Annotated in this window: 53 protein-coding genes (1 of these 53 cut by a window edge); 25 read left to right on the forward strand and 28 right to left on the reverse strand. The window is 71.1% G+C overall.

Translation table 11 applies throughout. From position 1 onward, the window contains the following. Both ACFY5C_RS38740 and ACFY5C_RS38745 read left to right on the forward strand, forming a co-directional pair. On the forward strand, positions 1 to 122 hold a 122-nt coding region (locus ACFY5C_RS38740), incomplete at its 5' end, for a glycoside hydrolase family 19 protein (RefSeq protein ID WP_389451659.1). 37 nt (positions 123 to 159) lie between these two features. Further along, positions 160 to 1,065, forward strand: a complete 906-nt coding sequence (locus tag ACFY5C_RS38745) for an aldo/keto reductase (RefSeq protein ID WP_389454283.1) — start codon at positions 160 to 162, stop codon at positions 1,063 to 1,065. A 22-nt stretch (positions 1,066 to 1,087) separates the two neighbouring features. Here ACFY5C_RS38745 and sph read toward each other — a convergent pair whose 3' ends face one another. Both sph and ACFY5C_RS38755 read right to left on the reverse strand, forming a co-directional pair. Further along, a complete protein-coding gene (gene sph, locus ACFY5C_RS38750) occupies positions 1,088 to 2,074 on the reverse strand; it encodes a sphingomyelin phosphodiesterase (RefSeq protein WP_389454286.1) in 987 nt (328 codons plus the stop codon). Between the two features lie 119 nt (positions 2,075 to 2,193). Further along, a complete protein-coding gene (locus ACFY5C_RS38755) occupies positions 2,194 to 2,652 on the reverse strand; it encodes a pyridoxamine 5'-phosphate oxidase family protein (RefSeq protein ID WP_389454289.1) in 459 nt (152 codons plus the stop codon). 134 nt (positions 2,653 to 2,786) lie between these two features. Between ACFY5C_RS38755 and ACFY5C_RS38760 the strand changes: the two genes are divergently transcribed. Further along, complete coding sequence (locus tag ACFY5C_RS38760) at positions 2,787 to 3,173, forward strand: VOC family protein (RefSeq protein ID WP_389454292.1); 387 nt, start codon at positions 2,787 to 2,789, stop codon at positions 3,171 to 3,173. Positions 3,174 to 3,281: 108 nt separating this feature from the next. After that, positions 3,282 to 4,352 (forward strand): adenosine deaminase, encoded by a 1,071-nt coding sequence (locus tag ACFY5C_RS38765; protein ID WP_389454294.1) that lies wholly within the window; start codon positions 3,282 to 3,284, stop codon positions 4,350 to 4,352. A 13-nt stretch (positions 4,353 to 4,365) separates the two neighbouring features. On the opposite strand, the gene ACFY5C_RS38770 is transcribed toward ACFY5C_RS38765, so the two are convergent. Beyond that, complete coding sequence (locus tag ACFY5C_RS38770; protein ID WP_389454297.1) at positions 4,366 to 4,869, reverse strand: DUF664 domain-containing protein; 504 nt, start codon at positions 4,867 to 4,869, stop codon at positions 4,366 to 4,368. Positions 4,870 to 4,894: 25 nt separating this feature from the next. Beyond that, entirely contained in the window at positions 4,895 to 5,782 is an 888-nt protein-coding gene (locus ACFY5C_RS38775; protein ID WP_389454300.1) for a LysR substrate-binding domain-containing protein, read from the reverse strand. Positions 5,783 to 5,919: 137 nt separating this feature from the next. Here ACFY5C_RS38775 and mgrA point away from each other — a divergent pair, with 137 nt between their 5' ends. After that, positions 5,920 to 6,915 (forward strand): L-glyceraldehyde 3-phosphate reductase, encoded by a 996-nt coding sequence (mgrA, locus tag ACFY5C_RS38780; RefSeq protein ID WP_389454303.1) that lies wholly within the window; start codon positions 5,920 to 5,922, stop codon positions 6,913 to 6,915. 9 nt (positions 6,916 to 6,924) lie between these two features. Here the strand turns inward: mgrA and ACFY5C_RS38785 are convergent, their stop codons facing one another. Next, entirely contained in the window at positions 6,925 to 7,908 is a 984-nt protein-coding gene (locus ACFY5C_RS38785; RefSeq protein WP_389454306.1) for an oxidoreductase, read from the reverse strand. Positions 7,909 to 8,009: 101 nt separating this feature from the next. Between ACFY5C_RS38785 and ACFY5C_RS38790 the strand changes: the two genes are divergently transcribed. Continuing rightward, positions 8,010 to 8,933, forward strand: a complete 924-nt coding sequence (locus ACFY5C_RS38790) for an AraC family transcriptional regulator (protein ID WP_389454309.1) — start codon at positions 8,010 to 8,012, stop codon at positions 8,931 to 8,933. On the opposite strand, the gene ACFY5C_RS38795 is transcribed toward ACFY5C_RS38790, so the two are convergent. Both ACFY5C_RS38795 and ACFY5C_RS38800 read right to left on the reverse strand, forming a co-directional pair. Then, a complete protein-coding gene (locus ACFY5C_RS38795; protein WP_389454312.1) occupies positions 8,923 to 9,210 on the reverse strand; it encodes a DUF1905 domain-containing protein in 288 nt (95 codons plus the stop codon). The genes ACFY5C_RS38790 and ACFY5C_RS38795 overlap by 11 nt on opposite strands. Before the next feature lie 81 nt (positions 9,211 to 9,291). After that, entirely contained in the window at positions 9,292 to 9,687 is a 396-nt protein-coding gene (locus ACFY5C_RS38800; RefSeq protein ID WP_389454315.1) for a nuclear transport factor 2 family protein, read from the reverse strand. A 344-nt stretch (positions 9,688 to 10,031) separates the two neighbouring features. Here ACFY5C_RS38800 and ACFY5C_RS38805 point away from each other — a divergent pair, with 344 nt between their 5' ends. The 4 genes from ACFY5C_RS38805 to ACFY5C_RS38820 all read left to right on the forward strand — a co-directional run bounded on the left by ACFY5C_RS38805 (position 10,032) and on the right by ACFY5C_RS38820 (position 14,422). Beyond that, a complete protein-coding gene (locus tag ACFY5C_RS38805; RefSeq protein WP_389454318.1) occupies positions 10,032 to 10,442 on the forward strand; it encodes a hypothetical protein in 411 nt (136 codons plus the stop codon). A 90-nt stretch (positions 10,443 to 10,532) separates the two neighbouring features. Next, positions 10,533 to 12,878 carry an FHA domain-containing protein gene (locus ACFY5C_RS38810; protein WP_389454321.1) on the forward strand — a complete coding sequence of 782 codons (2,346 nt, stop codon included), beginning with the start codon at positions 10,533 to 10,535 and terminating at the stop codon, positions 12,876 to 12,878. 10 nt (positions 12,879 to 12,888) lie between these two features. Then, complete coding sequence (locus tag ACFY5C_RS38815; protein ID WP_389454323.1) at positions 12,889 to 13,434, forward strand: hypothetical protein; 546 nt, start codon at positions 12,889 to 12,891, stop codon at positions 13,432 to 13,434. Further along, positions 13,424 to 14,422, forward strand: coding sequence for a serine/threonine-protein kinase (locus ACFY5C_RS38820; protein WP_389454326.1), 999 nt, complete (start codon positions 13,424 to 13,426; stop codon positions 14,420 to 14,422). Before ACFY5C_RS38815 ends, ACFY5C_RS38820 begins: the two co-directional genes overlap by 11 nt. Before the next feature lie 20 nt (positions 14,423 to 14,442). Here the strand turns inward: ACFY5C_RS38820 and ACFY5C_RS38825 are convergent, their stop codons facing one another. Next, complete coding sequence (locus tag ACFY5C_RS38825) at positions 14,443 to 15,642, reverse strand: streptophobe family protein (protein ID WP_389454497.1); 1,200 nt, start codon at positions 15,640 to 15,642, stop codon at positions 14,443 to 14,445. A gap of 264 nt (positions 15,643 to 15,906) precedes the next feature. Here ACFY5C_RS38825 and ACFY5C_RS38830 point away from each other — a divergent pair, with 264 nt between their 5' ends. The 3 genes from ACFY5C_RS38830 (at position 15,907) to ACFY5C_RS38840 (ending at position 18,158) form a co-directional block, all read left to right on the forward strand. Beyond that, positions 15,907 to 17,055 carry a DUF6777 domain-containing protein gene (locus ACFY5C_RS38830; RefSeq protein WP_389454329.1) on the forward strand — a complete coding sequence of 383 codons (1,149 nt, stop codon included), beginning with the start codon at positions 15,907 to 15,909 and terminating at the stop codon, positions 17,053 to 17,055. Between the two features lie 99 nt (positions 17,056 to 17,154). Beyond that, a complete protein-coding gene (locus tag ACFY5C_RS38835) occupies positions 17,155 to 17,610 on the forward strand; it encodes an ATP-binding protein (RefSeq protein ID WP_389454332.1) in 456 nt (151 codons plus the stop codon). Between the two features lie 98 nt (positions 17,611 to 17,708). After that, positions 17,709 to 18,158, forward strand: coding sequence for a helix-turn-helix domain-containing protein (locus tag ACFY5C_RS38840; RefSeq protein ID WP_389454335.1), 450 nt, complete (start codon positions 17,709 to 17,711; stop codon positions 18,156 to 18,158). 15 nt (positions 18,159 to 18,173) lie between these two features. On the opposite strand, the gene ACFY5C_RS38845 is transcribed toward ACFY5C_RS38840, so the two are convergent. From ACFY5C_RS38845 to ACFY5C_RS38855, 3 genes are all read right to left on the reverse strand, one after another. After that, on the reverse strand, positions 18,174 to 18,776 hold the full coding sequence (locus ACFY5C_RS38845) for a ClpP family protease (protein ID WP_369269084.1): 603 nt from the start codon (positions 18,774 to 18,776) through the stop codon (positions 18,174 to 18,176). A 1-nt stretch (position 18,777) separates the two neighbouring features. Further along, positions 18,778 to 19,416, reverse strand: a complete 639-nt coding sequence (locus ACFY5C_RS38850; protein WP_389454338.1) for an ATP-dependent Clp protease proteolytic subunit — start codon at positions 19,414 to 19,416, stop codon at positions 18,778 to 18,780. Between the two features lie 109 nt (positions 19,417 to 19,525). Next, entirely contained in the window at positions 19,526 to 20,731 is a 1,206-nt protein-coding gene (locus ACFY5C_RS38855; RefSeq protein ID WP_389454341.1) for an epoxide hydrolase family protein, read from the reverse strand. Positions 20,732 to 20,855: 124 nt separating this feature from the next. On the opposite strand from ACFY5C_RS38855, the gene ACFY5C_RS38860 reads away from it, so the two are divergent. Further along, positions 20,856 to 21,335, forward strand: coding sequence for a VOC family protein (locus ACFY5C_RS38860; protein ID WP_362389205.1), 480 nt, complete (start codon positions 20,856 to 20,858; stop codon positions 21,333 to 21,335). A gap of 15 nt (positions 21,336 to 21,350) precedes the next feature. On the opposite strand, the gene ACFY5C_RS38865 is transcribed toward ACFY5C_RS38860, so the two are convergent. The 5 genes from ACFY5C_RS38865 to ACFY5C_RS38885 all read right to left on the reverse strand — a co-directional run bounded on the left by ACFY5C_RS38865 (position 21,351) and on the right by ACFY5C_RS38885 (position 27,159). Next, positions 21,351 to 22,274: an SGNH/GDSL hydrolase family protein gene (locus ACFY5C_RS38865; RefSeq protein WP_389454344.1), complete on the reverse strand. Its 924-nt coding sequence runs from the start codon at positions 22,272 to 22,274 to the stop codon at positions 21,351 to 21,353. A 117-nt stretch (positions 22,275 to 22,391) separates the two neighbouring features. Further along, positions 22,392 to 23,270, reverse strand: coding sequence for a geranyl diphosphate 2-C-methyltransferase (locus ACFY5C_RS38870; RefSeq protein ID WP_389454347.1), 879 nt, complete (start codon positions 23,268 to 23,270; stop codon positions 22,392 to 22,394). A 50-nt stretch (positions 23,271 to 23,320) separates the two neighbouring features. Then, positions 23,321 to 24,367 (reverse strand): family 2 encapsulin nanocompartment cargo protein terpene cyclase, encoded by a 1,047-nt coding sequence (locus ACFY5C_RS38875; RefSeq protein WP_389454350.1) that lies wholly within the window; start codon positions 24,365 to 24,367, stop codon positions 23,321 to 23,323. 16 nt (positions 24,368 to 24,383) lie between these two features. Next, positions 24,384 to 25,829, reverse strand: coding sequence for a family 2B encapsulin nanocompartment shell protein (locus ACFY5C_RS38880; protein WP_389454353.1), 1,446 nt, complete (start codon positions 25,827 to 25,829; stop codon positions 24,384 to 24,386). A gap of 322 nt (positions 25,830 to 26,151) precedes the next feature. Beyond that, a complete protein-coding gene (locus tag ACFY5C_RS38885; protein ID WP_389454499.1) occupies positions 26,152 to 27,159 on the reverse strand; it encodes a zinc-binding alcohol dehydrogenase family protein in 1,008 nt (335 codons plus the stop codon). Positions 27,160 to 27,309: 150 nt separating this feature from the next. Here ACFY5C_RS38885 and ACFY5C_RS38890 point away from each other — a divergent pair, with 150 nt between their 5' ends. Together ACFY5C_RS38890 and ACFY5C_RS38895 are read left to right on the forward strand one after the other, a co-directional pair. Further along, complete coding sequence (locus ACFY5C_RS38890; RefSeq protein ID WP_389454356.1) at positions 27,310 to 28,116, forward strand: VOC family protein; 807 nt, start codon at positions 27,310 to 27,312, stop codon at positions 28,114 to 28,116. Between the two features lie 36 nt (positions 28,117 to 28,152). Continuing rightward, entirely contained in the window at positions 28,153 to 28,848 is a 696-nt protein-coding gene (locus ACFY5C_RS38895) for a ribonuclease H (protein ID WP_389454359.1), read from the forward strand. An 18-nt stretch (positions 28,849 to 28,866) separates the two neighbouring features. On the opposite strand, the gene ACFY5C_RS38900 is transcribed toward ACFY5C_RS38895, so the two are convergent. Continuing rightward, the gene (locus tag ACFY5C_RS38900) at positions 28,867 to 29,691 is read right to left on the reverse strand and encodes a tyrosinase family protein (RefSeq protein ID WP_389454362.1); all 825 of its coding nucleotides are present in this window, start codon (positions 29,689 to 29,691) and stop codon (positions 28,867 to 28,869) included. A 124-nt stretch (positions 29,692 to 29,815) separates the two neighbouring features. Next, a complete protein-coding gene (locus ACFY5C_RS38905; RefSeq protein WP_389454365.1) occupies positions 29,816 to 30,229 on the reverse strand; it encodes a tyrosinase cofactor in 414 nt (137 codons plus the stop codon). A 347-nt stretch (positions 30,230 to 30,576) separates the two neighbouring features. Here ACFY5C_RS38905 and ACFY5C_RS38910 point away from each other — a divergent pair, with 347 nt between their 5' ends. Continuing rightward, the gene (locus ACFY5C_RS38910; protein ID WP_389454367.1) at positions 30,577 to 31,800 is read left to right on the forward strand and encodes an FAD-dependent monooxygenase; all 1,224 of its coding nucleotides are present in this window, start codon (positions 30,577 to 30,579) and stop codon (positions 31,798 to 31,800) included. A gap of 4 nt (positions 31,801 to 31,804) precedes the next feature. On the opposite strand, the gene ACFY5C_RS38915 is transcribed toward ACFY5C_RS38910, so the two are convergent. After that, positions 31,805 to 33,496, reverse strand: a complete 1,692-nt coding sequence (locus ACFY5C_RS38915; protein WP_389454370.1) for a cholesterol oxidase substrate-binding domain-containing protein — start codon at positions 33,494 to 33,496, stop codon at positions 31,805 to 31,807. Between the two features lie 137 nt (positions 33,497 to 33,633). Between ACFY5C_RS38915 and ACFY5C_RS38920 the strand changes: the two genes are divergently transcribed. Together ACFY5C_RS38920 and ACFY5C_RS38925 are read left to right on the forward strand one after the other, a co-directional pair. Further along, complete coding sequence (locus tag ACFY5C_RS38920) at positions 33,634 to 34,617, forward strand: aldo/keto reductase (RefSeq protein WP_389454373.1); 984 nt, start codon at positions 33,634 to 33,636, stop codon at positions 34,615 to 34,617. Between the two features lie 83 nt (positions 34,618 to 34,700). Then, positions 34,701 to 35,183 (forward strand): DUF6328 family protein, encoded by a 483-nt coding sequence (locus ACFY5C_RS38925; protein ID WP_389454377.1) that lies wholly within the window; start codon positions 34,701 to 34,703, stop codon positions 35,181 to 35,183. Between the two features lie 29 nt (positions 35,184 to 35,212). Here ACFY5C_RS38925 and ACFY5C_RS38930 read toward each other — a convergent pair whose 3' ends face one another. Together ACFY5C_RS38930 and ACFY5C_RS38935 are read right to left on the reverse strand one after the other, a co-directional pair. Beyond that, a complete protein-coding gene (locus ACFY5C_RS38930; RefSeq protein WP_389454380.1) occupies positions 35,213 to 36,256 on the reverse strand; it encodes a hypothetical protein in 1,044 nt (347 codons plus the stop codon). 133 nt (positions 36,257 to 36,389) lie between these two features. Beyond that, complete coding sequence (locus ACFY5C_RS38935) at positions 36,390 to 37,361, reverse strand: LLM class F420-dependent oxidoreductase (protein WP_389454383.1); 972 nt, start codon at positions 37,359 to 37,361, stop codon at positions 36,390 to 36,392. A 119-nt stretch (positions 37,362 to 37,480) separates the two neighbouring features. Between ACFY5C_RS38935 and ACFY5C_RS38940 the strand changes: the two genes are divergently transcribed. Beyond that, entirely contained in the window at positions 37,481 to 38,917 is a 1,437-nt protein-coding gene (locus tag ACFY5C_RS38940; RefSeq protein WP_389454385.1) for a serine hydrolase domain-containing protein, read from the forward strand. Here the strand turns inward: ACFY5C_RS38940 and ACFY5C_RS38945 are convergent, their stop codons facing one another. The 5 genes from ACFY5C_RS38945 to ACFY5C_RS38965 all read right to left on the reverse strand — a co-directional run bounded on the left by ACFY5C_RS38945 (position 38,918) and on the right by ACFY5C_RS38965 (position 44,969). Next, positions 38,918 to 40,528: a serine/threonine protein kinase gene (locus ACFY5C_RS38945; RefSeq protein ID WP_389454388.1), complete on the reverse strand. Its 1,611-nt coding sequence runs from the start codon at positions 40,526 to 40,528 to the stop codon at positions 38,918 to 38,920. Positions 40,529 to 40,682: 154 nt separating this feature from the next. Then, complete coding sequence (locus ACFY5C_RS38950; protein ID WP_389454391.1) at positions 40,683 to 41,642, reverse strand: threonine/serine dehydratase; 960 nt, start codon at positions 41,640 to 41,642, stop codon at positions 40,683 to 40,685. Positions 41,643 to 41,953: 311 nt separating this feature from the next. After that, positions 41,954 to 42,889 carry a polyprenyl synthetase family protein gene (locus ACFY5C_RS38955; protein WP_389454394.1) on the reverse strand — a complete coding sequence of 312 codons (936 nt, stop codon included), beginning with the start codon at positions 42,887 to 42,889 and terminating at the stop codon, positions 41,954 to 41,956. 131 nt (positions 42,890 to 43,020) lie between these two features. Further along, entirely contained in the window at positions 43,021 to 44,085 is a 1,065-nt protein-coding gene (locus ACFY5C_RS38960; RefSeq protein WP_389454502.1) for a tetratricopeptide repeat protein, read from the reverse strand. 206 nt (positions 44,086 to 44,291) lie between these two features. Further along, positions 44,292 to 44,969 carry an AIM24 family protein gene (locus tag ACFY5C_RS38965; protein ID WP_389454397.1) on the reverse strand — a complete coding sequence of 226 codons (678 nt, stop codon included), beginning with the start codon at positions 44,967 to 44,969 and terminating at the stop codon, positions 44,292 to 44,294. 511 nt (positions 44,970 to 45,480) lie between these two features. Between ACFY5C_RS38965 and ACFY5C_RS38970 the strand changes: the two genes are divergently transcribed. Continuing rightward, positions 45,481 to 45,996, forward strand: a complete 516-nt coding sequence (locus ACFY5C_RS38970) for a cupin domain-containing protein (protein ID WP_389454400.1) — start codon at positions 45,481 to 45,483, stop codon at positions 45,994 to 45,996. A 358-nt stretch (positions 45,997 to 46,354) separates the two neighbouring features. Here ACFY5C_RS38970 and ACFY5C_RS38975 read toward each other — a convergent pair whose 3' ends face one another. Together ACFY5C_RS38975 and ACFY5C_RS38980 are read right to left on the reverse strand one after the other, a co-directional pair. Next, the gene (locus tag ACFY5C_RS38975; RefSeq protein ID WP_389454403.1) at positions 46,355 to 47,725 is read right to left on the reverse strand and encodes a CAP domain-containing protein; all 1,371 of its coding nucleotides are present in this window, start codon (positions 47,723 to 47,725) and stop codon (positions 46,355 to 46,357) included. Positions 47,726 to 47,900: 175 nt separating this feature from the next. Further along, positions 47,901 to 49,151 (reverse strand): serine hydrolase domain-containing protein, encoded by a 1,251-nt coding sequence (locus ACFY5C_RS38980; protein WP_389454405.1) that lies wholly within the window; start codon positions 49,149 to 49,151, stop codon positions 47,901 to 47,903. Positions 49,152 to 49,357: 206 nt separating this feature from the next. Between ACFY5C_RS38980 and ACFY5C_RS38985 the strand changes: the two genes are divergently transcribed. From ACFY5C_RS38985 to ACFY5C_RS39000, 4 genes are all read left to right on the forward strand, one after another. Beyond that, on the forward strand, positions 49,358 to 50,545 hold the full coding sequence (locus ACFY5C_RS38985; RefSeq protein WP_389454408.1) for an ROK family protein: 1,188 nt from the start codon (positions 49,358 to 49,360) through the stop codon (positions 50,543 to 50,545). A 23-nt stretch (positions 50,546 to 50,568) separates the two neighbouring features. Then, positions 50,569 to 52,374, forward strand: a complete 1,806-nt coding sequence (locus tag ACFY5C_RS38990; RefSeq protein ID WP_389454411.1) for an alpha-galactosidase D — start codon at positions 50,569 to 50,571, stop codon at positions 52,372 to 52,374. 64 nt (positions 52,375 to 52,438) lie between these two features. Continuing rightward, a complete protein-coding gene (locus ACFY5C_RS38995; RefSeq protein ID WP_389454414.1) occupies positions 52,439 to 54,814 on the forward strand; it encodes a glycoside hydrolase N-terminal domain-containing protein in 2,376 nt (791 codons plus the stop codon). Continuing rightward, positions 54,811 to 55,792, forward strand: the 5' portion of a protein-coding gene (locus tag ACFY5C_RS39000; RefSeq protein ID WP_389454416.1) for an SGNH/GDSL hydrolase family protein. Its footprint extends 206 nt past the window's final position; only the first 982 of its 1,188 coding nucleotides appear in the window; its start codon is at positions 54,811 to 54,813; its stop codon lies off the right edge, out of view. The genes ACFY5C_RS38995 and ACFY5C_RS39000 overlap by 4 nt, the downstream gene beginning before the upstream one ends.

Genomic DNA, 55,792 nt, shown 5'->3' on the forward strand with positions numbered 1-55,792 from the left:
GCATCAACGGCTCCCTGGAGTGCGACGGCAAGAACCCGGCGCAGGTCCAGAGCCGCGTCGACGCCTACCAGCGCTTCACGCAGATCCTCGGCGTCAGCCCCGGCAGCAACCTCTACTGCTGACGCCCCCTGTGCCAGAGGCGTGTGCGAGACTCCGCCGATGACCTCGGAGACGATCACCGCGCACGCCGCGGGCACCTGGAAACTCGGCGACCTGTCCGTGCGCCGCGTCGGCTTCGGCGCGATGCGGCTGACGGGCAGCGCCGCCTTCCACCACGGGACGCCCAGCGACCGGGGGCGCTCGATCGCCGTACTGCGCAAGGCGGTTGAACTGGGTGTCGACCACATCGACACGGCCGCCTTCTACTTCTCCGCCCTGCGCGCGGCCAACGAACTCATCAACAGCGCACTGGCGCCGTACCCCGACGACCTGGTCATCGCGACGAAGGTCGGCCCGTTCCGCGACTGCACGGGGGAGTGGGGCACCTCGGCCCGCCCCGACCAGCTGCGCGGCCACGTCGAGGAGAACCTGCGCCAGCTCGGCCGCGACCACCTGGACGTCGTCTACCTGCGCCGCATGCGGCAGGACTCCATCGCCGAGCACTTCGGCGCCCTGGCCCAACTGCGCGAGGCCGGACTGATCCGGCACCTCGGCATCTCCGCCGTGGAGCCACGCCACCTCGCCGAGGCGCAGGCCATCGCGCCTGTGGTCAGTGTGCAGAACCGGTACGCGCTCGACCGGCCCGACCCCGAGGCCGACGAACTCCTGCGCCTGTGCGGCGAGCAGGGCATCGCCTTCGTGCCGTTCTACGCCGTCGCGGGCGACACCGGGGAGCGGGGCGCGACCGGCGCCCACGACGACGAAGTGCTCGCCGTGGCGCGGGCGCACGGGGCAAGCCCCGCCCAGGTGCGTATCGCCTGGACCCTGCACCAGGGCCCGCACGTCGTCGCCATCCCCGGCACCGGCAACCCCGACCACCTCGCCGAGAACGTGGCCGCGGGAGCCCTCCGCCTCACCGACGACGAGCTGGCCCGGCTCAACGCGGCGCGACAGCAGACCGGTTGAGCCGCGGCCGGCGCGGCATTGCTCAGCCGGCGAAGCCGGTCACCGGATAGTGGTCGGAGAGGTTCGTGTACGTGTAGTCGGTGCCCCAGCTCGACACCGTCCAGGGCGCGCTCTGCTCCTTGACGACGTCGTTCTTCCAGACGGTGGGACGGGCGTGGCCCGCGCGGTGCAGGACGTAGTCCAGGTCCTCGCGCGGGTCGTCGGGGTAGCGGTCGAGGGCTATGGAGTTCTCCGCCGTGTCGAAGGAGTACGGGTGCCCGGTCCGTGCGTCGGCCCCGACCAGCCCTCCGTCGGCGAGCATCGAGCCGTACTCGGACGTGTGCGAGTCGACGTTCATGTCACCGGCGACCAGAACCTGCTCGCTCGCGGGGATGTTCTTCGCGTCCAGGAACGCGTCGATCGCCTTGAACTGCCGGCTGCGCATCGCGGCGGCCTCACCGGCGTCGCAGCCCGGGTCGGTCGACTGCGCGTGCGTGCCCACGACGTGCACCTTGGCGCCGTTCACGTTCAGCACCACGTACGCGAAGCCCTTGTTGGACCACCAGTCCGACCCGCACGCGTCCTTGTAGACATACTGCTCCTTGCGCAGCACCGGCCACTTGCTGAGGACCGTGACCCCGCCGTCCTCGGGCGTGGTCGCCGAGTACGCGCCACCGGTCGCGTCCCAGCCGCTCTTGCTGCGCCCGACCACAGGCGTCTGGTACGGGTAGCGGTCGGCGAGGGAGCTCTTCAGCGCGTCCGAGGAGGAGTTGTCGAACATCTCCTGGAACACCACCACGTCGTTGCCCTGCACGAACGGCGCCTTGGCGATCTCGGCGGCCCTGTGGTCCTGGCCCCAGTTCGGGTACAGGGTCTTGCTGAAGAGGAAGACGTTGTAGGACAGCACCTTGAGCGGCGGCGCCTGCTCGGCGGCCGACGCGGCGGGCGCCGAGCCCGCAAGACCGGCACCGGCGAGCGAGAGCGCGAGCACGACCGAGCCCTGTGCGCGGCGGTGTGCGGAGAGCGTCACTGGATCTCCCTGTGGTTGAAGGGGGTTGCGTGGCGCCGCACATCAAACCATCAGGAGTTACTCTCAGGTAACACTTGTGCGGGAAATGGATGGCGTAGGGACGTACGCGCGAAACTTGTTCAGACAAGCCACATTCCGTTTCGCATGAGATGCCGCTGTGGCAGTTCATGCTGCTCGTGCCACGCCTGCACCGCGCACGGCCGCACTCGGTAATAGGCATACGTCGCGGAGTCGTTCCGCGGATCCCAGCCCGTTTTCGCACGGAACGCCTCGGCAGCCGCGGCCGGCACCTCGTCGATGTCATAGACCTCCACCTCGCCGTCGATGAGCACGACGTCCCGGGTGTCCCCGAAGGTGAGCCGGGTCCGACGGCCGGTGCGGAGGTTGCGCCCGGTGGGGTTGCCGGGGCGGGTGGCCATCCAGAGCGCCTCGCCGTCCCAGACGAACCACAGGGCGACCAGACACGGCACCCCGTCACCGTCCGCCGACGCCACCCAGATGTCCGTCTCCCGTTCCAGTCGCTCCAGAACGTCCTGCTTGCGGCGCTCGGGGCTGCGCGCCCCCTCCATGATCGTCATTCCCGCAACGCTAGCCGCCGACCGCCTGCCGCACCTCGGGCGGCGGGCGTAGGACTGCGGTCCCGGCCGGGACTGGCGCGGGCTACGTTTTACGTATAACCTCTCCCGTCAATCGCACCTCCAGGAAGGTCCCGATGAGACACATCGCCCTGGTCACCCTCGTCGTCGACGACTACGACGAGGCGATCCGCTTCTACACCGAAGCCCTCGGCTTCCGGCTGGCCGAGGACACCACGCGTCCGGACGGCTCCCGCTGGGTCGTCGTGGCCGCGGGCGACCGGGGCACCGCACTGCTGCTGGCCCGCGCCAAGGGTGACGAGCAGCGGGCCCGGGTCGGCGACCAGACCGGCGGGCGCGTCGGGTTCTTCCTGCACACCGACGACTTCGCCCGCGACCACGCCCGCATGCTCGCCGCGGGCGTGACCTTCCTGGAGGAGCCCCGGCACGAGTCCTACGGCTCGGTCGCCGTCTTCCAGGACCTGTACGGCAACCGCTGGGACCTGCTCCAGCCCGCCGGCTGATCCGCCTCCCGGCCCGGCTCCCGGCTGATCCGCCTCCCGGCCCGGCTCCCGGCTGATCCCCCTCCCGCCCGCCGCTTCGAACCGCCCCGCTCAAGGAAAGACTCCGCCATGACTGCTACGCGCGTAGACGCCGACGTGATCCGTCGCCTCCCCAAGGCCGTACTGCACGACCACCTCGACGGCGGCCTGCGCCCCGCCACCGTGGTGGAGCTCGCTGAGGCGGTCGGCCACACCCTGCCCACCACCGACCCGGACGAGCTCGCCGCCTGGTACTTCGAGGCCGCGAACTCCGGCGACCTGGTCCGCTACATCGCCACCTTCGAGCACACCCTCGCCGTGATGCAGTCCCGCGAGGGCCTGCTGCGCACGGCCGAGGAGTACGTCCTCGACCTGGCCGCGGACGGCGTCGTCTACGGCGAGGTGCGCTATGCCCCCGAGCTGAACACCAACGGCGGGCTGACCCTGGCCGAGGTCGTCGAGACCGTCCAGGAGGGTCTCGCGGCGGGCATGGCCAAGGCCGCGGCCGCCGGCACGCCGGTGCGCGTCGGCACCCTGCTGTGCGGGATGCGGATGTTCGACCGGGTGCGCGAGGCGGCCGACCTGGCCGTTGCCTTCCGGGACGCCGGTGTCGTCGGCTTCGACATCGCCGGTGCCGAGGCCGGTTTCCCCGCCGCCGACCACGTCGACGCTTTCGAGCACCTGCGCCGCGAGAGCGTGCCCTTCACCATCCACGCCGGTGAGGCGGACGGCCTGTCCAGCATCCACCAGGCCCTCCAGGTGTGCGGCGCCCAGCGCATCGGGCACGGCGTGCGCATCACCGACGACATCGTGGAAGGCAAGCTCGGCCGCCTCGCCGGCTGGGTGCGTGACCGCCGTGTCGCGCTGGAGATGTGCCCGACCTCCAACCTCCAGACCGGCGCGGCCACGTCCATAGCCGAGCACCCGATCACCGCGCTGAAGGACCTCGGCTTCCGCGTCACCCTCAACACCGACAACCGTCTGGTGTCCGGTACGACGATGACGCGCGAGATGTCCCTGCTGGTCGAGCAGGCCGGGTGGACGGTCGAGGACCTGCGCACGGTCACCGTGAACGCCCTGAAGAGCGCGTTCATCCCGTTCGACGAGCGCAAGGCCCTCATCGAGGACGTCGTGCTGCCGGGTTACGCGGCCGAGCTGTGAGCCGTTTCGCGCTCTAGGACACCAGTCCGCGGACGTAGGCGGCCTGTCCGACGTGCTGGAGATCGTCGGACAGGACGCTGACCAGCCGTGCGCCCAGGCTCACCGGTGGATCCCAGCGCTCGTCCACGATGCGCTCCAGATCCTTGGCGGCCACCTCCCGCAGCGCCCCCAGGGTCTGGGCGTGCACGGCGTCGTAGTAGCCGGTCAGCAGGTCACCGGAGTCGACCCGAACCTTGGCGACCTTCGCCGAGGTGTGGCCGTAGCCGGTGTCGTGGCGGGGCAGGTCGAGCCCGAAGGTCTTCTGGAAGTCCTGGGTCAGCCACACCTGGTCGAGGCCGAAGGCGTCGGCGATGTGGTCGTCCTGGACCCGGGTGAGATGCCAGATCAGCCAGGCGACGGAGTTGGCGTCGCGGGAGGGGCGGGCGTGCAGGGCGTCGGGGTCGAGGCCCTCGACGGCGGCGTGGACTTCTTCCTGGATGCGGTTGTACCCGTCGATGAGGATGTCCTTCGCATGCATGGCTCCACCATCGCGCACCCGTCCGTCATCCGCCCCCTGTTTCCAGCAGCGCCATGAGCGCCCGGGCCGCGGGGCTGGTGGCCTGCGCGGGCGGCAGCAGGGCGACCGTCTCGTAGACGGTCTCGCCGGTGCCCTTCACGGGCAGTGCCGTCAGGGAGCGCCGCTTGTCCCGGAAGTGCCGGGGCACGACGGCGATGCCGAGGTCCTCGTCCACCAGGTCAAGGAGGCTGTGCACGTCGTTGACCTCCAGGGCGACGGTCCGCCGTACGCCCGCGGCGGCGAAGACGGCGTCCGTGGTGCGGCGCGGCCCCCAGTCCGGGTGGAAGTCGACGAAGACCTCGCCGCCCAGCTCCTCCGGAGTCACGGCGGCGCCGGCGGTGGCGAGCCGGTGGCTCGGATGGCACAGGACGGTCATCGGTTCGCCGGTCAGCGGTACGACCCGCAACTGGTCGGTGTCCTCCTGCGCGGTCCGTACGGCGAAGGCCAGATCCAGGCGTCCGGCCGCCACCTCCTCCGCGAGCGCGCCCGAGCCCGCCTGCCGCAGACAGATCTCCACGTCCGGATGCGCCCGCCGGAAGGCGGCCAGCAGCCCCGCCACATGCACCCCGGCGATGCACTGCTCGGACCCGAGCGCCAGCATCCCGCGCAGTACGCCCTGCACCGCCGCCACCGCCTCGTGGGCGGCCCGCACCTGCGCCAGGATCCGTTCCGCCTCGCACAGCAGCGCCCGGCCGGCCGGGGTGAGGGTCACCCGGCGGGTCGTCCGCACGAACAGGGGTGTCTGCAACTCCCGTTCCAGGGCGCGGATCGAGGCCGACAGGCCCGACTGGGACACCAGGAGGCGCTCGGCCGCCCGGGTGAAGTGCTGGTCCTCGGCGACCGCCACGAAATGCTGGAGATGGCGCAGTTCCATGATTGAGCAGCGTAGCCGCTGAATCCCATCTGATTTACCTGTTGGACCACTGCCAGCAGGTCACGACAGAGTGGAGGGCGACTGGAACACCGGTTCCCCGGAGCCGTCCTCCCTGTGCCAACCCCTCTGGAGTCGCGTTGTACACCGCACACACCGACCGCTACGCGGACATGCCCTACCGGCGCACCGGCCGCAGCGGACTCAAGCTCCCCGCGCTGTCCCTCGGCCTGTGGCACAACTTCGGCCCGGCGGACCGCTCGGTCGAGCACCAGCGGGCCATCCTGCGCCGCGCCTTCGACCTCGGCGTCACCCACTTCGACCTGGCCAACAACTACGGCCCGCCGCCCGGCGCGGCCGAGTCGGCGTTCGGCGAGGCGCTGAAGGCGGACTTCGCGCCGTACCGGGACGAGATGATCATCTCCACCAAGGCCGGCTATCTGATGTGGCCCGGCCCGTACGGCGAGTGGGGCTCGCGCAAGTACATGCTGTCCTCGCTCGACCAGAGCCTGAAGCGGCTGGGCCTGGACTACGTCGACATCTTCTACTCGCACCGCCCCGACCCGGAGACTCCGCTGGAGGAGACGATGGGCGCCCTGCACTCGGCGGTGCAGCAGGGCAAGGCGCTGTACGTCGGCGTCTCCAACTACTCGGCGGAGCAGACCCGCGAGGCCGCCCGCATCCTGGGCGAGCTGGGCACGCCGCTGCTCATCCACCAGCCGGCCTACTCGATGCTGAACCGCCGCCCCGAGGACGAGGGACTCCTCGACGCCCTCGACGAGCTCCAGGTCGGCTCGATCGTCTTCTCCCCGCTGGCGCAGGGCCAGCTGACCTCCCGCTACCTCGACGGCATTCCAAAGGACTCGCGGGCGGCGAGCGGCAGCCCGTTCCTGAACGCCGACGCGATCACCGACGAGCTGCTGGGCAAGCTCCGGGCCCTCGACGAGATCGCCAAGTCCCGCAGCCAGACCCTGGCCCAGCTGGCCCTGGCCTGGGTCCTGCGCGGCGGCCGGGTGACGTCCGCGCTGGTCGGTGCGAGCAGCGCGCAGCAGATCGAGGACAGCGTCGCGGCCACCCGCAACCTGGACTTCGACGCGGACGAGCTGGCTCGCATCGAGGCGATCCTCAAGCCGTAAGGCTGATCCTCAAGCCGTAAGGCGTTCGCTGACCTCCCAGAGGCGGGCCGCCGCCTCTGGGTCCACGGCGTACGGCAGCACGCCCGGTGTCTCCGCTCCGGCGCGCCACTCGGCCTCGTCGGCCTCGGTCACCAGCGGGCTGACGTCGCTGTTCTCGCAGTAGACCCCGCCCAGTCCGGTCAGCTGCGGGCTGGTGGCGCACCAGACGCTGGTGGCGGCTCCCTGCTCAACCGTCTTCAGCTGGCGGGAGGGGTCCCGTACCGGGCGCCCGTGCTCGTCGAGGGCGCCGGCCGCCCGGACCACCTCCGCGGAGACGTGCTTGGCGAGGCCGGTCTCGATGATCGTGCCCGGGTGCACGGCGAAGGCCCGCACCCCCTGGTCCCGCCCGCGACGGTCCAGTTCCACGGCGAAGAGTGCGTTGGCCGTCTTGGACTGGCCGTAGGCGGTGAACGGCTCGTAGGGCCGGTGCTCGAAGTGCAGGTCGTCGAAGTCGACGTTGCCGAAGCGGATGCCCCGCGAGGACACGGCCACGACCCGCGCCCCGTCGGCCGCGACCAGCGCGGGCCACAGCCGGGCGACCAGCTGGAAGTGCCCCAGGTGGTTGGTGGCGAACTGTGCCTCGTACCCGCGTGCGTCCCGGGTCAGCGGGGTCGCCATGATCCCGGCGCTGTTGACCATGATGTGCAGCGGACGCCCGGAGGCCAGGAACTTCTCGGCGAACGCGTCGATCGACGCCGGGTCCAGCAGGTCCAGGTACTCGACCTCGGCCCCGGGCACGTCCTGCAGCGCGGCCCGTGCCCGCTCCAGGTCCCGCGCCGGTACGACGACCTCGGCGTCGGCGGAGCGCAGCACCCGGGCCGTCTCCACCCCGATGCCGGAGTAGCCGCCGGTGACGATCGCCACCTTGCCGGTCAGGTCGACCCCTTTGATCACCTCCTCGGCGGTGGACGCGGCGCCGAAGCCGGAGGGCAGGGGGTGCCGTGCGGTGGTCATGGTGCGTATCTCCTCGATGTGAGCCGACCAGACCACCGTAGGTTCGCGTATCCGTACGATGAATGCGTGAGAATCCGCATTACTTGCGTGATAGTTCGAGCATGACCACAGATCCGCTGTCCGAGGCCCTCGCAGTCGCCGATGCCCGCAGCGTGCTCTCCGGCGGCTTCACCGCCGGCGGCACCTGGGCGATCCGGCTGCGCGGGCGCGACAAGCTGAAGGTGATCGCCGTGGTGCGGGGCGGCTGTCTGCTGGTCCGCGAGGACGGCGGCGAGCCGCTGAAGTTGTCCGAGGGGGACGTGGTGGTCTCCGACGGGCGCCGGCCGTACGTCCTGTGCAGCGCGCTCGGCGTCGAACCACTGGACTCCGCCGACGTCACGGTGGACCCCGTCACCTTTTCCGCCCGGCTCGGTGAGGGCACGGACGAGGAGGTCTCCTGCGTCTCCGGGCACATCGACCTGAGCCGGGACAGCGGTGAACTGCTGCGCCGGGCGCTGCCGGAGCTGATCCACGTACGGTCCGACGTGACCGAGGCTTCGGCGCTGCGCTGGCTGATAGGGCAGCTGGCCGAGGAGATGAAGACGCGCCGGGCCGGTGTCGAGTTCGCCTCCGACCAGCTGGCCCAGCTGATGTTCGTGCAGGTGCTGCGGGTCTGCCTCGTCGAGTCCGAGGGGCTGCCGCCGGGCTGGCTGCGGGCCCTGGCCGACGAGCGGCTCGCCCCGGCCCTGCGCCTGATGCACGGCGATCCGGGCCACCCCTGGCAGCTGGAGGACCTCGCCCGGGCGGCCGCGATGTCCCGGACCACCTTCGCCGTACGGTTCAAGGAGGCGGCCGGGGTGCCGCCCCTGACCTATCTGCTGAACTGGCGCATGAGCCTGGCCGCCCGTGCCCTCAGGCAGGACACCGCCCCGGTCGCGGCGCTCGCCCGGTCCGTCGGCTACACCTCCGAGAGCGCCTTCAGCAACGCCTTCAAGCGGGCGATGGGCGTCGCGCCCCGACGCTACCGTGAGGCGGCTAGGAGCTGATGCGTTCCTCCAGGCGCACGGTCACGGTGTCGCCCTCGGTCTTGCCGATGGCCTTGCGGATGTCGGCTTTCACGGGCAGCTTGTGCGTGCCGTCGCCCATGGCCATGAACGAACTGCGGAAGGGCTGCCCGTCGATCGTGCCGCGGACCTTGACGAGCCCGCGGGTGCCGAAGAACTCGACGCTGCTGGGCCAGACGAGATAGGTCCAGCCGCCCTCGCTCGGACTCTTGCGCAGGACGGCTGTGAACTCCTCGTCAAGCTTGGCGGTGGTGGTCATGGTGGTTCCTCCGCTCGCGGTGGTCATGTACTGAAGAGACCACCGCGAGCGCGCAAACTCATCGCGGACCTGTCGCGGAACTCACGCCCCGGCCGGCACCCGGTCCAGAAATCCGAGGACGGACAGGATCCGTCCCTCTGCGTCCAGCGTGATCACGTCGGACCCGGCGACCGGCGCCGCCCCGTCGACCTCGCTCACCAGCTCCCAGGAGAAGCGCGCCGTGTCGTGGTGGCCGTCGACGGAGCCGGTCTGCCGGAAGACGAAGCCGGGGAACTGCGCGTGCGCCGCCGCGACGACGGCCACGATCCCCTCGTAGCCCCGGACGTCCGCGAGCGGGTCGGTGTAGCCGCCCTGCGGGGACCACGCGATGGCGACAGCCCGGGCCAGCGCGTCTGACTCGCGGGTGTTCCAGGCCTCGAAGTACCGGGCGACGGCGGTCTCGTAGCGGTCGGTGGTCACGGGTGCGGACGCGGACATGGGCGATCAGCCTCCAACGAGGTCGTCACTGGTGGGAACCCGGATCCCGCTCGTGGTGACCCGGTACCGCAACGATGCCCGCGTGCGCCGGAAAGCTCGATTACTCCCGAGGTAATGCCCGGTCATGCACGGGGTTGACGTGTACCCGCCGTATTTCGGCCAATACCGGCTGTGAATATGCCAGGAGACTGGCCGGAAAGTCATGGTGACAGTGTTTCAGTAGTGAACATACTCAACTACGAGGGTGCCTCACATGGGGCGACGGCATCCTTACGCACCGCTCATGAGCCGCAGGGGAAGAGAGGTCCGCCGACAGGCGAACACGGCAACACGGGGGAGGTCACGTGCACGACGAGTTCCTTTGCCATGTCACTGCATACGGCGTCTGCGGCGGCCGACGCATCGGTGTACCTCTGGGAACCTACCGGGCACCCACCCTGGCCCTCGCGCTGTGGTGGTTACGTGACCGGGCCTCCTGGATCGCCGAGCGATTAGACCCGCGACCGGACGCCGTGCACTTCCCCGCGAGTGCGCTCGTCCCGGTCGCGGACAATGTGCCCGACGTGCCGGCCGTGCTCCGCGCATGGTGCGGCGACGACGATCAACAGGACCTGGTGGCCGACGAGTTGGCGGCCGGTCGGCTGGTGCGGATCGCCCTCAGTGACGAGACCACCGAGTACGAACTGCTCGCCGAGTCGATCGACGCCCTGCGGATGCAGCGGACCGTCCCGGCGCTGGTCGTCCCCGTCGCCTGAACCCCCGCCGCTGAAGGAACTCGCCCCGAGCGCAGGCGGACGCCGTGAGCGCAGGCGGCACATACATGGGCAGATCGATAGAATCCTGACATGGCGGAGCGGCCGGTCGCACCGACTGCGCCCGTACTGGTCCTGGAGACCGAGTCGGGCTCCACCGTGATGACCCCCGGCCGTGACTACCACGTCGGACGCGACCCGCTCAGCGACATCGTCATCGACGACGCCCGCGTCTCCTGGCACCACGCGGTACTGCGGCCCGACGCCGACCACTGGACCCTCGCGGACGAGAACAGCACGAACGGCACCTACACCGAAGGCCACCGCATCCGCGAGTGGGACGTAGGACCCGGCACCGTCATCCGCTTCGGCAACCCGTCCGACGGCCCCCGCGCGGTGCTGCTGGACCGCCCGGGCCGGCCCGCCGCGCAGGAACGCCCCTCGGCGGTCTCCATGCCCGCACTCACCGGCACCTTCCGCCGGCCCACCTCCGTCCGGCCCCTTCCCACCCGCGCCGTGCGCATCGGCCGCGCCGCCGACAACGACCTGGTCATCGACGACCTGGTCGTCTCCCGCCACCACGCCGAGCTGCACGCCCTGCCCGACGGGACGTACGAGATCGCCGACCTGGGCAGCCACAACCGCACCTACCTCAACGGCAGTCCGGTCACCACCGCCCCGATCGGCCCCGGCGACATCGTCGGCATCGGTCACTCCGCGTTCTGCCTGGTCGGGGACCAGCTGCAGGAGTACGTCGACACCGGCGAGGTCTCCCTGGAGGTGCAGGACCTCGCGGTCGCCGTCGACCACGGCCGCAAGACGCTCCTCGACGACGTCTCCTTCCCGGTGGGGGAGAAGTGCCTGCTCGCCGTCGTCGGCCCGAGCGGCGCCGGGAAGTCCACGCTGCTGGGCGCCCTCACCGGCCAGCGCCCCGCCGACCACGGCACCGTTCTCTACGACGGCCGCGACCTCTACCGCGACTACGCCGAGCTGCGCCAGCGCATCGGCCTGGTCCCGCAGGACGACATCCTGCACGCGCAACTCACCGTCCGCAGCGCCTTGTCCTACGCCGCCGAGCTGCGCTTCCCCCAGGACACCGCCAAGGCCGAGCGCCGGGCCCGGGTCGACGAGGTCATCCACGAGCTGGGCCTGGAGCAGCGCGCCGGGCAGCCCGTGCACAGCCTCTCCGGAGGGCAGCGCAAGCGCGTGAGCGTCGCCCTGGAACTGCTGACCAAGCCGTCGCTGCTCTTCCTCGACGAACCGACCTCCGGGCTCGACCCCGGCATGGACCGCTCGGTGATGAACATGCTGCGCGGCCTGGCCGACGACGGCCGCACCGTCATCGTCGTCACCCACAGCGTGCTCAGCCTCGACATCTGCGACCGGCTCCTCGTCCTCGCCCCCGGCGGACGCATCGCCTATTACGGCCCGCCCGACGAGGCCCTGCTCTTCTTCGGGTTCGAGCACTGGCCGGAGGCCTTCGAGGCGTTCGAACGCGACCAGGAGCGGGACTGGGCGGGCGACTACCGCAGCTCGCTCTACCACCGGCAGTACATCTCCGACGCGACCGGACAGCCCCGGCAGCCCCGCACCGGCCCGGTCGTGATCGCCCGGCCGCCCCGGCCGCGCAGCCGCGGCGCCCAGCTCGGCACGCTGATCCGCCGCTACGCCACCGCGCTCGCCGCCGACCGCACCTTCCTCGCGATCATGATCGCCCTGCCGTTCGTGATGGGCGCGATGGCCCGGGCCCTGGCCGGCAGCAGGCTGACCCAGGAGACGGCGATGAACGCGCTGCTCATCCTGTGCGTCGGCGGCGTCCTGACGGGCGCGGCGAACGCCGTGCGCGAGCTCGTCAAGGAGCGCGTCATCTACCGGCGGGAGCGGGCGGTCGGCCTGTCCAGATCGGCGTACCTGATGTCCAAGGTGGTGGTCCTGGGGACGATCACCGTGCTCCAGGCGGTCGTACTGACCCTGGTCGCCCTGCTCGGCGTCGACCTCAACGCCCCCGGCGGCGAAGGCGTGCTGATGCCGCCGCTCGTCGAGATCACCGTCGCCGTCGCCCTGCTGGCCTTCACCGCGATGATGCTCGGCCTGGTCGTCTCCGCGCTGGTGCGCAAGGAAGAGGTGACGATGCCGCTGCTGGTGCTGCTCGCCATCGTCCAGGTCGTGTTCTGCGGAGCACTGCTCAAGCTCAACGGTGTACCCGGCCTCGAGCAGCTGTCCTGGGTCGTGCCGTCCCGATGGGCGCTCGGCGCGATGGCCGGCACCTTGGAGCTGTCCCGGCTCGTCCCCGGCGACCTGACCGGCGACCCGCTGTTCGAGCACTCGGCCGACGTGTGGCTGCTCAACGTGGCCATGCTCGTGGCGCTCTCCGCGGTCTTCGGCTACGTCGTCTCCCGGCTGCTGCGCCGCCGCGAACCCGTCGTCATGCGGAAGTAGGCGAGAGCCCATGGCGTCCCCCGGCTTCCGGCCCACCCACGTCGTCCCCCAGCACGGCATGCCCGCCTGGGAGGCGCCCGACCCCGCCCGGCCCACCGTCCCCCTCGACGCGTTCCTGCCGGTCCAGCTCGTCGAGCGGCAGGGCGACTGGGGGCACATCCTGTGCGCCAACGGCTGGTCGGCCTGGGTCGACGGCCGCCACCTGGTCGCCGTACCGCAGGACCCGCCCACCGCCGACGCCGGCCCGCTCACCCGTTCCGCCGACCCGCGGCCGCTGCTCGCCCGCGTCGAGCGGGTGCTGGCCGGCTACCGGTCCGCGGTCGAGGACCTCGCGGCCGGCGGCCTGGACGGCGCATCCTTCCGCGCCCGCACGTCGGGGCTGCGCATCGGCGTCGTCGTCGACGGGGAGTCCATGTGGCTCTACGACGCCGAGCACGGCCGTTGGGTCTACGCGGACGGCACCCGGCTGAGCACCTACGCCACGGACGACGGCCCCCGCGCCGCCACGGACCCCGGCCACGCCCCGACCCAGGTCGTGACACCCGATGGTCCGTGACACGAGCCTCTTCTCCGGCCGCCCCTCGGAGCTCATCGGCCGGGAGATCGCGGGCTACCGCATCGAGCGCGAGATCGGCCGGGGCGGCATGGCGGTCGTCTACCGCGCCCTCGACCTCCGCCTGGACCGGACCGTCGCTCTCAAGCTCCTCGCCCCCGAACTCTCACGCAACGACACCTTCCGCCGCCGCTTCACCCACGAGTCCCGGGCCGCAGCCGCGATCGACCATCCGCACATCGTGCCCGTCTTCGAGGCGGGCGAGACGGACGGCGTCCTGTACATCGCCATGCGCTACGTCTCCGGCAGCGACCTGCGCCATCTCCTCGACCGCCAGGGCCCGTTGCCGCCACCGACCGCCCTGCGCATCGCCGCCCAGGTCGCCTCCGCCCTCGACGCGGCGCACGATCACGGCCTGGTCCACCGGGACGTGAAGCCCGGCAACATCCTCGTCGCGCGCGGCACCGACAGCGATCACCCCGAGCACGTGTACCTCACGGACTTCGGCCTGACGAAGAAGTCGCTGTCCCTGACCGGCTTCACGACCGTCGGCCAGTTCGTCGGCACCCTCGACTACGTGGCCCCGGAGCAGATCTCGGGCAAGCCGGTCGACGCCCGCTGCGACGTCTACGGCTTCGCCTGCGTGGTCTACGAGTGCCTGGCGGGCCACCCGCCGCTGCGCCGCGACAACGACATGGCCCTGCTGTGGGCCCACCAGTACGACGAGCCACCGCCCCTGACCGAGGCGCGCCCGGACCTCGCCCCGGCCGTCGACGCCGTGTTCGCCAAGGCGCTGGCCAAGAGCCCCGACGACCGGCAGGACTCCTGCCTCGCCTTTGTCGCCGACCTGCGCGCCGCGGTCGCGGGCGGTGCGGCGCAGGGGCACGCGCCGACGGAGGTGGACCTGAGGGTCGTGGAGCGTGCGAAGGAGTCCGCGAAGGGCGAGCCGAAACCGCCGCCCCGCTGGGCCGAGCCGGTGTTCCGGCGGTGACCCGGGGCCGGTGCGGCCGCTCATCCTTCCACGCGCGCAGGCACCTCGCCCCTGTGCCGCACCCGCTTCGCCAGCAGCCCGCCGAGGAACCCGGTCACCAGCCCCCACAGCAGTGCCAGGCCGATCGCGCCCCACACCTCGGGCCGCAGGAACAACTCGCCGCCCAGATCCCCGCCGAGGTCCCCGATGCCCAGCACCGACAGGCCGTAGTGCGCGGACGTCCGGCCGACGAGGCAGATCATCAGTACCGTCAGCGCCAGCGCTACCGCCATGTGCACGGCGTGCTGCCAGGCGCGTATCCGGGCCGGTGAACGCCTCGCCATCACGAACGCGGCCGCCACCAGCACAACCGCGTCGACGGCGACCAGCCACCACACCCGGCCGTCGTGCTCGGCGAGCGTGCCCAGATTCAGCTCGGCCGCCTCGCGGCCGCGCAGCACCTCGTCGAGCACATGTGGCATGGGCAGCCCGAAAGGCCCGTCCACCCGCCCGTTCCAGGTCGCGCCGAGCCCGATCGTCAGGGCGAGCCACACCAGGTTCGGCAGACCGAGCAGGATCACCGCGAACGTCTCGGCCGCGTGCCCGCGCGTCGCCGCCACGACCAGGCCGATCACGACACCCAGCACGACGTACGCGAGCAGCAGCGCCACCATGGCGTACGCGGCCGGCCGCACCGACTCCTGGAAGCGCAGCAGCCGGCCCGGCAGCGGAGCCCCGCGCGAGACCAGCAGGGCCAGCACCAGCACGCCCGCCAGCCACAGCAGGCCGAAGAACAAGGTCGCCGGGACGTGGGTGGTGAAGCCGACCTCGGGCGAGATGCCGAACAGGTCGCCGAGGTCGCCGAGCGCGTCCTCCCCGAGGTCACGCAGGGACAGGGAGAACGTCTGGCTGGCGGCGAGGGACAGCGCCAGGAGAGCGACCAGCCACAGTACGGCGATCCTGGCGGCCCAGCCGGCCAGCTCCGCTGCGCCTGCGACCGCCCGGTGCCGCAGCGGTCGCAGGAAACCGGCGGCCAGGACGAGCGCGCCGGCGAGCGTGACGGACAGCGGGATCACGGTGAGCCCGGCGTCGGACTCGGCCAGCCCTCCGGCGTTCCCCGAGAGCTCGATCGTGCCGCCGACCGCCGTGACGACGGTCGCCGCGACGACGCGGGGAAAGGCGTTGTCCGGGAGGTCCGCGGCCCCGGCCGCCCACAGCCCGAGCGTGGCGACCACCCCCATCGCCACCAGCCCGGCCAGCACCGCGAGCAGGGCCTGCACCCAGCCATGGGCGGCGACGGCCGGACGGGAGCGGGGCAGCGCGTTCACCCTGCCACGCTAAGCAGCGCCCCGGCGCCGCGCCCGCCAGGAGGTCCGTCCGCGTCGGCTTGCGGGCGGCGCGGCACCGGAGCACAGAATGGGATCAACGCAGAGAAGTGACAAAGCGGACAACGTGACAAGGGTGCGTGGCGAAAGCACCGTCCATCACGCTGGGAAGAAGGCTTCGTGAGCGTCGAACCTCCGTCGTCCGGCCGCCCCACAGGACCGCCCTCGGGCCCCCTGTCGGGCCCCTCCCAGCCACCCTCCGGCCCGCCTTCGCAACCTCCGTCCTCCGGCGGCACCGGCGCACCCGGCCCCGAACCGCGCCGCCCCTGGTGGCGGTCCGTGCCCCGCATCGCCGCGATCGCCGGCGTGGTCGTGGCTGCCGTGGTTCTCGCGGTCGTCCTCTCCAGCGGCGACGGCGGCGGCGGAGGCAACGGCACCAGCGCGGACGGGGAGGTCTTCCTCCAGGCCGCCGGCAAGACGGGACCCGACCCGTTCACCGAGTCCACGGCCACGGACAACTCCGCCCCGCCCGCGACCCCCACACCGGCGACCGAGTCGGCACCCTCGAACGCGGTACGCGGGGTCGACGGCGGCGCGCCCGGTCTGTACGGCGGCAGCCGCAACGCCGCCGCATGCGACGTCGAGCAGCAGATCGAGTACCTCCAGGCGGCCCCGGACAGGAACCAGGCGTTCGCGTCGGTCGCTCACGTCGACGCGTCCGGCGTCCCCGCATATCTGCGCTCGCTCACCCCCGTCCAGCTGCGCATGGACACCCGTGTCACCAACCACGGCTACCGCGACGGCGCCGCCACGGGCTACCAGGCCGTCCTCCAGAGCGGCACGGCAGTCCTGGTCGACGACCGCGGGGTGCCCCGGGTGCGGTGCGCCTGCGGCAACCCCCTGACTCCGCCGGTCGCCCAACAGGGCACGCTCAAACGGACGGGAGACTCCTGGCCGTCGTACCGCTCCTCGAACGTCGTCGTGATCATGCCCTCGACGACCGTCGTCAAGGTCTTCGTCATCTTCGACGACGAGCGCGACGAGTGGATCGCCCGCGAGCGCGGTGACGACGGCGACAAGGACAAGAAGACGGACCGGCCGGTGCAGCCCTCCCCGTCGGTGAGCGTGTCGACGCCGAAGGCGCCGAGTTCCCCGTCCAGCCCGCCGACATCGAACCCGGAATCATCCACTCCGGAAACCTCGACGTCCGAACCCCCGACCACCGAGCCCGAGTCACCCGAGACCTCCGTGCCGCCGCCGGACGAGGACACAGCCACGACGTCCCAGTCGGCGCCCACGGAGGCGGCACCGCAGTCGCCGCCGCTGTGACGTACGGCGCGACCTGCACGGGGACTGCGCGGCGCCGCTCTGGGTAACAGGACTGGTGCAGCAGCGTCCGGCCGGGGCCGGCTTCCGAGAGAGAAACGCATGATCGAGCACGTGGACGGGGCAGTGATTCCGACTGGTTTCGACGTGCCCGTGGAACCGCTTCGGCGGGCGGCGCACTTCAGCGGTGAACAGGGATGCATCGCCGAGGCGCGGTCCTTCGCGGCGCTTTTCCTCGGGCGGCTCAGGACCGAGTGGTGCGCCACGATCGGGCAGCCGGCCGAGGACAAGGTGCTGTTGGTGGTCAGCGAGCTGGTCACCAACGCCGACCGGCACAGCAACGGCCCGTACATCCTGGATCTGGAGGGCACCGACGACGCGGTGACGGTCTGCGTGTACGACAGCAGTGCCGCGCTGCCCCGCCGCTACCCCAAGGATCCGCAGCGGGTCGGCGGGCACGGACTGGAGATCGTCCACGCGCTGGCCGCCGAGGTCGCCGTGGAACGGGTGCCGGTCGGCAAGCGGGTGCGGGCGGTGCTGCGGCTGGCTGACGAGTGACGGCTTGCCGGGAATCCGTGCCGGTTGACAGCCACGATTTCCCCCAGGGCAGAACGCCGGTCCCTTCCCCCGCCGCGCCACGCTCATAGGCTGGGAAAGTGAGCAAACAAGCGCCGAACGAAGCCCGCGTCATTCCCCTGCGCCCGCCCGCCGCCCGCCCGGGAACGACCCGCCCCGAGTCCGAACGCCCTGCCACCCCGGCACCCGCGCCCGCCGCCACACCGCCCGCCCCGGCACCTAGAGAACCCCTGTGGCGTGACCTCGTCGGCGACGTCCTGCGCCGTGAGCGCCTCGCTCAGGAACGCACCTTGAAGGACGTGGCCGACGCGGCCCGGATCTCCATGCCGTATCTCTCGGAGGTGGAGCGCGGCCGCAAGGAGGCCTCCTCGGAGGTCCTCGCGGCCGCCGCCCACGCCCTGGGACTCGGCCTCGCCGACCTGCTGTCGCAGGCACAGGGCGAGCTCGTGCGGCTCACCAGCCGCCGGGCCCCCACCGGCAGCCGCACCAGGGCCGGTTCACGCCACGACGGGATGTGCCTCGCGGCGTGAGGTCGTGCCGGCGCCTCAGACCCCCACCAGGCGCCGGCTCAGCACCTCGTCGGCCAGGCCGTAGGCCACGGCCTCCTCGGCGGTGAACACCTTGTCGCGGTCCATGTCCGCGCGCAGCGTCGTGATGTCGTGGTGCGTGTGCCGGGCCAGCACCTCCTCGACCTGCGAGCGGATCCGGACCATCTCCTTGGCCTGGAGGGCGAGATCGGACACCACGCCACGGCTGCCGCCGGAGGCGGGCTGACCGAGCAGCACCCGCGCGTGCTCCAGCACGAACCGCCGCCCCGGGTCCCCGCCGGCCAGCAGCACGGCCGCCGTGGACGCCGCCTGCCCGACGCAGAACGTGGAGATCGGCGCCTGCACGAACGTCATCGTGTCGTAGATCGCCATGAGCGAAGTGAACGAGCCGCCGGGGGAGTTGAGGTAGATCGCGATCTCGTTCTCCGGAGCCGAAGACTCCAGATGCAGCAGTTGCGCGATGACGACGTTGGCCACGCCGTCGTCGATCTCCGTGCCCAGGAAGATGATCCGCTCCGACAGCAGCCGGCTGAACACATCGGAGGACCGCTCGCCGTGCGCGGTCCGCTCGACGACGTACGGAATCGTGTAGTTCCCCATGTCACAGCCCCATCCGTCGCTTGGAGGCGGCCGGGCGGACATCCGCGAGGGACTCCACGACCTGGTCCACCATGCCGTACTCCCTGGCCTCCTCGGCCGTGAACCAGCGGTCGCGGTCACCGTCCCGGGAGATGGTCTCCGGGGACTGGCCGGTGTGCTCGGCGGTGATCCGCTCGATGGTCCTCTTCGTGAACTCCAGGTTCTCCGCCTGGATCTCGATGTCCGCGGTGGTGCCGCCGATGCCCGCCGACGGCTGGTGCATCATGATCCGCGCGTTCGGCAGCGCGAACCGCTTGCCCGCGCTGCCCACGCTCAGCAGGAACTGGCCCATGCTGGCGGCGAAGCCCATCGCGAGCGTCGCGACGTCGTTCGGGATCAGCCGCATCGTGTCGTAGATGGCCAGGCCCGCGTGCACGGAGCCGCCCGGGCTGTTGATGTACAGGCTGATGTCGGTGCGCGGGTCCTCCGCGGACAGGATCAGCAGTTGCGCGCAGACCCGGTTCGCGGAGACCTCGTCGACCTGGGTGCCCAGCAGGACGATGCGCTGGCCGAGGAGCTGGGCGGCCAGCTGGTCGTCGAAGCGGGTGGGCGCGGTGTCGCCCTCCTCCGCCCGCGGCGCGAGCGTGCTCAGTGGAGTCATCGGTTCTCCTCGTGGTCGCGGGGATGCCTTCGACTCCACTCTTGACCTCGGGCGACGCCGGAATGCGGATTCTCTGCCCGCGGCAGATTCGCTACCGGCAGAGCGGGCGTCAGCCCTTCTCGCGCACCTGCCGGAAGAACGCTCGTACGTCCCCGATGAGCAGGTCAGGCTCCTCCATCGCCGCGAAGTGCCCGCCGCGGTCGAACTCCGTCCAGCGCACGATGTTCTCCGTGCGCTCCGCCTTGTGCCGCAGGGGGATCTGCGGGTCCCCGGGGAAGGACGCCACCGCGGTCGGGGCCCTCGAGGGCTCGTGCTGTGCGGCCACCCGGTCACCCTTGGCATGAGCGCGCTCGTAATACACCCGGGCGGACGATCCCGCCGTGCCCGTCAGCCAGTACAGCATCACGTTGGTGAGCATCAGGTCCCGGTCGACGGCCTCCTCGGGCAGCTGCTCGGAGTCGGTCCACTCCTGGAACTTCTCGACGATCCAGGCGAGTTGGCCGACCGGGGAGTCGGTCAGGGCGTACGACAGGGTCTGCGGCCGTGTGGACTGCACGTGGAAGTAGCCGGTCCCTTCCCGGAACCACGAGGCCCAGCGCCGCCAGGAGGTGAGCGTCCGCTCCCGCTCCTCGGGGCTCAGCGTCGCCAGCTCCTGCGCGGTCGGCTCGGTGGACGCCTGCGCGCCGGGCAGGAGATTGAGGTGGATGCCGACAACCCGGTCGGGGTGCGCGCGGCCCAGCTCGCGGGAGATTCCCGCGCCCCAGTCGCCGCCCTGGGCGCCGAACCGCTCATAGCCGAGGCGTGTCATCAGCTCGACCCACGCGTCGGCGATCCGGCGGGCCTCCCAGCCGGTCTCCCGGGTGGGTCCGGAGAACCCGAACCCGGGAATGCTCGGCAGGACCACGTGGAAGGCGTCGGCGGGATCGCCGCCGTGCGCGGCCGGGTCCGTCAACGGACCGACGATGTCCCTGAATTCAACGATCGAACCCGGCCAGCCGTGCGTGACGATCAGCGGTGTGGCGTCCGGCTCGGGCGAGCGGATGTGCGCGAAGTGCACGTGCGCGCCGTCGATCTCGGTCGTGAACTGCGGCCACTCGTTCAGCCGCGCCTCCGCCGCCCGCCAGTCGTACTCGTGCCGCCAGTGCCGCACCAGCTCGCGCAGGTATTCCGTAGGCACCCCGTACGTCCATCCGACCCCGGGCAGCTCGTCGGGCCACCGGACGCGGTCCAGGCGGTCGTGCAGGTCGTCCAGGTCACTCTGCGGAATGTCGATGCGGAACGGATGGATGCCGTTGTCGGCGGGCGAAGGCGTCATGACGGCGATGCTAGTTCCGAACGGTGTAACGGCCACGTGGATCAGCCGGCCGTGCGACCGATGAGTTCCGGGACGAGGATCGGTCGGTACAGATGACAGCGTTCCGCACGCCCAGGAGGTATCCATGGCAACCGACGGATTCACCACGTGTCTCTGGTACGACGGCCAGGCCGAGGAGGCCGCCAACTTCTACGTCTCCGTGTTCAAGAACTCCGGCATCGGCAAGGTCGCGCGCTACCCCGAGGGCGCGATGCAGCCGGCCGGCTCCGTCATGACCGTCGAGTTCACGGCCAACGGCCACAAGTTCCTCGCACTCAACGGCGGCCCCCAGTTCAAGTTCACCGAGGCGACCTCCTTCATGATCTTCTGCGAGAACCAGGAGGAGATCGACTACTACTGGGAGAAGCTCACCGAGGGCGGCGGCGAGCCCGGCCCCTGCGGCTGGCTCAAGGACAGGTTCGGGCTGTCCTGGCAGGTCGTCCCGGACAGTCTCGACGCCATGGTCACCGACCCGGACCCGGCGAAGGCGGCCCGCGTGACCAAGGCCTTCATGGAGATGGGCAAGTTCGACATCGCCGCCCTGGAAAAGGCCTACGTCGGGTAGCAACGGCCCCCCGCATCAACCGACGGGGTGCGTGCCGATCACCCGGGTGACCTCCCGGGCGATCCGCAGGATCCCGGGCGAGCGGACCGGGCACGGCCTCGGCTTCGAGGTGGTGGGCGCCAGACAGAAGTGCAGGTAGTCGTCGTCTCGGTGCAGGGCGGTGCGGTCGCGGTCCGGCTGGGTGCAGTACTCGCCGTGCTCGCGCTCGTACGCCGTGCACGGCAGGTACTGGACCCAGGAATAGCGGGCCCCGGCCGCGCTCAGCGTCCTGCCCGCGTCGGCGAGCAGGTCGTCCGAGGCACCGGCCCGCAGCTCGTACAGGGCGTTGACGCGCCGGACCCGGTCGGGAGTGATCGGGTCCGGGCCCTGCAGCACCCAGACGATCCGTGTCTCACCGGCCGCGGCGATCTGGTCGCTGAGCCGCTTCAGGTCGGCCTCGTACCGCTTGAAGTACTTCCCGGGGGAGGCGTCGTGGGTGATCCCGTCCATGCACGGTGTGTAGCCCCACGCGTTCCCCCAGAACTGCAGCACCACGAAGTCCGGCCGCAGCCTGCGCACCAGGGCGGCCGCCTTGTCCGCCACCGGCACGAGGGACCGCTCGCCGGTGCCCTCCAGGTAGTCGCACAGGGTCGTTCCCGAATACGGGGCGCTCGTGTACGTCGCCCCCAGCTCGCGACGCAGCTCCTGCCCGAGCACGTCCTGCGCCTCCATGGCGAGCGAGTCGCCCAGGTACAGCACGGTGGGTGCCTTCGCAGGGGCGTTCTTGCCGGTGCCGGTGCCTGTGCTCGCGCTCGGTGAGGCCGGCGCCCGCTGCTGCGTGGTCACCGACGCCTGCGGTGCCTCCGGAGGCGGCGCCGCCTCCGGCTCGGACGCCGGATCGCCGCACGCGCCGAGCAGCACGACGGCCAGCACCAGCCCCACGATCCACGGCCTGCGCATACGGCAACTCCCGCCCCGGGCACCGAAAACGGTTCCCCAGGCAAGCACAGCCCGGCCCAAGGCGGAAGACGCGCGTCGGCCATGGCAACCCATGGCCGACGCGCGCCCGACGGTCGGTCAGACGCGGTCCGCCGCGATCAGCAGATACTGGAAACTGCCGTTGCGGTACGCCGTGAGGAACGTGTCCTCGATGCCCGTCACCAGGTGCTCGGCCTCAGCACGCAGCTCCCAGTAGGGGATGGTCGCCTCGGTGAGGTCCTCCACATGGACCGGGACGAGCCGGTTGCGGGCCATGGCGCGGAAGTACTCCGAGCGTGGATGGATGTCGCAGATGTAGTGGGCGTTGATCAGGGACACCTCGCGCGAGGCGCGCCCGTAGCTGTCGTTGTAGCAGCCGGTGATGGTCACGTAGCGGCCGCCGCGGCGCAGCAGCCGGGCGTGCTCGGCGAACAGCAGGTCGAGCTCGACGTACATGGTCGACTCGTTGTTCCAGGAGGCCGCGTACGCCCCGGTCTGCAGCCCGGTGTCCAGCATGTTGCGGTGGTGGTAGCGCACCCGGCCGTCGATGCCCCGCTTGCGGGCCTGGGCGTTCGCGAAGTCCGCCTGCTTCTGCGAGATGGTGACGCCGTCGGCGTGGCAGCCGTACCGCAGATGCGCCGTGACGCTGCCGCCGCCGCGCCCGCAGCCGGCGTCGAAGACGCGGTCGGCGGGGGAGAGGGGGCCGAGCCGCTCGGCGAGGAGTTCGGCCTGGGCGTGCTCCAGCCGGTGCAGTTCGGTGGTGATGCGTTCCCGCCGCAGGTCCGGGTCGGGTTCGTCGAGCACGGAGCGGTCGGCGGCGCCGATGCCGTAGTGATGGTGGTAGAGATCGTCGAGCTTTCCGAGTTCGAGGTTGACCGGGTTCTCCTCGGCGTTCCAGTAGTCCGCGACGCGGGTCTGGTACGTGGACTGGGTCGGCACCGATGCTGCCTTGGTGCCGGCGTCGGGGGCGATGGTCAACGGTGACTCCTCGTGCTGGTGCGTGTGACGCTCTGTCATTCGATCGCGCTTTACCAGTAGTTGGGCAGGTGGTAGCGGTGGGTGTTGGTGGAGTGCCACTCGTGGTTGCCGGCCACCCAGTCGGAAAGGCCCCGGGCGTACCGCTCGACCAGCGGTGAAGTGGCGGACAGCAGGGCCGACTCCTCCTCGAAGGCCTCCATGATCCGGTTGTGGATCTCGACGGCCTTGAGGTAGGCGGCTTTCAGACCGCAGCGCTCGTTCGCGGCGATGACCTGCGGCAGGTTCAGATGGTCGGGGTCGCTCGCCAGCTCCTTGGTGAAGGAGTACAGGTCGTTGACGATCGTGGTGGCGTTGCAGGCGAGCGCCGTGATCCGCTGGATCTCGGGGCGGGCGTAGACCACCTCGGGCAGTTCGTAGCCGTCCACGGCGTCCACGATCGACAGACAGGGGCGGAAGTTGTTGAACTGCCGCATCACCAGGTACTCCCAGACCTGCGGGACGTACCGGGTCTCCGCCCAGGCCGCCTCGGCGAGGTAGCCCAGGTGCAGCCGGGCGATGTCGTGGACGAAGCGGTCGGTCTGGCTCGGGGTGGCGAAGGCGGCGTAGTCCTGGAGGGCGAAGTGGTACGAGCGCAGTGGACCGTCGGCCCGCACGCCGTGCCGCCACTCCTCCTCCAGCTCGGGAATGCCGTGGTACGGGTCGAGCGCCGACTGGGCCATGATCAGCCGGCCCCCGAGGCCCCGGCGTGCGCCGCCCCGGCCCTCGTCCTCCTCGCAGTAGCAGGAGTCGACGACGTTCTCGGCGAGCAGCAACTCGCCCGCGGCCGTCAGACGTTCCAGGTCGAGCGCCTGCGGATGCTGGAGCACCACGGCCCGCCCGAACTGGAACCCCGAGAAGTCGCCCTTCCACGCCTCGGGGAACAGATCGAGGTCCCGGGCCCACTCCTCCAGCCTGCGGTCGACCTCCGCGGCCTTCGCCGGGTCGGCGGGGGGCACCTGCCGGTACCGGAGCCCGGGGATCGCCCCGGTGCGGCGCTGGGTGCGCAACGAGCTCGCGATGTTCGGCGGTCCCGGCAGTGCGAAGGCGGGGGTGCTCATCGGGTGCTCCACGCGGTCACTCGGCCGTCCGGCCGATCTGGGCGTTCTCCAGGATCCCGACCGCGTCGGGGACGAGGATCGCCATCGAGTAGTAGGCGGTGACGAGGTAGCGCATGATCGAGTTGGCGTCGATGCCCATGAACCGCACGTTCAGGCCCGGCTGGTACTCCTCCGGGATGCCCGTCTGATACAGCCCGATGGCGCCCTGGTCGCCCTCCCCGGTGCGCAGCGCGATGATGCTGCTGGTGTGCTGCGGGCTGATCGGGATCTTGTTGCACGGGAAGATCGGCACACCCCGCCAGGCGGGGATCTCGTGCCCGTCGACGTTCGCCGTGCCCGGCACCAGACCACGCCGGTTGCACTGCCGGAAGAAGGCCGCGATCGCCTTCGGGTGAGCGATGAACAGCTTGGTCTTGCGGCGCATCGACAGCAGTTCGTCCATGTCGTCGGGGGTCGGCGGCCCCGTGAACGTGCTGACGCGCTGCCCGTAGTCGGCATTGGCCAGCAGCCCGAACTCCCGGTTGTTGACCAGCTCCCACTCCTGCCGTTCGCGGATCTCCTCGATGGTGAGGCGGAGTTGCTGCTCGGTCTGGTTCATCGGGTCGTTGAAGAGGTCGGCCACCCGGGTGTGCACGCGCAGCACGGTCTGGGTGAGGGACAACTCGTACTCGCGCGGGGCGAGTTCGTAGTCGACGTAACCACCGTCGATCGTCGGCTCGCCGGTGTGGCCGGCCTGCACCGGAACATCGGCCTCGCCCTTGCGGTTCATGGGCAGCTTCTGGCGTTCGCCGTACGCCTCCAGGTGTGCCGCGAGGGACGGCACCCGGTCGACGAACTCCGCGACCACGGCCCAGGGGAGTGCCAGCAGTACGCCCGCTGTCTCCGCACGCACCGAGCTCCGCCACAGCGGGTCGGCCTGGCCGATGGCCTCGTCGCCGATCTGGTCCCCGTCGGTGACGACCCCGAGGATCTCCTCCTCGCCGTACTTGCCCTCGGTGAAGCGGGTGAAGCGGCCGTGCACGACGAGGTACGCCTCCGTGACCGACTGCCCGGCCGCGACGAGCACCTGGCCGGCCCGCACCTCGCGCACCCGGAAACGGGTCGCGACCTCCTTGAGGACATCGATGTCGGAGTAGCCGCGCAGGGCGGGCAGTTCGGTGAGCGTCTGCGGGATGACCTTGATGTCGTCGGCGCCGTTCTGCTCGAACTGCACCCGGCCACGGCCCACGCGCAGCTGGAGGCGCCGGTTGACCCGGTAGGTACCGCCCTTGACGTCCACCCACGGCAGCATCTTCAGCAGCCACCGCGAGGAGATGGCCTGCATCTGCGGTTCGGACTTGGTGGTCGTGGTGAGCTGGCGCGCCGCATGGGTGCTGAGACTGGTGAGTTGTCCGTCGGCGGAGGTGGCGGTGGGGGCGGAGTCGTCGGTGGCGGGTCCGGTGGCGCTGTCGGGTACGGACACGTATCTCCCTAGAGGGTGATCGGGCGTGAGCGAAGTGGTCGGTGACGACGGCAACCGCGGGCGCGTGATAGGGGCTGCCCAGTGGCACTGGTGAGCCGCACGCGCCGCAGGGACAAGCCAAACAGCGCCGGTGGTGGGGCCGGTACGGCGTGAAGGGGGCGGTTTTGCCACCTGGGTGGCGCAAACCCTCCCTGGAAGCAGAGGGCACACGCGCACGTGCCTGCACGCCGGTCGCGTTCGCCCCGACGTGCGGGCGCGAGGGGCGCGACCTGCGAGCTCTCGTGATTCGTGTCCCCCGTCCGGCGCGCGGGCCGCACAAGGCTCAGGAGACGTCGTTCACCAGCACGGCTGCCCCGTCGAAGCGCCCGGCCTTGAGATCGCGCAGCGCCTCGTCCGCACGGGAGAGCGGATACGTGTGCGTCGTGGCGCGCACCGAGTGCTCTGCGGCGAGCGCCAGGAACTCGCGGCCGTCCGCGCGCGTGTTGGAGGTGACGCTGCGCAGCTGCTTCTCGTAGAACAGCTCGGTCTCGTAGTGCAGTGCCGGGACGTCGGAGAGGTGGATGCCCGCGACGGCCAGCGTGCCGCCCCGGTCGAGGGCGCGTAGTGCGACCGGGACCAGCTCGCCGACCGGAGCGAACAGGATCGCGCTGTCCAGCGGCTCCGGCGGCGTGTGCTGTACGTCGCGGGCCGAGGCGGCGCCCAGATCGAGCGCCAGCTGCCGCGCGGCCGCCCCGCGCGTGAGGACGTGCACGGTGGCGCCCTCGGCCATCGCCACCTGCGCGCACAGATGGGCGCTGCCCCCGAAGCCGTACAGTCCGAGCCGCCCGCCCGGTGGCAGCGCGGCGCGCCGCAGGGCGCGGTACCCGATGATCCCGGCGCACAGCAGGGGCGCGCACGACACGTCGTCCAGGCCGGCGGGCAGCCGGTACGCGAACGCGGCCGGCACGGTCGTGTACTCGGCGTACCCGCCGTCGGCGTCCCAGCCGGTGTACCCCGAGGCCGGGCACAGGTTCTCGGCGCCCCGCGCGCAGTAGCCGCACGAACCGTCGGTCCGCCGCAGCCAGGCCACCCCCACCCGCTCCCCGATGCCGAAGCCGCTCACGGCCGCCCCGAACCCCGCGACCACGCCGACGACCTCGTGCCCCGGCGTCACACCCGGCCGGTGCACCTCCAGATCACCCTCGGCGACATGCAGATCCGTACGGCACACCCCGCACGCCCGCACGCGCACGAGCAGCTCGTCGTCCCCCGGCACCGGCACCGGCTTCTCGACCGGCCGGACGGACCCCGACTCGACCGGCCCCGGCTCGACCACCGACCACGCGCGCATCGTCCCGTCCGCCATACCGTGTCCCGTTCGCCGACCGGCTGCCGTCCACCCCAGTCTGGAGCGGAACCGGCCATTCGGCGCGCGGCCGGAGGGCCTGGTGGCTAGCGTAAGAATCCGGACAGCTCACCGATCCGGGAGAGGGCCGCAACCATGGCCGTGAAACCTGAAGGAACCCCGATCTGGGCCGACGCGATGTTCAGTGACGTCGAGGGAGCAAAGAGCTTCTACGGCGACGTCCTGGGCTGGACGTTCGGCGAGGAGTCGACGGAGTTCGGCAACTACACCCAGGCCTACGCGAACGGCAAGGCGGCCGCCGCGGTGGTGCCGCCCATGCCCGGCCAGGAGGGCCAGTCGCAGTGGTGCCTCTACTTCGCCTCCTCCGACGCCGGCGCGAGCGCCGCCAAGATCCGTGAGAACGGCGGCGAGATCCTGATGGAGCCGATGGCGGTCGGCGAGTTCGGCAGCATGTGCCTGGCCCGGGACCCCGGCGGTGTCGTCTTCGGAATCTGGCAGCCCGGCACCCACAAGGGCTTCGAGACGGAGATGGACCAGCACGGCGCCTTCTGCTGGTCGGAGATCTTCACCCGCGAGCCGGAGAAGTCCGACGCCTTCTTCCCCGCCGTCTTCGGCTACGGGCAGCAGCAGATGGAGGCCGGGGAGATGGACTTCCGCCTCTACACCCTCGGCGGCAAGGAGAACATGGCCCTGGGACGGATGAAGATGACGGACGACTTCCCGCCCGACATCCCGCCGTGGATCAACGTCTACTTCAACGTCCCCGACTGCGACGACGCCGTCGCCAAGGCCACCAAGCTCGGCGGTGTGCTGCGGTTCGGACCGATGACCAGCCCGTTCGGCCGGTTCGCGGCGCTGAGCGACCCGCAGGGGGCGAACTTCTCGGTGATCGACACCGGCACGACCGAGGGCGACATGCCCAAGCTCAGCGACGTCTCCTGACCGACTCCGCGACCGGGCACCCGGCCCGCCCATGGCATGATCGGACACATGCGTGAACGTGTAGTGGCCGCGTGCGACGGGGCTTCGAAGGGAAACCCCGGACCGGCGGGCTGGGCCTGGGTCGTTGCCGACGAGACCGAGGCCCCGGCCCGCTGGGAGGCGGGACCGCTCGGCAGGGCCACCAACAACGTCGCGGAACTCACCGCCCTGGAACAGCTGCTCACCGCGACCGACCCCGGCGTACCGCTGGAGATCCGCATGGACTCGCAGTACGCCATGAAGGCCGTCACCACCTGGCTGCCGGGCTGGAAGCGCAACGGCTGGAAGACAGCCGCCGGCAAGCCGGTCGCCAACCAGGATCTGGTCGTACGCATCGACGAACTGCTCGACGGCCGCACGGTCGAGTTCCGCTACGTCCCCGCCCACCAGGTCGACGGCGACCCGCTGAACGACTTCGCCGACCGCGCCGCCAGCCAGGCCGCCACCGTGCAGGAGGCCGCGGGCAGCGGCCTCGGCTCACCGGAGCCGCCGCCCTCCCCGGACACCCCGAAGGCCAAGTCGGCCCCGCGCCGCAAGGCCGCCGCGCCCCGGAAGAACGGCAGCTCCTCGCGCACCATCAAGGCCAAGTTCCCCGGCCGATGCCTGTGCGGCCGCGGCTATGCGGCGGGCGAGTCCATCGCCAAGAACGCCCAGGGCTGGGGCCACCCGGAGTGCCGGACCGCCGAGGCGTGACGCTGAGCCCTGCGGGGCTCAGGCCGCGTCGAACGTGTAGTGCGCGGTGTGGTCCAGCAGGTCGGCGGGGCGCACGTCGTTCCACGGCTTCATCGTGTCGTTGAGGTCGATCACGTTGGGCGTCCCGGCCGTCGGCAGATAGCCGGAGCCGGGGTGCCGGCGCTGCCAGTCCGCCCACAGCTTGTCGATGTAGGCGTGGTGCAGCCAGAACACCGGGTCGTTGGGCGACGCGCCGGTCGCCATCTGGCCGCCGACCCACACATGCACCCGGTTGTGCAGATTGACGCCGCGCCAGCCCTCCAGGTGGTTGCGGAAGCCGTCCGACCCGCTGTTCCAGGGCGCCATGTCGTACGTCGGCATGGCGAGCACCGACTCCACCTCGGCCCGGGTCGGCAGCTCCCGGACGCCGGCGCCGAGCGCCCGTCGCAGAAACGTACGCCCGTCGACGCGTACGTTGATCTGCCAGTTGCCGATCGACGCCGCGAACGGCCCGTCCATCACCTGTCCGTCGCGGCTGCGCCCGGTGCCCCCGAGGAAGTCGGGCGCCCACAGCGAGGACCGTATCGAGCGGTCGGTGCTCCAGTCCCAGTACGGCAGCGCGACCGAGGCGTCCACCTCCTGCAGCGCGCGCTCGAACTCGAGTAGGAATCTGCGGTGCCAGGGCAGGAAGGACGGTGAACGGTGTCCGGTGCGCTCGCCGTTGTCGGTGTCGCCGACGATGAATGCGTTGTGGGTCGTGACGAACTCGTCGTAGCGGCCGCTGCGCTTCAGCTCCAGGAGCGCGGAGACGAACCGCCGCTTCTCGTCGGCGGTGAGCAGGGCCTGGTTCTTGCGGACGGTCATGGTTGCTGGTGCTCCAAAGTGCGGGTGGGGCGAGTCAGTGGGCGCCAAGCGCTGCCTGCTCGACAAGGGGTTCGCGCGCGCTGGACGGCGGGCAGTCGGCGGTCGGCCGGGTGCCAGTCGGCGTTCAGCCGGTGGGGAAGGGGAGGAGGGCCGCGCCCTGTAGTTCGTCCACGGCGGCGCGGGCCGCGGCGCGCGGCGTGGGCACCGGGTCGTAGTGGCTGACGACGCTGATCCAGCTGCCGTCGGCGTTGCGCATCACATGCAGTTCCACCCCGTCGACGAGCACGGCGTATCCGGCGCCGTGGTGCTCGTGACCGCCGCCCGTGGCCGGCCCGCCCTGTATCCGGCGGCCCTTGTAGACCTCGTCGAAGGGCGAAGGGGTCGGCGCGTGGTGGTCGTGCCCGGCGGTGGACGCGGTGGACGCGGCGGGCGTGGCGGACGCGGTCGTGGCGGTGCGCGCGGTGACCGTCTGGACACCGGCGACGGTGGCGAGGGCGGCCGCGGCGGTGAGCGCACGGCGACGGCTGAGTTCCGGCATGCGGACCTCCTGAGTTCGTTGGGTTGACGACTCCGCATGCCTATCGGGCCGGACGAGAGCGGAAGAAATCCCCCGGCAGTGGTTGGCCCCGATCCGGACAAGTAACTACATGTCGTGCAAGGTTGAAGGAAGGTGATCTTGCCGCGACGGTGGACCTGAAGCCCCGGAACGGGAAATTCCTCCCCCTGGAGATCGCGTTCCGGATGGTCCTTCACCGGGGGAGCCGCCGCGCGTGGCCCACCTCACGCGCGGAAAGTGGCGCGATCCGCAATGCCGCGGGATGGGGTGTCCGCCCTGCTACTCTGCCGAGCAGATATGGCCGATTTGCGTATTTTCAAGGGGTATGTGTGAAGATCGCCTGTGTCGGTGGCGGGCCCGCCGGCCTCTACCTCTCGATCCTGCTGAAGCTGCGGGACCCGTCGCACGACATCACCGTCCACGAGCGCAATCCGGAGGGCTCCACCTACGGCTGGGGCGTCACGTACTGGCGCGGGCTGCTCGTCAAGCTGTACGAGCACGACCCGGTGTCCGCTCGCGCCATCGAGGAGAGCTCGGTCCGCTGGGACGAAGGCGTCGCTCATGTCCGGGGCGTGACGACCCGTCGGCCCAGCGACTCGGGGCATGGCATCGGCCGCCACCGGCTGCTGGAGATCCTCGCCGAACGCGCCCGCGCACTGGGCGTACGGCTGGACTACGAGCACGAGATCACGCCGGAGAACCTTCCCGCCGCCGACCTGATCGTGGCGGGCGACGGCGTCCACAGCTCCCTGCGCACCCAGTACGCCGACCACTTCGGTACCCAGGCCAGAGCCGGCCGCAACCGCTACCTCTGGCTCGGCACCAGCAAGGTCTTCGACGCGTTCACCTTCGCCTTCGTCGAGACCGCCCACGGCTGGATCTGGTGCTACGGATACGGCTACGGCAAGGGCCTCGGCCCCGACGCCAGCACCTGCGTCGTCGAATGCGCCCCCGAGACCTGGACCGGCCTGGGCTTCGACACCGCGAGCGAGGCCGACGGTCTGGCTCTGCTGGAGAGGCTCTTCGAGGGCATCCTCGACGGCCACCCCCTCATCGGCCGCTCCGGCGCCGACGGCGGTGACCGGTGGCGGCCCTTCCGCACCTTCTCCAACCGCACCTGGCACCACGACAACCTCGTCCTGCTCGGCGACGCCGCCCACACCACGCACTACTCCATCGGTGCGGGCACCACCCTCGCCCTGGAGGACGCCATCGCCCTCGCCGGCGCGCTGCACGAGCACCCGGTCCTCCCGGAGGCGCTCGCCCACTACGAACGGGAGCGCAAGCAGGCCCTGTTGGCCATCCAGAGCGCGGCCCGATACAGCGCCCAGTGGTACGAGAACCTGCCCCGCTACCTCCAGCTGCCCCCGGACCAGATGTTCGCCCTGCTCGGCCAGCGTCACTCACCCCTGTTGCCGCACGTGCCGCCACAGCTGTACTACCGGATCGACAGGGCCGCCGGGCAACTGGAGGCCATGCGGCGCCTCAAGCGCTGGCTCGGACCGAAGGTCGCGCGCACCGTGCACGCCAGGTCTCTCGCGTCCCGGACCTAGGGCCTCACCGGAACAGCCGGTCGAGGAAGGCGTTGCCGAACACGCCGTGCGGGTCGAGGCGGTCCAGGACCCCGGAGGCCTCGCCCCACACGCCCTCCCCGAACGAGCCGGGCACGACCGTGCCCAGCACCTCCCCGTCGCTCCAGGCGGCCTCCTTCGTATAGGCCCAGCCCTTCGACCACTCGGCGCGGGTCATGGCGTACTCCCCGTCGAAGGTGCGCAGCACGAACCGCTCGATCTGGCTCAGGAAGGCCTCCGCGTGCGGTGTTGTGGGCAGCGTCAGGATGTTGAGCCAGACGGCCGTGTCCCACTCGGGACGGTCGTCGCGTGGGCGGAGCGCCGACAGCAGCGGGGCCCGTGCCCCGGCCAGGTCGGCGTCCGCCGGGTCGTCGAGGCCGGTCACCCGGATCTCCACGGACCCGTTGACGGGGAACTGCCCCCGGTCGGCGTACGCCGCGAGACGCTCCCGGTAGAAGGCCGTGAACTCGGCCACCACGCGCTGCACTTGCGCCCTGCTGGTGAGCACCGCGTAGCCGTTCGTGGCGATCCTCAGAGTCGTCGGCCGCAGATACAGCAGCGTGTTCTTCGACGGACCCCAGATGTCCCCCGACAGCGTCGCCACCAGTCCGAGGGCGGCCACGTCGTACTGCGCGTTTCCGAGCACCGGTGCCAGATACCAGGCCCCGTCCGACACGATGCGCCCCACCAGGTCCGCGACCGGGGTCGGGACGCTGTCGGAGAACGGGTAGTTGTACGGCCTCGTCACACGCCGCGAGACCGGTGGCCGGGTGGGGGAGACGCTCCACACCTTCAGCCACGGGAACTCGGTGAAGGCGAACCAGATCGCTTCCACCCGCCCTGCCCGGTCCAGGAAGCTCGCGAAGGTGCGTCCGTCGGCGCCGGGTGCGGCGAACAGCTCGCCCGCCGGAATGTCCGTACGGCTGACGCACCGAAGGTTGGTGTTCGCGCCGACGCGCAGCACGACCTCGGTGACCAGCGAGCGGCCGAGGTGGGCGAGCAGGGCGGCGCAGTCCGCCTCGTCACGGCTGTACGTCCGCAGCACGTACGCGCCACTTTCCTCGTCCCAGACGACGGCCGTCAGCGACAGCACGAGATTGCTCAGCGAACCGTACGTGTGTCCGGGCAGCCGCCGTTCACCGCGCGCCGGTACGGCGGTGCCGTGCGCGTCGACGGCCAGGGCGCCGCCCAGGGTGAGGTTGCCGGGCGCGGGCGCGGCGGTGACGCCGAGGCCGTGTTCCTCCAGGTAGGTGAGCAGCCCCTCCAGGGTGACGCCGGTGCCGGCGCGCACGGCCGTCGGCGACTGGAGGGACAGGCCGGTGAGATGCGAGGCCATGTCCACGAGGAGGACCGGCGCCTCCGACGGGGTGCCCTGCGTGATCGTCAGCGGCGACCAGCCGTGGGAGGCCCCCCGGGCACGGACTCTCCAGCCGTGCCGCCAGGCCCAGTTGACGACGGCGACCGCCTGCTCCGGTCGGTCCGGCGCGCAGGCCCACAGGCCGTCGGCGGTGATCTCGCCGACCCAGTTGCGGTAGGCCGAGCGGTAGAGGGCCACATCGGCCGGGAAGTCGGGCAACTCCTGCGCCGCGGCGGCCGGATCCGCCGGCAGAAGAGTCGGTACGGCGGTCAGGGCCGCTGCCGTGCGCAGGAAGCCCCTGCGGCTGAAGTCGTCGGTCACGCGCTCACGCTAGGCACCGTCTTGACAGGCACCGCTCGCCTGTCGAATTGATTCACCCGTGTGAGTGACGGATTCACAGGCAGCGAGGCGGAGGGGCCTGTTCCGCGCACCTGGATGACGAGTGACACACTGACGCCATGGACGAGCGTGTAATCGGTAGGTCGGGCCAGCGGGCATCCGTCGTCGGTCTCGGTACGTGGCAGCTGGGCGCCGACTGGGGAGACGTCGACGACAAGGAAGCCCTGGCGGTGCTGGAGGCAGCGGTCGAGGCGGGAGTGACCTTCTTCGACACGGCCGACGTGTACGGCGACGGCCGCAGCGAGCAGACCATCGCCACGTTCCTGCGCGCCAGGCCCGAGCTGGACATCCTCGTGGCGACCAAGATGGGCCGCCGCGTCGACCAGATCCCCGAGAACTACGTCCTCGACAATTTCCGTGCCTGGAACGACCGTTCGCGCCGCAACCTCGGCGTCGACCGCCTCGACCTGGTGCAGCTGCACTGTCCGCCGACGCCCGTCTACTCGACGGACGAGGTGTTCGACGCCCTGGACACCCTGGTCGCGGAGGAGCGGATCGCCCGGTACGGCGTCAGCGTGGAGACCTGTGAGGAGGCGCTGACCGCGATCGCCCGCCCGGGTGTCACGAGCGTGCAGATCATCCTCAACCCGTTCCGCATGAAGCCCCTGCGCGAGGTGCTGCCCGCCGCGCACGAGGCCGGCGTCGGCATCATCGCCCGGGTGCCGCTGGCCTCCGGGCTGCTGTCGGGCAAGTACACCAAGGACACCGTCTTCGCCGCGAACGACCACCGCACCTACAACCGGCACGGCGAGTCCTTCGACCAGGGCGAGACCTTCTCCGGCGTCGACTACGCCACCGGCGTCGAGGCGGCCGCAGAGTTCGCCGAACTCGCCCCGCAGGGCTACACGCCGGCCCAGCTGGCGCTGCGCTGGATCATCCAGCAGCCGGGTGTGACCTCCGTGATCCCGGGCGCCCGTACCCCCGAGCAGGCCCGTGGCAACGCGGCCGCCGCCGCGCTGCCGGACCTGTCCGAGGACACGCTCAGCGCGATCAGGGATCTCTACGACCGGCGGATCAAGGACCAGGTGGAAAGCCGCTGGTAGTCGCCTACGGCTCCGGGACGGCGCCCCAGCCGCACCCGGAGCCCCGCTGTTTGAATGTTCACCGCCGGGGTTACCCGCAGTGCATGACCACGAAGGAAAACCGGACAGGACGCGACGAGACCCAGGAAGAGCGTGCCGACCGCATGTGGGGCGAGCTCATCCAGGAGGTCAGGGTGGCCCAGATGGGCGTCCAGATCCTGTTCGCCTTCCTGCTCACCGTCGTGTTCACACCGAAGTACGACACCCTCAGCGACACGGACCGGACCATCTACATCGTGACGGTCGTCCTGGGCGCCACCGCAACGGGTGCCCTGATCGGTCCCGTGTCCCTGCACCGACTGGTGTCGGGGCGCCGCATCAAGCCACAGGCGGTGGAGTGGGCCTCCCGGCTGACGCTGCTCGGCCTGATCCTGCTGCTGGCCACCATGGCGGCCGCGCTCCTGCTGATCCTGCGGGTCGCCACGCACGACGACTGGGTGCCCTGGCTGGTGACGGGCGTGGTCGTGTGGTACGTGGTGTGCTGGTTCGGGCTGCCGCTGTGGACCCGCCGCCGCCACACAGAGTGAGCGGCGGCGCCTGGACGGTGTGAGGGCAGCTACTCCGCTCGCGCCGAGTTCTCCTGTGTCGCGCGCAGCGCCGCGATGCACGTGGAGATGGCCTGCTGGAGTTCCTCCAACTGCTGGACCATGTCGTCCTCGACGAACTCCTGCACATCGTCGAAGGTCAGCTCCTCGAAGACCTTCGTCGCCCGCTGCAGGCTGCTGTAGAACTTCGTCCGCCGCTCCTGCACGCGCAGCTCGGGGTCGGCCTCCACCGTCTCGGCGACGAGGGACTTCATGGTGTCGTAGGCCTCGGTGGCCCACTGGCCGGTGTCCTCCTCGTCCTCCAGCTCGTCGATGAGCGACAGATGCCGCTCCGCCTCCTGGCGCAGATCGACGGGCGCGTCGAGGGTCTGCCCGGCCGGGGTCTTGATCTGGCCGGACTCGGCGATCTGGCGGACGTACCCGATCCGGTCGGCCGCGCGGCTCTCGGTGGCGACGGCCTTCTTGAGGTCGTCGGTACGGACGACGTCCCGCGCCAACTCGGCCTGCAGATCCGGGTCCTCGCGGACCCGGTCAAGGAGCGCCTGGCGGGCCGCGCGGGCGGTCGAGGGGTCGGCGAGGATCGCGGCACGCAGCGCGGTGGGGTTCTCGGCGACCTCCAGCGCCTTCGTCGGGCGGATGCCCTCGGCCTCGGCAGCCTCGGTGATGGCGGTGCCCCGCTCGGAGGTGGCGCTGTTGCGGGAGACGTAGTAGGTGAGCCACACGTCGGCGTCGGGCAGCTCGACCTCCTGGCCGGGCGTGAGCGTCTCGAAGTGCGGGACGAGACCGTCGTCGGCGGCCCGGTCCCAGGCCTTGTAGTAGCGCATGACGCGGTCGGGGGAGCACCCGGCGAGTTCGGCGAACTCCTTCGCGGACACCTTCGGCGTCTCGCCCGCGCCCTGCCCGCCGGGCCGTACGCTGCGCGCCACCATCAGGCCGAAGGCCCATCCTCCGGTCCGCGCGTAGACCCCGAACTCACGCGCGTCCCGCGCGACGAGGTCGGACAACGGGGGCTGGGACGCGGGGGACGTCTCGGGCGGGACGAACGCCAGTGACACGGATGACTCTCCTGTTGGGGCTGCTCGGAAGGCACCGCCGGGAAGGCTCGGGTGCCGACCGGCAGCCTATGGCACGCGCGGACGACGCTCTCGCGGTCCCCGGTATCGCCGGGTGCGCGTGCGTGCGTGTGCGTCAGCCGAGCGCGTCCCGCAGCGCGGGCAGCAGCGTGGTCTGCGCCCAGTCGATGTAGGGCCGTTGCTCCTCGCCCCCGATCTGGACGAGGGCGATCTCGGTGAAACCGGCTGCGGCGAACGGACGGACCGCGTCGACAAAGGCATCCACGTCGTCGCCGCACGGGATCGCTTCGGCGACGTCGTCCGGGGTGACGAACTGGGTCGCCGCCTCGAAGGAGTCCGGGTGCGGCAGCTCCGCGTTGACCTTCCAGCCGCCGCCGAACCAGCGGAACTGGGAGTGGGCGCGCTTGATCGCGGTGTCCCGATCGGGGTCGTAGCACACGGGGAGCTGCCCCACCCGCGGCTTGCCCGCGCCGCCGTGCCGGTCGAATGCCGCCAGCAGGTCCGCCTTGGGCTCCGTGGCGATCACCAGGTCGCCGAGCCGGCCCGCGAGCTCGCAGGACTGCTCACCGGAGACGGCGATGCCGATGGGCGGCGGCTGGTCCGGCAGGTCCCACAGGCGGGCCGACTCCACGTCGAAGTGCGTGCCGCGACGGTTCACATGGCCGCCCTCGAAGAGGGTGCGGATGATCTCCACGGCCTCCTCGAACATCTCGTGCCGCACGTCCACGGACGGCCAACCACCGCCCACGACATGCTCGTTGAGGTTCTCGCCGGAGCCGAGCCCCAGCCGGAACCGGCCCTCGGACAGCAGTTGCATCGTGGCGGCCTTCTGCGCGACCACCGCGGGGTGGTAGCGGAACGTCGGACACGTCACGTAGGTCATCAGGGGAATTCGCGACGTGGCCTGGGCGGCCGCGCCCAGAAGGCTCCACGCGTACGGAGAGTGACCCTGCGAACGCAGCCACGGAAAGTAGTGGTCCGAGGTCACAGAGAAGTCGAAGCCGGCTTCCTCGGCGCGGACCAGATGGTCCACCAGGTCACGAGGGGCGGCCTGCTCGGTCATCATCGTGTATCCGATCTGCACCATGCGGCCCGAGTCCCCGGACACAGATGGTGAAAACGGGATTGACGGGACGGGCGGCACGGAATGCGGGGCCCGGGCGGGAACGCCTCTGCCATGGCCCCGGAATCGGAGAGGATGCTCGCATGAGTGTTCGCCCGCTGCCTTCGGGTACGCCCGCAGCCCAGGGCGTCGACGCCTCCGGTGTCCTCGCCTTCCTCGACGCCCTCGACGCCGCCCCCGACATCGAGCCGCACAGCCTGATGATCATGCGCCACGACCGGCTCGTCGCGTCCGGCTGGTGGGCGCCGTACACCTCCCAACGCCCGCACCTGCTCTACTCGATCAGTAAGAGCTTCACCGCGACCGCCGCCGGGATCGCCGCGGGCGAGGGGCTGATCCGTCTCGACGACCCGGTGATCTCGTACTTCCCCGAGCTGGACGCCGACATCACCGATCCGCGCAGCCGCGCGATGCTCGTGCGGCATGTGGCGTCCATGGCCAGCGGACACGAGACCGACGCACTCGACGAGGCGCGCGTACTGGACCGTGAGGACCTCGTCCGCGGATTCCTGCTGGCGCCCCCGCCCCGCGACCCGGGCACGGTCTTCGCCTACAACCAGCCCGCCACCTTCACGCTCGCCGCCATCGTCCAGCGGACGAGCGGTCAGTCGCTGACCGAATATCTCCGGCCGCGCCTGCTGGACCCGCTCGGCATCGGCGAGGTCGCGTGGCTGCGCTACCGCGGGGGTCAGGAGCTCGGCTTCAGTGGACTGCACGCCACGACTGACGCGATCGCCAGGCTGGGCCAGTTGTATCTGCGGGGCGGGATGTGGGACGGCGAGCGGCTGCTGCCCGAGTGGTGGGTGACCGAGGCCTCACGTCCGCAGATCTCGAACTCCGGCGTCATGCCGGGGGACGACTGGCAGCAGGGGTACGGCTTCAAGTTCTGGATGTCCCGGCACGGCTATCGCGGAGACGGCGCGTTCGGGCAGTTCTGTCTGGTGCTGCCCGAGCAGGACGCCGTGATCGCGACGACCGCGGACACCTGGAACATGCCGGGCCTCCTGGAACTGGTCTGGGAGCATCTGCTGCCCGCGTTCCGCCCCGCGCCCCTGACGGGCGGCGAGGCGGCGGACGTGGCCCTGGCCGAGCGACTGGCGGGCCTGGCGCTGCCGCCCGCTGACGGTGAGCCCGCGCCGCCCCAGCAGGCCGAGGCATGGTCCGCCGCCGCGTTCACCCCGTACGGCGATATTGGCGGGAAGCTGTCGAGGCTGACCGCCATCGACCTCGCGCCGGACGCGGACGGCTGGGCCCTGACGCTCACGGACGACGGTCACCCGCTTCGGCTGCGGCTGGGGAAGGCCGACTGGACCGTCACGGAGGGGGCGGTGCCCACCGCGGTCAGTGGCGGCTGGACCGACGCGGACACCCTCGCCGTGGACATCGCGTTTCTGGAGACCCCGCACCACCTGGAAGTCACGTGTTCGCTCAAGGACCGGACGTTCACGGCGCGTTGGCGGACCGAACCGCTGCACGGCCTGCCGCTGTGGGCCATGTGCGCACCCCGCGGGCCGGCCTGATCAGGCTTCGGGCACCCGGAAGGTGCGCAGGACGGTGTCCAGGGCCTCCTGGTTGTCGGCGTCGTTCCAGTCGTCCGCCGGGGTCGTCCAGCGCAGTGAGTAGCCGAGGCCGTCGCCGATGAGGAAGCCACGGCCGAACGTGCGCACCCTGGTGTCGTCCACGTCGGCGAGCCACTGGATGTCGGCGGCCCGGTACCCCTGGTACGTGGTGGCCTCGATGTCGCCGATGCGTTCGTAGTCGGCGTCGGCCCGCTTCAGTCCGGGCTCGACGTCGTCACGCCACACGGCGACGGGGTCCGGGCCGACGCGTTCGCTGTAGGTGACCGCGAGCGTGCGCGGATCGCCCTCCGCACCGAACACGACCCGGTACGCGAGGTCCGAGGCGCGCGTGGTGTTCAGGGGTTGCCAGTCCTCGGGAACGGCGAGGGAGAAGCCCTCCGGTGAGGTGTACGTCCGGAAGCCGGAGGGCAGCCCCGTGCCCGAGGGGGACGGGGTGGGCGATGCGGTCTCCGGCGCGCTCCTAGTGGGGGAGGCCGTGGGTTCCTTCGTGGGGGAAGCGCTCGGAGCCGGAGTCGTGGGCTCCTCGGCGGAGGCCGACGGGCTGGGGGCCGTACCGGCCGCCGAGGGGTCCGAATCGTCCGACCGGTCGCTGGTCATCACCAGGACGGCCGCGGCGACCGTGACGACGGCGAGCGCGGTGCCGGCGATCATGGCGCGTCTGCCCCAGCCCGGTCCGACGGCGTACAGACCCCGCAGCCGGGGACGCGGCTCGGCCGGCAGAGGCGTCTGCGGATCCTCGTTCAGGACGCGCACGAACGCCTCACGGACCACGGGTCTGCTCAGCCGCTCCCTGGAGTCCTTGCGCAGCAGTCCCTGCACGGCCTGGGTGAGCGGCCCGGCACGCACCGGGGCGCGCAGCGGGAGCCGGTCCACGCCCTTCAACGTGGCCTCGGGCCGGTCCCGTTCGCGATACGGCGGGCGCCCCTCGATCATGGCGTAGAGAATCGCACCGAGTGCCCACAGATCGGATGCCGGTCCGATGTGCTCGTCGCGGGCCTGCTCCGGTGAAGCGTACGAAGGCGCGGCGATCCGCGGCGCGAGGGTCGCGCCGGCCAGTCCGAAGCCGGTGACCACCACGGTGCCGTCGCCGCGTACGAACACCTGGCCGGGGCTCAGTTCGCCGTGCGTGATTCCGGCGACATGCGCCGCCTCCAGTACGTCCAGCAGTTCGAGGCCGATGCGCGCGGCCCGCACGTAGTTGAACGTGCCCTGCTGGGTGAGGAGTTCACCGAGGGGCGTGCCGTCGATCCACTCGGTGACGATCCACAGGTTCCCGCCGTCCTCGACGGCGTCCACGACCGTGGCGACCGCGCCCGGGCGCAGCAGCCCTATTCGCTCGGACGTGCGCAGCATGCGCGAGGTGGCCCGGCGCCTGTCGTCCGGGCTCGGGGCGTCGGGGAGCCCGATCTGCGTGAGGAGGAACGGGTGTTCGGTCTCAATATCCTCGCCGTAGTAACTGACGCGGTTCGTCTCGCTGTGCACGACATCGACGAGCCGGTACCTCCCGGCGACCAACTCGGATGTGGAGACGCGCGCCTTGACCATGGCCATCCCTCGCTGAACCCCTGAATCTCATTTCTCACAGGAAGTACGAGAGACGGGACAGGAAGCGTTCAACGAAAACCTCAACTAAAGGGCTGTTCCTTTCCTTTGCTACTTACGCGTGAGTAACCTGACGAAAAAGTAAGGAATTCGAGCCGACGTTTCAGTGAACCCCGAAATCCGCCGCCCAGCGCAGCACGTCCTCGGTCGTCGCGTTGCCCCCGCACACCACCAGCCCGAGCCGCGCTCCGTCCCCGACCCGCTCCAGGACGCGCCGGGCCGCGGGCAGCAGGCAGCCGGCGGCCGGCTCGGTCCACAGCTTGGCGTGCTCGGCGAGTTCGAGCACACCCCGCACCGCCTCCCGGTCCGGCACCACGAGCACCTCGTCGACCAGGGCGGACACATGGTCGTACGTCAGTCGGGACGCGGTTGGCGCGCTCAGCGTGGACACGATCGACGACAGCGCCACCGGCACCGGCCCGCCCGCCGTCAGCGCCGCGGACATCGCCTCGGCGCCCTCGGTCTCCACGCCCCAGATCCGTACGCCCGGACGGCGGGCCCGCAGCGCGACCGCGACGCCGGAGATGAGTCCGCCGCCCCCGACGCTGACGATGACGTCCGTGAGCTCACCGGCGTCGTCGGCGAACTCCAGCCCTACAGTGCCCTGGCCGGCGATCACCAACGGGTCGTCGAAGGGATGGACGAGCGTCAGCCCTTCGTCCCGCAGCCGCGTGACGAGAGAGAACGCTCCGTCCATGTCGTCCGTCAGCCGCACGCACGCCCCGGCGCCGCGGGCGATCTCCACGGCGCGGACCGGCGCCGAACGCGGCATCACCACGGTGACCTTCACATCGAGGACGGCGGCCGTCATCGCGAGGGCGATCCCGTGGTTGCCACCGCTCACCGCCACCACCCCGGCCGCCCGCTGGGCCTCGGTCAGCGACAGCAGCTTCGCCGTCGCCCCTCGGGCCTTGAACGAGCCGGTGCGCTGCAGCAGTTCGAGCTTGGCCGTCACCGGGACGCCGAGCAGGGCCGACAGGCCGGGGCTGGGCACGGTCGGCGTGCGGACGACGTGGCCGGCGATGAGGTCGGCCACGGCTTCGACATCGGAGATCCCGATCAAGGCAGTCACCCTTCCGGCGCGGGGCGGGGTCCACGCCGTTGGCACCCTGACGCGGGAGCCTCCACCGGTCAACTCGGACTCGCCGCGGGGCGTCACGGTGATTGGGCGTTCACCGTCCCGCTGCGGGTCGTGTCTTCACGGGTCGTGCCGGACCAGGAAGTCGAGCACCGGCCGTAGTTCGTCGGCGGGTCTTCGGCCTTGGGGGGTGTGTCGGTCGGAGTGGCTTCCGCGGTGGTCCATGGCGTCGGTCGAGTCGGGCTCGCGGGCGGCACGGTGATTCGGCCCGCACCGCCCTGCTGCGGGTCGGGTCTTCACAGGTCGCGCCGGACCAGGAAGTCGAGCAGCGACCTTAGTTCGCCGGCGGGCCTGGCCTTGAGGGGTACGTCGGCCAGAGCGGCCTCCACGGCGGTCACATGGCGCCGGGCCTCCGCGAGCGCGGCCGAGCGGCCGCCCGCCTCCTCGATCAGCGAGGCCACCTCGCCGGGGTCGGCGGCCGACTCCAGGAGCACGGCGACGCGAGCGCCGGAGCGGGAGTGGAGCGCGGCCAGCACGGGGAACGTCTTCTTGCGCTCCCGCAGATCGCCGTACACCGGCTTGCCGGTGACAGCCGGGTCGCCCCAGATGCCCAGCAGATCGTCGACCACCTGGAAGGCGATGCCCAGATGCCGGCCCGCCCGGTCGAGGGCGGCGACGGTGGCGGGCGGGGCACCGCCGAGCAGGGCGCCCAGCGCTGCCGAACAGCCCAGCAGGGCGCCCGTCTTGTGCTCGGCCATCGTCCGGTACTCGTCCGGCCGCACCCGCTGTGGCCCCGTCCACGGACGCGTGGCGAACAGCAGATCGTCCGCCTGCCCACGCACCAGGTCCTGCAACGCCACGGACAACAGCCGTACGGCCGGCGGGCCCGCCGGTGCGGCGGCCAGCGTCTCGACGGCCAGCGCGAACAGCGCGTCACCCGCGAGGACGGCGGGCCCCGTGCCGTAGGCCTTCCACACGGTCGGGCGGCGGCGCCGGGATGTGTCGCCGTCCATGATGTCGTCGTGCAGCAGGGAGAACGCGTGCACCAGCTCCACAGCGACCGCCCCGGGCACCGCGAGCCGCCCAGGGGCACCGGCAGCCTCGGCCCCGAGCACGGCCAGCGCCTGCCGTACGCCCTTCCCGCCGGAGGCGGCGGCGGGCGCGCCGCCCACCTCGCACCAGCCGAAGGAGTAGGCGGCCATCTCACCGACCCACGGGTGCGTCCGCCCCACGGCCTCCCGCAGCGCGGGCCGCACCAATGCGCGGCAGCGGTCGAGGACTTGGCGGGCGTCGGCAGGAGCCTGAACCGGCGAGGCGTGCCCTTGGACGCCGGACGGAGCCCGGAGAGCAAAAGGGGAGGCCGTCACCGTACGGCCCCCGCCCCGGCGCCTGCCATGGCATCCTCGCCGACGCCGAACTCCTCCTGGGCCCGCGCCACCATCTCCCGGGCGTGCCGCAGCCCGATCCGCTCCAGCACCCCGGCCAGCTCGGCCAGTTCGGCGGCCGTCTCGGCACGGTCGCACCCCAGCTGCGCACGCGACTTGGCCAGCCCGAGCCGGGACAGCGCCTGGCCGCGCGGCTCGCTCATGGCGCGGAACTCGGCGAGCGCCTGCTCGTACAGGTCCCGGGCCTCGGCGTAACGCCCGGCGCGGTAGAGGACGTTGCCGCGCATCTTGTGGTTGTAGGCCAGCGCGCTGGACAGCTTCATCGCCCGGCACGTGGTCTCCGCCTCGGACAGCAGGGCCAGTGCCCGTTCCGTGTCGCCGTCGCGCACGGAGACGACGTCGGCGAGCCCGCGCAGCGCCCAGGCATGGCCACGCCGGTCCTCGGCGCCCGCGGCGATCCCGGCCGCCTCCTCGAACAGGTCGTACGCGGTGTCGTAGGAGCCGGTGTTGCGGTGGATCTGGGCGATGCCCTCCAGTGCCCACACGGTGTGCCGTGCCTCGCCGCGCCGCCGGGCCTCGGCCAGCAGCTGCTCGTGCAGCCGGTGGACGGCGCCGTAATCGCCCTGGATGCGGCCGGTCTCGGCGAGACCGGCCAGGGAGTAGCCGCGCACGACGATGTCGCCGCCGCGCTCGCCGAAGTCCGCCGCGAGCTGCAGCAGCCGCCGGGCCAGGGCGAACGACCCGCGCTGCCGGGCCAGCGTGCCGCCGCTCCACAGCGCCCAGGCCATCGCCGCGGTGTCGTCGGCCTCCCGGGCGGCGCGGTAGCTCGCCTTCCAAGCCCGGTCCGCGTCCCCGATCTGACCCAGCCGCCGGTGCGCCTCGGCGACCGCGAGCCCCGAGCGTGCCGCCTCGCCGTGCTGCCCGGACCGCTCGGCCGCCCTCAACTGCTCGGTGCCGGCGGCCAGTACGTCGGTCAGCGAGGAGTTCACGGACAGCTTGGTGAGGGCTCCCTGGTACTCCGGGGCGAATGCCTTGCCGTACATCGATGCCTCTCGATCGATATACACGTCATCTCTACTCTCTGTGTATACGCAGTGCGTATACGTGATGGGTATACATGGCGTGTATAGAGCGTTGAAAACCTGCCCTGGCCGGAAAGGACGACCAGGGCTTCACTTGTTGTCGATCAAGACGTCGGCAGGGCGGACGGGGTTGCTCGTGAGGCGCAGATCACCTCACGGCGGCGGTATCAGTGCTGCTGGGACTTCTGCGGCGTCGCCTCGCTCGGCCGTACGACGACATGGCCCTGGCCCTGCAGCATCAGTTGCACGGCCTCCCCGGAACCGCCGCGCAGCATCGAGCCGAGGGACTGCGAGCGGTGCAGCGAGGTGTCCAGGCCCGCGGTCCAGCCGACGACGGCGTCCGTGTCGACGTACACCGGGTACTGCGGCGAGACCGGGATGACCAGCGGATTGCCCTCACACACCAGGCCCAGCCTGCCCTGCCCCGAGAAGACACTGTTGAACAGGCCGCCGCCGGTGATGCCGGCGCCCTTCACCGTCGCTATCCGGTACGACAACGAGGCGTCGAAACACAGGACGTTGCGGCCGTTGACCGTGAACTCGTCGCCGGGGTCGACGTCGACGACGAAGCAGTTCTGCGCCTCGTGCGCGAACCAGGCTTCGCCCTGTCCGCGCACCGCCATCAGCGGCAGCCCCTCGCCGGTCACCGCCCGCTTGAGCATGCCGCCCACGCCCTGGCCCTTGCGCTCGAACTGGAGGTTGCCGCGGTAGGCGACCATCGCGCCCTGACGGGCGTGCATCTCGCCGTTCACCGCGTACTTGATGCATTTGGCGTTCTCGATCGTCATGCCCGGCGCAGTGGCGGGCTGGACCATGTGCTCGTTGGAAAAGAGGTCACCCTTCATGCGGGCATCCTGTCCCGGAGGCTCCCGTTCTGCCTAGTGCGTTGACCACGATGGTCGGCCGGGTTGGGGTGTGACGATCTCGGTTTCCGGTCAGGTGCAGGACCTGCCACTTCGTCGTGAAAGGAGTCCTGTGATGGCCAGGCCAGTACGGGCCCGTCGGCTGACGGACGACGAGGGCCGCACCCTGCTGCGGATCGTGCGGCGGGCGGCACGGCACGATCAAGGTCCGTAGGGCGATGATGATCCTCGCGTCGTCCTCGGGCAACACTGACGAGGCGATCGCCGCGCTGGTCGCGGCCGATCCGGACACCGCCCGCGATGTGATCCACGCGTTCAACGACCGGGGCCCGGCGCGTGGGAGCCGCAGTGGTCCTGCGGCCGACCGCGGCGGAGAGCCGAGGCCGACGAGGCGTACATCGTCGAGTCGCCAGGATGCGACCCAGGAAGTCCGGGGTGGACACTTTTAGCAGGACACCAGTGTCTCTCGAAATCGATCAGAGGAGTGATCGCCATGACCGAGGAACTGGTCCCTCCGCTCACGGTCGTTCGCCCCGGCGAGGGCGCCGAGGGCTTCCTCGGTTCCATCGGAGTGGTCTTCAAGCTCTGGGGTGCCGATACCAACGGCGCCTTGTCGGTCGTCGAGCACCCGTTCCCGGTCGGCGCGCTGGTGCCGCCGCACCTGCACACCCGCGAGGACGAGTACTCGATCGTCACCGAAGGCGAGATCGGCTTCCGCTCAGGCGACCGCGAAGCCGTGCTGGGCCCCGGCGGCTACATCACCAAGCCGCGCGGCGAGCTGCACGCCATGTGGAACGCCGGCTCGGTCCCTGCCCGCATGATCGAGATCATCAGCCCGGCCGGTTTCGAGAACTGCTTCCGCGAGGTGGCCGAGATGCTCGCCGACGGCCCGCCGCCGTCCGCGGACGCGATCCCGGCACTCGTGGCCAAGTACGGGCTCGAATTCGGCCAGCCGGAGTGGCTGCCGGACGTCATCGCGCGGTTCGGGCTGACGCCGCCGGGAGCGTAAACCCACAACCCGGTGACCAGCCAGAACACCACCGCCCAGAGAAACGCCTTCCAGGCCGCCGCACCCATGCCCGCCCAGGTCAGCCCCCTGATTCGGCACTCCAGGCCGCTGAATTACGCGGAACGCGGGCTTCACCAAAGCCGACCATCTGACCCACAGTTGCCTACTGCCGCGGCGCACGATCTGCTGCAGCTTCTGCCCCACCTGGTCGGTCAGTCTGTGCACACGAACGGGCTCAGCCACCCGCGGCTCCAGCGGTCGGTTCGACCGTCACCGCACATTCAACGCCACGACCACCAACCCGGCGAACCTGTGCGGTCACAGCACTAGATCGCGGCGGGTCGGATTCCCTGGACCCTCAGGCGCCGAAGAGTTGCGTCCAGTACGTGCCGGCGGGTCCGCCGCCCGCGAAGCCGATTCCTATGTGGGTGAAGTCGCGCTTGAGGATGTTGGCGCGATGGCCCGGGCTGTTCATCCAGCCATCCACGACCTCGGCGGGGGAGCGCTGGCCGCACGCGATGTTCTCGCCGATCGAGCGCATGCGGGAGCCCGCGGCGGCCGCCCGGTCCCAGGGCTCGGTCCCCTCGGGCGAGGTGTGGGAGTAGAAGGCCCGGACCGCCATGTCGGCGCTGTAGGCCTGCGCCGCGGTGCTGAGCGCGGAATCGACGGCGAGGGGTCGCAGCCCGGCGCGCGCCCGCTCCCGGTTGGTGAGGTCGACGACCTCGGACGCCGTGCGGGACAGGTCGCCCGGGGTCAAGGGCCTGGCCCACAGCGCCGTCCAGTACGTGTCGCCCGAGCGGCCGCCCCTGACGCGCGCGAGCGCGGCGTGGGTGAAGGCCGGGTCGTGCAGGGTGCGGCGGGGCTGTTCGGTGCGCAGGCAGTACGCGACGAACTCGGCGGCCGTGCGGGGGCCGGAGACAAGGTGCTCGCCGACGGTGACATACGCGTACCCGGCGCCGGTGATGCGCTGGTACACCGAGACGCCGTCGCGGCACTCGACGCCGAGGCGCCCTGCCGCTGCCATGGCGGAGGCGTGTGCCTGAGCGGCGGAGGCCAGGCGCGCGTCGAGGGTGACGGGCGGGGAACCGGCACCGGCGCGCGCGGAGTTGACCAGGCCCAGGAAGCCGTCGCGATCGGGGGTGGGGGCGTGCGGGCCGGTGACGGCGGACAGGGTGTGCATCGCGGACCGTGCCGTCCGTCCGGCCGGAGTGATCGGCGCGGGTGCCGCGGCGACAGGGCTCGGCGTCGCGTCCTCGATGACGTCCACCCCGAAGTCGCGCGCCAGCCCTGCCAGCCCGTCCGCATACCCCTGCCCGATGGCCCGCAGCTTCCAGCCGTCGCCGCGCCGGTAGATCTCCGCGAGCAGCAGCAAGGTCTCCTGCCGTGGACGCGGCGGGGCGAACCGGGCGATCGCACGGCCGCCCGGGCCGTTGACGTGGAGCACGGGAGCGGGCAGGCGGCCCAGGGGAGTGCCCGGGTCGGCGGGGCTGACGACCACAGTGACCCGCGTGGCACCCGGGCGCAGGCGTGGCGGATCGACCGTCAAGGCGTCGCCCTGGAGTCGGGCCCCCGGCGCCGACGGCTGGTTGTAGAACACGAAGTCGGCATCACCGCGGACCTTGCCGCTGTCGTCGGTCACGAGCGCGGACACGTCGAAGGGGCCGGGTACCCGGACGGTCACGCTGCCGCCCGGGAGGGGCGTATTGCCCCCGGGGACCAACTCGCTCATCGGGCCGTCCTGATGGGTCGTACGAGATCCGGTGGAGATGCCGGTGGGGTTGTCCTGGAAACGTCCACCGGATCCCGCGGGTTCCCACCCTGCCCGCGTCCTCAGCCCGTGTCCTCAGCCCGCGTCCTCAGCCGTGTGCTCAGCCCGTGCCCTCAGGCCGTCTCAGCCCGTGTCCTCAGCCCGCGTCCGGGCCCAGGGGGAGCCGGATCCCGGGTTCGATGTCCTCGTGCCGTTCGACGACAGCGGAACGCTCTTGCGGCTTCGTACGCTTGCCGCAGAACGCGGACTCCAGCGTGCCCATCATGGAGTTGAGGACCGTTCCGTTGTTGGAGGTGTTGGCGAGCGCGGCGAGGCTGCGCCTGCCGTCCTTGGATGCGAAGGCGTACGTGTAATAGCCCTGTACGGCGCCGGTGTGGCCGTACACGGAGACCCCGCACGACAGATCCCGGCGCCGCAGCCCCAGCCCGTACGACTGCACGCCGCCCGCCGGTACCCAGCGCTGCATCTGGGCGAGCTGCGCCCGGGAGGTGAGCCGGCCGCCGAGCAGGGCCGACAGGAAGGTGTTGAGGTCCCGCGTACTGGAGATGACCGCGCCCGCGCTCTGCGCCCAGGACGCCGTCTGCTCGGTGGCGTCGACGAGCGCCGCGCCGGCCGTGTCCGGCGTGAGATAGCCGCGTGCGTGCCGGCCGGGGATCTTCGTGCCGGGGTGCACGTAGAAGGTGTCGCGCAGCTTCAGCGGTTCGATGATCCGGTTCCGGTACTCGGTGCCCACGGAGTGCCCGGTCAGCTTCTCGATGAGCATTCCGGCGACGACGAAGTTGGTGTTCGAGTAGGAGTAGGCGCCGCCCGGCTTCGTGGTCCGCGGCTTGCTCAGAGACCGGTTCACCAGCTGCCGGTACGTGAACACCTTGGTGCGGACCGCCTCGAAGCCGGGAACCGTCCGCGCGAACATCTCGTTGGTGTAGTCGTGCAGGCCGCTGCGGTGGCTGAGCACATGCCGCACCGTGATGCCGCCGTCGGGCAGCAGCCCCGGCAGATAGCGGTTGACCGGGGCGTCCAGCTGCAGCCTCTTCTCCTGGGCCAGTTGCAGCAGGACGACGGCCGAGAAGGTCTTGGTGACGCTGCCGATGCGGAAGCGGTCGGCGTTGCTGATGGCCCGCCCCGACTTGCGGTCGGCGACCCCCACGGCCGCCCAGCGGGCCGTGGCGCCGTCGTCGAGACGCGCCATCGCGCCGGGTGCGCCGTGCTGTCGCGCCGTGCGCAGGACTTTCCAGATGCCGTCGACGTCCGGGGCGGGCAGGGCGGCTGCCCTGGCGTCGACCGCGGCGGCGCCGGGTTGCCCGGGCGCGGCGTGGGCGGGAACCGCCAGGAGCGACATCACGGCCGCCGCCACCGCCGTACCTCTGACCACCGTTGCTGAGACCATCCGGATTCCTCACGTTTCAGTCGATGTGCTGCTCATACGAGAACGATCAGCTTCTTGCGGGGCAACCCTCTCTCATCGCGTCAGATCGCCACAGACGACGCGCAGTTGGACAGGCAGGGATCACTGGGTGGGAGTCCTTCAGCAGTTCCTCAGGGAATCCTGCTTCTTTTATTGACGGCGGAAAATAAGCCATCTAGGTTCCGGGCATGTCCTCGATCCGCCGTGCCGAGACGTTCCCGGCGAACACGCCGGCCGCCTCGCAGATCTTCACCACGGTCCTGAGCCATGGGCCGCTCACCCGCCTTGAGGTGGCCCGGCGTGCGGGACTGTCCCCGGCCGCCGTCACCAAAGCGGTCCGGCCTCTCATAGAGGCCGGCTACCTGGTGGAGGACGCGGACGAGCCGGCCCGGCCCGCGCTCGGCCGCCCCGCGAACCCGGTGCGGGTCGACGGGGGACGGGCGCTGTTCATCGGCATCAAGGTGACCGGCGACGAGGTCATCGCCGTCCTCACCGACCTGTGCTGCCGCATCCGCGTCGCCCGCCACGCCCCGCTCCCGGACCGCGAGCCCAAGCACGTACTGGCCTCGATCGCCGAGCTGGCGGGCGAACTGCTCGCCGAGGCCGGTGACTCGGGCGTGCCGGTTCTCGGCCTCGGAATCGCCGTCTCCGGTGACGTGGACCGCGGCGCCGGAGTCGTCCGCTACTCGCCGTTCCTGGAGTGGCGGGACGTGCCCCTCGCCGAACTGGCCGCCGCGACCACCGGATTGCCGGTCACCGTCGACAACGACGTACGGGCCCTGACCGTCGCCGAGCAGTGGTTCGGCGCCGGCGTGGGGCTCTCCGACTTCGCCGTGGTGACCGTCGGCGCCGGCATCGGCTGCGGTCTCGTGGTGCACGGCCGCGTCGTCGCAGGCGCGCACGGTGTGGCCGGGGAGATCGGGCACGTGACCGTCGACCCGGCCGGCCCGCCCTGCCACTGCGGCAACCGCGGCTGCGTGGAGGCCATCGCGGGGGACGCCGCGATCGTCCGGCGGATCCGCGAGACCACCGGCGTCGAGGTCGCCGACGCCGCGGAAGCCGTGGCTCTCGCCCACCGCGGCCTCGCCGGCGCGCGCGAGGCCTACGCGCGCGCCGGTGAGGCGATCGGGCGCGGCATCGCCACCGTGGCCAACCTGCTCGGCCCCGAGCGGGTGATCATCTCCGGCGAGGGGCTCGCCGCCTACGACCTGTTCGCCGAACAGATCCGCGACGCCTTCGGCGCGGCCGCGTTCGGCTCCGCCGCCCAGTGCGACGTACAGACCCGCCCGCTGCCCTTCGAGGAGTGGGCGCGCGGGGCCGCGGCCACCGCGATCCAGTCCTTCATCAGAGCCGACGACCAGCGCCAGAACCGCTGAACCAACCCAGGGAGGTACGACCCATGAGGTCATCCTCGTACTCCGTCATGCCCGCACGCGCCCTGAGAGCCGTGGTGGTCCTGGCCCTCACCGCCGGTGTCACGGCCGCCGTCCCCGCCGCACAGGCCGAGACCCCCGCGCCCCCGGCCGCCCCGACCGCCACCGTGGCAGCCAAGCCCTACATGGGCTGGACGAGCTGGACCATGCAGTCGTCGAAGTACCCGGGCCTCAACCCGAAGGGCGACTACAGCTATCTCTCCGAGGCGAACGTCCTCAAGCAGACCGACGCCATGGCCGCCAAGCTGAAGAAGTACGGCTACGAATACGTCAACATCGACGCCGGCTGGTGGATGGACTGGTCCTGGAAGTCGCAGTTCGACGAGTACGGCCGGCAGAAGGCCGACCCGGTGCGCTTCCCCAGCGGCATGAAGGCCGTCGCCGACCGCATCCATTCCAAGGGCCTCAATGCTGGGATCTACCTCCCGGTCGGCCTGGAGAAGGGGGCGTACAACGACGGCAAGAACCCGATCTGGAACGCCGAGGGCTGCACGACCGGCGACATCGTCTACGACGACCTGCGCACCACCAACGGCTGGGACAGCGCCTACAAGATCGACTTCTCGGACCCCTGCGCGCAGAAGTACATCGACTCCCAGGCCCAGATGTTCGCCGACTGGGGCTACGACTTCCTCAAGCTCGACGGCGTGGGCCCCGGCTCCTTCAAGAGCGGCGACAACTACAACAACCTCGCCGACGTCGCCGCCTGGCAGAAGGCCATCAAGACCGCCGGCCGCCCGGTCCACCTGGAGCTGTCCTGGTCCCTCGACTACGGACACGTCGAGGACTGGAAGAAGTACTCCAACGGCTGGCGCATCGACACCGACGTCGAGTGCTACTGCAACACCCTGGTCACCTGGGAGAATTCGGTCGACGACCGCTGGGACGACGCCCCGGCCTGGACCGCCCACGCCGGCCCCGGCGGCTGGAACGACCTCGACTCCCTGAACGTCGGCAACGGCGAGATGGACGGCCTCACCAAGGCCGAGCGGCAGAGCTACGCCACCTTGTGGGCGATAGCCAAGTCCCCGCTGTTCACCGGCGACGACCTCACCAAGCTGGACTCCTACGGCCTGTCGCTGCTGACCAACCGCGAGGTCATCGCGATCAACCAGAGCAGCGCCCCGCCCGCCGAGCCCGTCACCGCCTCCGACCCGCAGCAGGTGTGGGCCGCGAAGAACCCGAACGGCACCTACACCGTCGCGCTGTTCAACCTCTCCGACGCCCCCGCCTCGGTGACCGCCAACTGGTCCACCCTCGGCTTCAAGGGCAAGGCCTCGGTACGCGACGTGTGGAACGAGGAGAGCCTGGGCTCCTACACCGACAAGATCACCCAGGCCCTCCCCGCGCACGGCTCGCGCCTGTTCACCGTCACCCCGCGCGGCACCGACCTCGCCTGGACCGCCTACGAGGCCGAGGCCGGCACCCTGAGCGGCAACGCCTCCGTCGCCGACTGCTCCGCCTGCTCCGACGGCCACAAGGTCGGCAACCTCTACACCGGAGGCAAGCTGACCCTCGACGACGTCGTGGTAGCCAAGGCCGGCACCTACCAGATCAAGGTCGCCTACGTCAGCGGCGACGCCCGTTCGATCTCCGTCTCGGCCAATGGAGGCGGCGGCGCCTCGCACAAGTTCGCGTCCACGGGCGACTGGTCCACGGTGAACAGCGTGTACGTGCCGGTGAAGCTGAAGGCCGGGGCGAACACGATCACGTTCGACAGCGGGACCGGCTATGCGCCGGACATCGACCGGATCGACGTGCAGAAGTCTTGATGACCTTCCTCCATCGGGGCCCGGCCGCGCGCCGGGCCCCGGCCCAGACGCCTCCGGAGCCCGCATGAACACCAGCCCGAACGAGCCGAGCCGAAGAACCCTCCTCTCCCTCGCCACCACCGCGGGCCTCACCGCCGCCCTCGGCACGCTGCCCGCGTTCACCGCCTCCGCCGCTCCCGTCCGCCCAGCCGAAGTGCCGCTCCCCGCCGACGCCTCTCGGGAGCGGCTGTGGTGGCAGGCCCCGGGCGACGAGGGCTCACTCATCGAACAGGGCCTGCCCCTCGGCAACGGCCGCATCGGCGCCCTCGCGAGCAACGACCCCGGCCGCGAGCTCCTCCTCATCACGGACGCCACCATGTGGACCGGCGGCCTCAACGACACCCTCGACCAGGACGGCCAGTTCCCCTACGGCCGCTCCGACTTCGGCTCCTTCACGCTGCTCGCCAAGCTCACCGTCGACATCCCCGACCACGACCTGGGCGCCGTGACCGGCTACCGCCGCACCCTCGACCTCGCCCAGGGCCTGGTCACCAGCTCCTACGTCCGCTCCGGTGTCACCTACCGGCGCGAGATGTACGCCAGCCACCCCGACGACGTCATCGTCCTGCGCTTCACGCAGAGCGGCGGCGGCCGCTACACCGGCACCATCACGCTGACCGGCACACACGGCGAGAAGCCGACCGCCGCCGAGTCGTTCGGCGCGGCCCTCCCCAACGGCCTGCGCTACGGCGCCGCCGTGCAGGCCCGCGGCACCGGCGGCAAGGTCGCCGTCAACGGCACTCGTATCGACTTCTCCGGCTGCAAGGACCTCACGGTGGTCGTCAGCGCCGGCACCGACTACGCCCCCGACGCCGCGGCCGGCTTCCGCAACCCCTCGCTCGACCCGGAGCGCCTCGCCCGAACGAAGGCCCGCACCGCCGCCGCGGAATCCGCGGACGCCCTGCGGCGCACCCACGTCGCCGACTACCGCGCCCTGTACGGACGACTCGGCCTCTCCCTCGGCACGTCCACCGACGCGCAGCGCGAACTGGACACCTGGGAACGCCTGCACGCCCGCACCCGCGACCCCGAGCCCGATCCGGAACTGGAGGCGGCCTACCTCCAGTACGGCCGCTATCTCATGATCACCAGCTCGCGCGACAGCCTGCCGATGGGCCTCCAGGGGCTGTGGCTGGACGGCAACGACCCGGACTGGATGGGTGACTACCACACCGACATCAACATCCAGATGAACTACTGGATGGCCGACCGCACCGGCCTGTCGCCCTGCTTCGACGCCTTCACGGACTACTGCGTCGCCCAGCTCTCCTCCTGGACCGACACCACCCGTCGCCTGTTCAACGACCCGCGCAACCGCTACCGCAACTCCAGCGGCAAGAACGCCGGCTGGGCCGTCGCCTTCTCCACCAACCCCTACGGCGGCAGCGGCTGGTGGTGGCATCCGGCGGGCAACGCCTGGCTGTGCACCACCTTGTGGGAGCACTACGAGTACACCGGGTCACGCGAGTACCTGAAGAAGATCTACCCGCTCCTCAAGGGCGCGTGCGAGTTCTGGGAGGCGCGGCTGCTCACCGTCACCCTCCCCGGCACCTCGAAGGAGGTGCTCGTGGACGACAGCGACTGGTCTCCCGAGCACGGTCCGCAGGACGCCAAGGGCATCACCTATGCTCAGGAAGTCGTGTGGACACTGTTCGGGAACTACTGCACCGCGGCCGCCGAACTCCGGCGGGACACCGACTACGCGGATACGATCGCCTCACTGCGCAGAAAGCTGTACCTGCCGCAGGTCAGCCCGAGCACCGGCTGGCTGGAGGAGTGGATGTCGCCCGACAATCTAGGTGAGACCACGCACCGCCACCTGTCCCCGCTGATCAACCTGTTCCCCGGCGACCGCATCCGCCCCGACGGCTCCACCCCTGCCGAGATCGTCGCCGGCGCCACCGCCCTGCTCACCGCGCGCGGCATGGAGAGCTTCGGCTGGGCCAACGCCTGGCGCAGCCTGTGCTGGGCCCGCCTGAAGAACGCGGACAACGCCTACCAGCTGATCGTCAACAACCTCCGCCCGTCGACCGACGGCAGCAACGGCACGGCATTCAACCTCTTCGACATCTACGAGGTGGAGCGCGGCCGGGGCATCTTCCAGATCGACGCCAACTTCGGTACCCCGGCCGCGATGGTGGAGATGCTGCTGTACTCCCGGCCGGGCCACGTCGAGCTCCTGCCGGCACTCCCCGACGCGTGGGCCGACTCGGGCCATGTGCGGGGCGTCCCCGCGCGCGGCGGCTTCGAGGTCGACCTGAGCTGGCGCGACGGACGCCCGACCGAGGCCCGGATCCACAGCGTCGGCGGCCGCACCACGACGGTCGCGTACGGTGACGTGTCCCGCACGGTCACCCTGCGACCCGGCGCGTCGGTCACGCTGAAGGACTTCGCCAAGTGAGGGCCGGGCTTGCGCTTGCCGCCGTCCTGCTGACGGTCGTCGCCTGCCAGTCACCGCCAGCCGGGGCGACCGCGGACGCGAGCGGCGTCGTCACCTGGGCGGCGAGCGCCGACCGCATGGCCGACGGCGTCGCCGGCCGCAGCTACCGGCTCGTCGTGCACACCAGCGTGGGCGGCACGGACACCCGGATCCGGCTCTCCAACGCCTTCGGGGACCGGCCGATGACCTTCGACAACGTCTACGCGGGCATCCAGAAGCAGGGCGCCGAGCTGCGGCCCGGCAGCAACCGGCGGCTGGCCTTCGGCGGCGAGCGCACGGTCACCGTGCCGGCCGGCGAGACCGTGTGGAGCGACCCGCTGCCCGGGAGGCTGCCCGCCGCGACCAACCTCGTCGTCAGCCTGCACAGCCCGGACGCGGGCGGCCCGGCGACCGGCCACTGGATGGCCATGCAGTCGTCGTACGCGACCCAGGGCGACCACACCGCCGAGGAAGGCGGCGCCGCCTGGACCATCCCGACCGGCTCCTGGTTCTATCTCGACGCCGTCTCCGTGCGCGCCCGCGCGGGCACCGGAGCGGTCGCCGCCCTCGGTGACTCCATCACCGACGGCTGGCAGTCCACCACCGATCGGAACCGCCGCTGGCCCGACTACCTCGCCCGCCGGCTGCAACGCGCGGACACGGCGGTGAAGGGCGTGGCCAACGAGGGGATCTCCGGGAACAAGGTCCTCGCGGACGGCCCCGGCGAGAGCGCGCTGAACCGGCTGGAGCGGGACGTCCTGTCCCAGCCGGGCGTGCGGACCGTGTTCCTCTTCCAGGGCGTGAACGACATCAAGGCCCATACGGGAGTCACGGCCGACGACCTGATCGAGGGCTACCGCGAGATCATCGACCGGGCGCACGAGGCCGGCAAGTGCGCCGTCGGCGCGACTGTCGGCCCCTTCAAGGGCTGGCTCGAATGGGACCCGGCCGGTGAGGCCG

The organism is Streptomyces sp. NPDC012935, assembly GCF_042900345.1.
Lineage (GTDB): Bacteria > Actinomycetota > Actinomycetes > Streptomycetales > Streptomycetaceae > Streptomyces.

Excerpts from the sequence above, each read along its gene's own strand:
- ACFY5C_RS38745 (WP_389454283.1), top strand. The coding sequence starts at position 160 with ATGACCTCGGAGACGATCACCGCGCACGCCGCGGGCACCTGGAAACTC.
- ACFY5C_RS38755 (WP_389454289.1), bottom strand. The coding sequence starts at position 2,652 with ATGACGATCATGGAGGGGGCGCGCAGCCCCGAGCGCCGCAAGCAGGAC.
- ACFY5C_RS38760 (WP_389454292.1), top strand. The coding sequence starts at position 2,787 with ATGAGACACATCGCCCTGGTCACCCTCGTCGTCGACGACTACGACGAG.
- ACFY5C_RS38765 (WP_389454294.1), top strand. The coding sequence starts at position 3,282 with ATGACTGCTACGCGCGTAGACGCCGACGTGATCCGTCGCCTCCCCAAG.
- ACFY5C_RS38770 (WP_389454297.1), bottom strand. The coding sequence starts at position 4,869 with ATGCATGCGAAGGACATCCTCATCGACGGGTACAACCGCATCCAGGAA.
- ACFY5C_RS38775 (WP_389454300.1), bottom strand. The coding sequence starts at position 5,782 with ATGGAACTGCGCCATCTCCAGCATTTCGTGGCGGTCGCCGAGGACCAG.
- ACFY5C_RS38785 (WP_389454306.1), bottom strand. The coding sequence starts at position 7,908 with ATGACCACCGCACGGCACCCCCTGCCCTCCGGCTTCGGCGCCGCGTCC.
- ACFY5C_RS38790 (WP_389454309.1), top strand. The coding sequence starts at position 8,010 with ATGACCACAGATCCGCTGTCCGAGGCCCTCGCAGTCGCCGATGCCCGC.
- ACFY5C_RS38795 (WP_389454312.1), bottom strand. The coding sequence starts at position 9,210 with ATGACCACCACCGCCAAGCTTGACGAGGAGTTCACAGCCGTCCTGCGC.
- ACFY5C_RS38800 (WP_389454315.1), bottom strand. The coding sequence starts at position 9,687 with ATGTCCGCGTCCGCACCCGTGACCACCGACCGCTACGAGACCGCCGTC.
- ACFY5C_RS38810 (WP_389454321.1), top strand. The coding sequence starts at position 10,533 with ATGGCGGAGCGGCCGGTCGCACCGACTGCGCCCGTACTGGTCCTGGAG.
- ACFY5C_RS38815 (WP_389454323.1), top strand. The coding sequence starts at position 12,889 with ATGGCGTCCCCCGGCTTCCGGCCCACCCACGTCGTCCCCCAGCACGGC.
- ACFY5C_RS38820 (WP_389454326.1), top strand. The coding sequence starts at position 13,424 with ATGGTCCGTGACACGAGCCTCTTCTCCGGCCGCCCCTCGGAGCTCATC.
- ACFY5C_RS38825 (WP_389454497.1), bottom strand. The coding sequence starts at position 15,642 with ATGGGGGTGGTCGCCACGCTCGGGCTGTGGGCGGCCGGGGCCGCGGAC.
- ACFY5C_RS38835 (WP_389454332.1), top strand. The coding sequence starts at position 17,155 with ATGATCGAGCACGTGGACGGGGCAGTGATTCCGACTGGTTTCGACGTG.
- ACFY5C_RS38845 (WP_369269084.1), bottom strand. The coding sequence starts at position 18,776 with ATGGGGAACTACACGATTCCGTACGTCGTCGAGCGGACCGCGCACGGC.
- ACFY5C_RS38850 (WP_389454338.1), bottom strand. The coding sequence starts at position 19,416 with ATGACTCCACTGAGCACGCTCGCGCCGCGGGCGGAGGAGGGCGACACC.
- ACFY5C_RS38855 (WP_389454341.1), bottom strand. The coding sequence starts at position 20,731 with ATGACGCCTTCGCCCGCCGACAACGGCATCCATCCGTTCCGCATCGAC.
- ACFY5C_RS38860 (WP_362389205.1), top strand. The coding sequence starts at position 20,856 with ATGGCAACCGACGGATTCACCACGTGTCTCTGGTACGACGGCCAGGCC.
- ACFY5C_RS38865 (WP_389454344.1), bottom strand. The coding sequence starts at position 22,274 with ATGCGCAGGCCGTGGATCGTGGGGCTGGTGCTGGCCGTCGTGCTGCTC.
- ACFY5C_RS38875 (WP_389454350.1), bottom strand. The coding sequence starts at position 24,367 with ATGAGCACCCCCGCCTTCGCACTGCCGGGACCGCCGAACATCGCGAGC.
- ACFY5C_RS38885 (WP_389454499.1), bottom strand. The coding sequence starts at position 27,159 with ATGCGCGCGTGGTCGGTGGTCGAGCCGGGGCCGGTCGAGTCGGGGTCC.
- ACFY5C_RS38890 (WP_389454356.1), top strand. The coding sequence starts at position 27,310 with ATGGCCGTGAAACCTGAAGGAACCCCGATCTGGGCCGACGCGATGTTC.
- ACFY5C_RS38895 (WP_389454359.1), top strand. The coding sequence starts at position 28,153 with ATGATCGGACACATGCGTGAACGTGTAGTGGCCGCGTGCGACGGGGCT.
- ACFY5C_RS38900 (WP_389454362.1), bottom strand. The coding sequence starts at position 29,691 with ATGACCGTCCGCAAGAACCAGGCCCTGCTCACCGCCGACGAGAAGCGG.
- ACFY5C_RS38905 (WP_389454365.1), bottom strand. The coding sequence starts at position 30,229 with ATGCCGGAACTCAGCCGTCGCCGTGCGCTCACCGCCGCGGCCGCCCTC.
- ACFY5C_RS38920 (WP_389454373.1), top strand. The coding sequence starts at position 33,634 with ATGGACGAGCGTGTAATCGGTAGGTCGGGCCAGCGGGCATCCGTCGTC.
- ACFY5C_RS38925 (WP_389454377.1), top strand. The coding sequence starts at position 34,701 with ATGACCACGAAGGAAAACCGGACAGGACGCGACGAGACCCAGGAAGAG.
- ACFY5C_RS38935 (WP_389454383.1), bottom strand. The coding sequence starts at position 37,361 with ATGGTGCAGATCGGATACACGATGATGACCGAGCAGGCCGCCCCTCGT.
- ACFY5C_RS38940 (WP_389454385.1), top strand. The coding sequence starts at position 37,481 with ATGAGTGTTCGCCCGCTGCCTTCGGGTACGCCCGCAGCCCAGGGCGTC.
- ACFY5C_RS38945 (WP_389454388.1), bottom strand. The coding sequence starts at position 40,528 with ATGGCCATGGTCAAGGCGCGCGTCTCCACATCCGAGTTGGTCGCCGGG.
- ACFY5C_RS38960 (WP_389454502.1), bottom strand. The coding sequence starts at position 44,085 with ATGTACGGCAAGGCATTCGCCCCGGAGTACCAGGGAGCCCTCACCAAG.
- ACFY5C_RS38965 (WP_389454397.1), bottom strand. The coding sequence starts at position 44,969 with ATGAAGGGTGACCTCTTTTCCAACGAGCACATGGTCCAGCCCGCCACT.
- ACFY5C_RS38970 (WP_389454400.1), top strand. The coding sequence starts at position 45,481 with ATGACCGAGGAACTGGTCCCTCCGCTCACGGTCGTTCGCCCCGGCGAG.
- ACFY5C_RS38975 (WP_389454403.1), bottom strand. The coding sequence starts at position 47,725 with ATGAGCGAGTTGGTCCCCGGGGGCAATACGCCCCTCCCGGGCGGCAGC.
- ACFY5C_RS38980 (WP_389454405.1), bottom strand. The coding sequence starts at position 49,151 with ATGGTCTCAGCAACGGTGGTCAGAGGTACGGCGGTGGCGGCGGCCGTG.
- ACFY5C_RS38985 (WP_389454408.1), top strand. The coding sequence starts at position 49,358 with ATGTCCTCGATCCGCCGTGCCGAGACGTTCCCGGCGAACACGCCGGCC.
- ACFY5C_RS38990 (WP_389454411.1), top strand. The coding sequence starts at position 50,569 with ATGAGGTCATCCTCGTACTCCGTCATGCCCGCACGCGCCCTGAGAGCC.
- ACFY5C_RS38995 (WP_389454414.1), top strand. The coding sequence starts at position 52,439 with ATGAACACCAGCCCGAACGAGCCGAGCCGAAGAACCCTCCTCTCCCTC.